The sequence below is a fragment of the Pararhizobium polonicum genome (assembly GCF_001687365.1).
Taxonomy (GTDB): domain Bacteria; phylum Pseudomonadota; class Alphaproteobacteria; order Rhizobiales; family Rhizobiaceae; genus Pararhizobium; species Pararhizobium polonicum.
Genome location: NZ_CM004502.1, coordinates 115,344 through 172,194, shown reverse-complemented (window position 1 = coordinate 172,194; position 56,851 = coordinate 115,344). Strand labels below are relative to the sequence as shown.

Here is a 56,851-nt window from a genome sequence, read left to right as displayed (position 1 = left end):
TGGCGAATATCGCGGCGGGCTTCAGCGCGGTCAAAAGCGCCTGTTCGTTCTCTGGAATCGAGCAAAAACGCCGAAGGGTGTCATCGTCACACTCGCATCGCCAGCGACCGACGCCCTCGGTCGCGCCGGCGTCGATGGCTATGTCGACACCCACTGGTGGGAGCGCTTCGGCAGCGCCCTTCTTCTTTCTATTGTCGGTGATGCCACGAGCTATGCCAGCAGTCAGATGCAGGATAGCGATGTCGATGCGCAGAACACCACCAGCGCCAGTCAACAGGCGGCGGCAATCGCGGTCGAACAGTCCATCAACATCCCGCCGACGCTGAATAAGCACCATGGTGAACTGGTTTCGATCTTTGTTGCTCGCGATCTCGACTTTTCCGGGATCTACCGCCTTCGGGTGACGGAACCCAGGAACCGCATTTTCGATCGCGCAGTGCTGGGGGATTTTGCACCACAGTCGACGCTCGTAACGAAGTAGGATGGGACATGTCGGAGGGGCAGGATTCGGCTGTTGTCAGCGAGCTGTTGAAGCCGTTTTCGACATACCTCCAGGACCCGTCTCTCTATGAAGTGATTGTGAATCGGCCCGGGCAGGTGCTGACGGAAGGTCCTGGCGGTTGGCGGACCCATGACACGCCGGAACTGACCTTCGAAAAGCTCATGCGCCTTGCCCGGGCCGTAGCGAGTTTCTCTCATCAGTCGATTGACGAGACGCGTCCAATACTGTCGGCAACGCTCCCAGGCGACGAACGAATCCAGATTGTCATCCCGCCGGCGACAATCAAAGACACTGTCAGCATTACAATCCGAAAGCCTTCTTCGGTCGACTTCAGCCTTGATGACCTGGAGGAAAATGGATTTTTCGAGAAAACGCGCGCAGCGAATAGCGCCTCGTCCCCGCGGGATGAGGAGCTAAGCGAAATCTATCGTGCTGGCCGTTTTAAAGATTTCCTGCGGCAAGCAGTCATTGCGCGGAAGAACATCATCATCTCGGGCGCCACAGGTTCGGCCAAAACCACTCTTTCGAAAGCGCTCATCAAACACATTCCCGAAACCGAGAGGATCATCTCGATTGAAGACACCCCTGAGCTAGTGATCTCACAGCCAAATCATGTGCGGTTATTCTACTCAAAGGGCGGGCAGGGCCTTTCCCGTGCAGGACCGCGCGAGCTCCTGGAGTCATGTCTTCGTATGCGGCCGGACCGTATCTTACTTCAGGAGCTTCGCGACGGCACTGCGTTCTACTACATCCGCAATGTCAATTCTGGCCATCCCGGCTCAATAACAACCGTCCATGCGAATTCTGCAGAACTCGCTTTCGAGCAGTTGGCGCTCTTGGTAAAGGAGTCCGACGGCGGATCGGGCATTGATCGCGCCGACATTTTCACTTTGCTAAAAACGGGAATTGATATTGTGGCGCAGTGCAAGCGAAACCACGGAGCTTTCCAGTTGTCGGAAGTGTACTTCCGCAATGCATCTAAAACTTGAGATTCTTGTCGAGCTTCGAAAAGCGTGATCTCCCCAGATCCATGGGAGACGCCGATCTTTGCGGTCTGCCTGGAGAGCAGAAATTGAGCACCATCGTCGGCGCGGCCAACATCCAAAAGAGCCGGAGGAGGTCCATTCTCTGCGGTATGGTTGCCGTTCAACCTGGACTGCGTTTGGCAACGCGCTCAGACGATTGGGCCAATGCGACGTGGCGTTATCCCGACGAACGGCTAGCATGCCTCTATGTGTGGGCAATTGCGTCCGAACGTATGCGCGGCCTGAATGACGGCTAGAAGATCACCTATGAAGTGGTGAAGGATCGTAAGTCAGGCAAGAGGTCGGCTGACAATCTGCAGGCCTGATCTTCTCTCCGGCAAGTCTACGGGCCGGCCGCAAATGCCTTTTCAGTTTCGGCGATAGGCGAGCCCTCTCTCGCCTTCGAATGGTGCGTTGCAACCTGAATATATTGACATCAGTGCGGCGCAACAATATCTTTCTTATATCGACGCGGTTCACCTCCTCCCGAGCCGCCACGATCAGACGGACAGCACTCCTCGTCCCAGCTGTCGGTCACATTCAAGAGCCCGGTGCACCTCCTCCCGCACCGGGCTTTTTTCGTTAGTGCGCCATGCGCGAGCTCTGGCGATGTCACCCGACTAATATGCTGTTCGACGAGGCCACGTCGGCTCTCGATCCACAGTTGGTCGGCGAGGTCTTGGACACACTTCGCATGTTGTCGAAAGAAGGGATACCTTCATTCGCGACCGAAGCCTTTCAGGATGATGTCGATCACCCGATCGACTTCTTTCTGGCCTAGGCTATGGACGGGCGTCTCAGGCAGATGATCGCCGTCGCCGAGTGCGATTTCTTCAAAGCGGCGTGACAGCGGATCGAGATTAGCCAGCAGATGGATGGCCGACCCCCGCGCGAATTCATATTGCCAGATCGCATCCTCACGGGAAAGATCGGGAAACGCTTTGCAGATTGCATCGATGAACCGGCGGGCGACATGGCCGTTCAGACCAAACGTGTGGTGCCCCGCGCGCGCGTCCACACGCATCTGGAAGACGTTACGGACGTAGAGGCTCCCACCGTCCTGCGCGCGCGATATGATCAGAATAGGCTCGATCAGGGCCGCAAGAATCTCGCGAGGGTCGAGCGGGGTCCCTGCAGCCTTCGCCTCGAGGGCATCGAGGCGGCCAATCCGCTCTCGGTTAACATCGGCGGTGATCTCTTGTGTCGCGAGCCGCACCAGCCCGTCCTTGGACTGGAAATAGTAGTTCACTGCCGCACCGTTCGCACCTGACGCCGCCGTGATGTCACGAACCGTCGTCGCGTTGGGTCCTTTGAGCGCCACCAGTTCCTTGGTGGCGTTGAGGATCGTCTGGCGAGTCTGCCCGCGGCGGCTGGAGCTATCGGGCTCGCCAGAAAAATCATCCATACCATCCATATCCGTCTCCTCCTGATGTCGTTTAACCTCTGTCTAAGCCAAAAAAACAGCTTGCACTACCCCATGTTTGAAGTTAACGATTGAAACAGATGTTTCAATCACGTGTTTAATTGGAGACGCCATAATGGTTCGGATGGAGGGACCTCGACAGTTGCCGGTCGATACCGGTCAATATCGTTACGCACCGATGCGCGGGCGGCCACAATTCGCTCTCCCCGACGGCGCGCAACTCGCCTTTTGGATTGCACCCAATATAGAGCATTACGAGTGGCTGCCCCCGATAAATCCCAACCGCAGTCCCTATCCGCGCGTCGTACCGGACGTGCTGGCCTATTCGGTTCGCGATTACGGCAACCGTCTCGGTTTTCGCCGCGTCTCCGACGAGATGGCAAAACGCGGCATCCGCGGCTCCGTGTCGCTCTCAGTCGCGGTCTGTGACCACTATCCCGACATCATCGCCCTCTGCAACGATCTCGGCTGGGAGCTGTTCAGCCACGGCATCTATAATACCCGCTATTTCTACGGAATGACTTTGGAGGAGCAACGGCAGGTCGTGATCAATTCGCGCGAGACCCTTGCAAAGGTCGGACAGCGTCTTGATGGCTGGCTGACGCCGGCCATTACGCCAAGTCTCGAGACCCAGGAGATGCTGGCGCAGGAGGGCGTCCGCTACACGCTTGACTATTTTCACGACGACCAGCCGATGCCCCTTAACGTGAAAGGCGGGAGGCTGATCTCAGTGCCTTATTCCATCGAGATGAACGACATTCCGATGGCGGCCTGGAACAACATGTCGATGAGCGAGATGTTTTGCGCGCTCAAGGCGCAGTTCGACCGCCTGTATGCCGAGGGCGCGGAAAGCGGCCGGGTCATGTGCTTCGCCATCCATCCTTTCGTGGTTGGCCAGTCGCATCGCATCGACGCCTTTGCGGAATTTCTCGACTATGCCAAGTCGCACGACAAGGTCTGGTTTCCAACAGCCCGAGAAATTGCCGATTGGTATTATGAAAGTCACTACGACACCATGAAGGCTTGGCTTGACGGGCTGGAGGGAGAGTGCTGACATGACGCCGCTGCAGCCGACCGGTCCCGACTACCTCAAGACGCCGATGCGCCGTCACGCAGCCATGGATCACGATTTCTACGCCTGGCGCGATTCATTGAGCGCGCGGCGCCTGTGCTGGCCGGATGGCATCAGACTGGGGGTTTGGCTGCAGATCGCCGTCGAATGGTTTCCGCTCAACATCGGCGACAAACCGTTCCTTCCGATCGGCGCGCCGAGCCGGCCTTTCCCGGACAGCCAGACCTATACCCAGCGCGACTACGGGAACCGTGTCGGCATATTCCGCATGATGGACGCGCTGAAGGCGCGCGGGCTCTCAGGCTCCGCTTTCCTCAATGCCCGCGTCGCGCAACGCTATCCGATCCTGATGCGGGAAATTCTCGCGGAAAAGTGGGAGGTGGTCGCCGCCGGTCTCGACGCCGGCGCAATCCATCACGAAGGCCTGTCGGAAGAGGAGGAGCGCGGCATGATCGCCGAGGCGCTGGCGATCTTCGGCGATTTCGGCGTCAAACCGGACGTCTGGCATTCGCCGTCCTGGTCACAATCGACCCGCACACCCCGCCTGCTGAAGGAAGCTGGATTCACAGCGATGGCCGACTGGGCGAACGACGAAGCGCCCTACCGATTCGACACGAGCGCGGGCACGATCGTGTCGCTGCCGACGGCGATTGAACTTTCCGATCGGGAAATGCTCGGTCTGCGTAAACAGGCGCTCGATGACGTCGAAGCGAGTTTCATGGCGGCGGCTCGACGGCTGGCGCGCGAGGCGGAGGATAGCGGCCATGGCAGGCTGCTGACGCTCAACTTGTCGCCCTGGATTATGGGCCAGCCTTACCGCATCGCGGCCTTCGAGCGCATTCTCGACGCGATCTTCTCCGTCGATGGCACGCGTGCGGTAAGTGCGCCCGAGATAATCGCCGCAACCGACGACCTTTGACACGAAATGCGGTCCAGAAACCGCCCTGACGGGATGTACCCATGTCGCAACCGCCCACCTCTTCCGGGGAACGCAGCCTTATGCTGCTATCCCTATCGATCTCTGCCGCGTTTCTGATGGAAGCGCTCGACAGCACGATTATCGTTTCCGCGATCCCGGCCATCGCAGCCAATTTCGGGGTCCAGGCGTTGCGCGTCAATCTGGCCATTTCGCTCTACCTCGTCACTTTGGCTGCGATGATCCCGGCGAGCGGCTGGCTGGCCGACCGTTTTGGTGCGAAGCGCGTTTTCCTGTGGGCGATGGCAGGCTTCATGGTCACCTCGATTGTTGCCGCGCTGTCGCAAAGTCTGGAAATGCTGGTTGGCATGCGTGTCCTGCAGGCCGTGGCAGGCGCTTTCATGACGCCGGTCGGACGCCTACTGCTGATCCGCGCCGCGCCCAAGGAGCAACTGGCAGCAGCGATTGCCTGGATGTCGATGCCGACACTGATCGGACCGGTTCTCGGTCCGTTGGTGGGCGGCTATATCGTCACCTATGCGGACTGGCGCTGGATCTTCGCGGTTAAGATGCCCTTCGGCATCGCCGGCATAATTTATGCCGCGCGACTGCTACCCGCGGATGATGCCGGCGTCGCGCACCGCTTCGACGTGATCGGCTTTTCGTTCTGCGCCCTGTTCCTGGGAGCCACACAGCTCGTGCTCGACCAACTCGTGCATGTCTCTCTGCCGCTCCCGGCCATCGTCGCGCTGGTGGTGATCATGCCTATGGCGGGCGGCAGTTTCCTCGTCCATGCACGCCGCTCGGCAAAGCCTGCGCTCGATCTCAGCCTGCTGAAGCTGAGACTATTCAACATCGGCTTTTTCGCCGGCGGCCTGTCGCGCATCGGCTTCAACGCCCTGCCTTTCCTCCTGCAATTGCAATTGCAGATTGGCTTTGGGTGGTCGGCGGCCCATGCCGGGTCGGTCGTGTTCATCGTCGCAGCCGGCGCACTGGTGCTCAAGCCCTTGATGCGGCGTGTGCTAGCCCGTTTTGGCTTCCGGACAACGCTTGTTGGCAATGCGCTGATCGGTGCAGCGGCGACTGCTGCGCTTGGCTTTGCGACGCCACAGACGCCGCTTGCTGTCATCGTGATGCTCGTCTTCGTATTCGGGTTGAACCGCTCTTTGCAATTCAATACGACCAATACGCTGCTTTTCGCCGACATTCCAAAGGAACGCCAAAGTGCCAGCACCTCGCTTGGCGGCGTCGGTCAGCAGCTTTCGATGGGGCTAGGCATCTCCATCGCCGCCGTTCTCGTGGCGCAGCTGCAGAATCTGGGCGTTACGGCGCCGGCCTCGGCCATGTCGTGCGCCATCTTCATCATCGCTGGCCTGACAGCCTTGTCTGGCCTGTATTTCCTGAAGCTCGATCCCGCCGACGGCGCCGCCGTCAGCCATCATCGTGCCGTCCTGCAAAGGAGCTGACCATGCTCACCGCCAGACCCGAACCGAACGCCGCCCCTTCGATAGCCGACCCGGCGAGCTTCACGGTCGCGACGGCCTCCGACGCGATCGACCAGGGTACTCTCTCCCCCGTCGATCTTCTCGAAGCCGTCTTCGCACGTATTGATGCCCTGGACGCCACCATCCACTCTTACCTGCGAATGGACCGGAAGGTAGCACGCGCAGAATCGGCCGCGGCTGCGGAACGTGCGGCAAAAGGCATGCGGCTTGGTCCGCTCGACGGCATTCCCTACGCCGTCAAGGACAATATCTACACCGCCGGGCTTGAAACCACGGGTGGCTCGCGCGTGCCGCAGAGCCACGATCCCGACACCACCGCAACGCTGGTCAAGCGTCTTCAGGCAGCGGGCGCGGTGCTCGTCGGCAAGCTCAACACCTGGGAATACGGCACCGGCACCGGCGCGGTGCATTTCGACCTCGAAGCCCCGCCCGCCCGCAATCCCTGGAACCCGGCCTATTTCACCGGCGGCTCGTCCAGCGGCTCGGCTGCCGCCGTCGCGGCGGGCACGGCGCTCTTTACCATCGGCACCGATACGGGTGGGTCGGTCCGTCTGCCTGCCGCGGCCTGCGGCATTGTCGGGCTAAAACCTACGTTCGGACGCATCAGCCGCCACGGCATCATACCAAACTGCTGGAGTTTCGACACGCCAGGCCCGATGACGCTGACGGTGCGCGACGCAGCGCTCGTCTACGGGGCGATCGCCGGATACGATCCCGATGATCCGGTCAGTCTGGAAAGTTCGCCGGAGCCCGTCCTGCCCTCGCTCGAAGCCGGCGTCGCCGGGATGACGGTCGGCTATGTGCGGAATCTCGACCCGGGCGGGAAAGCTCCTGAGGCTGCGATCCTAGCGGCACTTGACGCCGCCGCCGAGGCCTTTCGCACGGCAGGCGCGAGGGTGCGCGAGATCGAACTGCCGATCGCGCCTTCTGAATATCGCGCCGTCAGTATGCCGATCAACCGCAGCGAAAGCTTCTCCATCCACGAGCGCGACTATCTGGAACACCGCCACCTGATGGGGCGATCACTGCGTGAAAAACTGGAAATCGGCATGTATATGAGGGCCGCCGACTATATCGCGGCCCTTCGGCAGCGCCGCGACCTCGTGGAGCGCACGGATGCGGCCTTTACCCGCATTGACGTGATGCTCCTGCCCATGACTTACCGCACCGCGCCGCCCATCACAGAAGAGGCTGCGGTAAAGGAGTTCACTACTGGCTCGGCAGGAAGCCCTTTCTCACTGACCGGCCATCCTGCGCTGTCGCTACCTGCGGGCTTTACCGACGAGGGCCTGCCGATTGCCGTGCAGCTTGCCGCCGGCTTCCGCAAGGAAGCCGTGATGCTTGCCGCAGCAACGGCGCTTGAAGCGTATTTCACGCCGCGACCGGTACGGGCCTCCCCGGCCACCATTTTGGCCAATCGTATCGAAGAAGGACACCTCTCATGAGTCAACCCAGTGCAATGCAAGTTCGCCTGCGTGCCGCCGTCCAGTCTATCTGGCTGGAATGCGGAGAAAGGCCGCCGACAGGGACAGAGCTCGACCGTGCCGCCGCGAGCTTTGCCGAAGCGCTTGCGTCCGGCCGCAGAATCGCGCGCATGACCGACAAGACCCTGCAGCCGCTTTGCGGGCGGCGCAGCGACTTGGAAGACGCCAAGCAGAGCCCGCAACAAAAATGAAACAAATGAATCAAACAAACATTTGAAACCGCCGTTCAAATGTGTATATTGCCGAGAAAATAACGAAGGGAACAGACATGAAACCGATCTTTTCTACGCTTATCGTGACGTTTACGCTGCTATCGGCAGCCCCCGTTCTCGCCGACGGACCACTCAAAAGCGCGCTCGACGGCAATGCTCCGCCGTACGCGCAGCCGAAGATGGATGGCTCCGTCGAAGGCCTGACCGTCGATCTGACCAAGGAGATCGCCAAGCGTCTCGGACGCGAGATCACCATCGACGCGATGGCGTTCTCGGCCATTCTGCCGGCGCTTCAGGCCGGCACTTACGATATGCTGTCCGTGCCGCTGACGGCGACGTCCGAGCGCTCCGAAGCCTTCCTTCTGACTGAAGGCATCTGGTCCGCGGACATGGACTTCCTGCTGCCTGCAAATGGCGCTGACGTGACCGACTTTTCCCAGCTGAAGGGCAAGGTGATCTCCACAAACAAAGGCAATGCCTACGAAAAATGGGCGCGCGAAAAGACCGCGGAATATGGCTGGACGGTCGAATCTTACGGCTCGCTAAGCGATGCCGCCCAGGCCGTGACCGCTGGCCGCGCGGATGCCGCCATCGTGGGCGTAGCCATCGGGCTGACAATCGCCAAAAAGAACCCGGCTCTGAAGGTATCGGAGCTGACCATTAAAACGAACCAGTATTACAGCTATCCGGTTGCGAGGACTAATCCGGAACTGCGCAAACAGCTGGATATGGCCATCGAGTGCATCAAGTCGGACGGCACTGCCGCCAAGCTATACGAAAAGTGGCTCGGCGCTGCTCCTCACAAGGCTTCCCTTGAAGTGACGCCGCAGCCTGGTTACGGCCCGGTTGGCATGGGCAATTACGACCCGACGACGCACGCGCTCACCTGCAAGTGAGGTTCGCAACCCCGCTCCACGGAGGCTGATGCCATGTCGAAAACGATCAACCAACCCATTCTCGACATCCATGCGCTATACAAATCCTTCAACGGTGTTGAAGTACTCAGGAACATCAACCTAAGCGTCCAGCCAGGCGAACTAGTGTTCCTGATCGGACCCTCGGGATCCGGCAAATCCACGCTGCTGAGGTGCTGCAACAGGCTGGAAGAGCCGAGCGACGGGGCAATCGTCGTCGATGGCATCAACATTATCTCTCCGAAGACAGACATCAACGTTATGCGCCAGCGCATCGGCATGGTGTTCCAGCAGTTTAACCTCTATCCGCACATGACAGCGGAAGAGAACGTGATGCTGGCGCTAAGGCGGGTGCAAGCGAAAACAAAGGAAGAGGCGCGCGAGATCGCCCATCGCGAATTGAACCGCATGGGTCTTAGTGCGCGTCTCACGCACTATCCCGCCCAACTCTCAGGAGGCCAGCAGCAGCGCGTAGCGATTGCCCGCGCGCTGGCGCTCGGACCCCGCGTCATGCTGCTCGACGAGCCAACCTCGGCGCTTGATCCGCAACTCGTCGGCGAAGTCCTGCAGGCCATGCGGGAGATGAAGGCAGAGGGCATGACGATGGTCGTGGTCAGTCATGAAATGCGCTTCGCCCGCGAGGCCGCCGATCGCATCGCCTTCATGCATGCGGGCCAAATCGTTGAGACGGGCACGCCTCAAGAATTGCTGTCGAAAGGGCCTGAAAGCCTCGCACGCCAATTCCTCTCCCAGAGGCATTGACGCCGATGAACATCAGTGGACTTCTTGACCTCTTCCTCAATCCCGATGTTGCGATCCGATATCTGCCTGACCTTCTGCGCGGTTTGTGGGTCACGGTGTCGCTGTCCATCGTCGTCGTACTGTCCGGCCTCGGGCTGGGCCTAGCGCTCGCTATTTTGAGGCTGGTTTCGCACCGCTATTTGGTGTCGCTCCTCAAGCTGTGGGTGGATTGTTTTCGTGCAGTACCACCGCTGGCGGTGCTTCTGCTGCTCTTCTTCGGCCTGCCGGGTCTCGGCCTGCGGCTTTCTGCCTTTTGGGTACTCTCGTTTACCTTGACCTGCATTCTTGCCGCCTTCTCGGAGGAAATTTTTTGGGCCGGTATTTCGGCTATCCACAAGGGACAATGGGAAGCTTCCCGCTCCACGGGGATGACCAATGCGCAAACGATCCGCTACGTCATCCTGCCGCAGGCCTTCAAGATCTGCATACCGCCGCTCACCAACCGTGCGATCGCTATCACAAAGAACACCGCACTCGGCACGGCCATCGGCATGCCGGAGCTTCTGAATGAGGCGCAGACGGCGCAATCCTTCTCCGGCAACGCCACACCGCTCATCCTCGCAGCAGTCGGCTATCTCATCATCTTCATGCCGGTGATGACATTGGCAGAAAGACTCGAGAAGCGTATGGTTTGGGGAGCCGGCCGATGAACTCGTTGATCGATCAGTTCTTCAATCTCACAGTGATGCAGGAGGCGCTTCCCTATCTTCTCAAGGGTCTTCTGATCACCATCGGGCTGACGGTGGTGCTTGCGCCGCTCGGCATGATCGCGGGTTTAGCGTTGGCACTCGGCTCCAATCCGCGCAATCCATTTTTACGCATTGTGGTGCGCAGCTGGATCAACGTGTTCCGCGCGATGCCGCCGCTAGTGCTGATCATTCTCGCCTTCTCAGCGCTGCCTTTCATCGGCATACACTTACCGGCCTTTGCTTGTGTCGTGGTCGCATTGCTGCTCAACAACTCCTCCTATTACTGCGAGATCTTTCGCGCCGGCCTCGGCTCCGTGGGGCCGGGCCAGCTAGAGGCCGCCCGCTCGACCGGCCTTGGCACTTGGGATGCGATGCGGTTCGTGGTGCTGCCGCAGGCGACGCGTAATGTTCTGCCTGACCTTGCGTCCAATACAATTGAGGTCATGAAGGCGACCTCGCTTGCCGCCATCGTCGCGGTCAACGAGATGCTCTATGTTGCCGGAACGATCCGCTCCGTGACCTACAACACCTCGCCGCTGACGCTCGCCGCCATTATCTATCTCGCCATCCTCCTGCCCGCCGTGCGTTTGACCGGTCGCCTTGAACGCAAGCCGTTGTTGTAGCCTACCTGTAAGCGATAAATTGAGGGCCATTCAGGCAGTGTAGTGCCACGGCACTAGCACTTCGATATCGCGGCTGTGCCATTCATTTGCAAGGCGTTCAAGCCTCTAAGTTAGCCAAGCCTTCGGACCGGCGTTGTTCGCCTTTGCCCTTTACGCCGACGGTAGATTATGCCGAGTGGGCAGCTGTATGGCAACGTTTTTGGGTCATAGGGGTCGTGTAATTATCTCACTAAGATCCCTGAGCAACTCACGCGTATCCGGCGAAATCATCAGACTGCTCGATTACTATTTATGATGGCGACAGAGCGAGACTGGTTGATAGGAATCATCTGGCTCACGACCTAGGTTCCCGGCGGCGAGATAGTCTCTACAAGTCCAGGTGTGCCGCAAACGCTGCTCGCTCCTGAATGAACCTGTACCGGGCCTCTGGCTTAGTTCCCATCAGGTCGTAGACGGTGTCTCGCGTCTCTTCGGCATTGTTTTCGGTGATTTCGACACGCAGTAGCGTTCGTTTCGCCCGATCCATGGTGGTTTCTTTAGCTGTGCGGGCATCATTTCGCCCAGGCCTTTGAAGCGGCCGACTTCAAGTTTCTTATGTCGAAAAACGGTCTCCATCAGTTCCATGCGATGTCCGTCGTCTCGTGCGTAAACTGTAATTCCACCTTGGCGCAGAACGTACAAAGGTGGGCGCCTTCTGGACGAATGCGAGAATGACCATGCCGCCAACTGCGCAGAAAAAAATCAGCCAGAAAGTATCAATGTAGGAGAGTACAGCGGCCTGTTTTTGCACTTGTTGGGAGAGCGTGGCGGTCGCTCGACTGACGGCCGCAATCCGTCCTGCCGCCGCGAATTTGTGAGACAATGCCGAAATTGCGTTCGCTATGTTCGCACGACGGATAGCGGCCACGATTCACCGATGTATCCGATACCTCTATCGCAACCTAATCCCGGCTCAACCCCTGTCATCGTCAGCGATATCGCGACGGATCGCATGGACCGATTTTCGTGACCTTGCGATTGGCCACGGTCTGCGCGCTTGCTAGTCGATGCCAATTCTGGCAGCGGACGGGCGGGGCCTCGGCACCTTCGCGAACTACTATCGCGAGCCGCAGGAGCCGACCGAGCGCGACCTCGAAGTCATCAGCATGGTGACGCGCACGACGGCCATCGCCATCGAGGAGCAGCGGTTCGAACCGCTTCAAGCGCCATGTTAGCGAATAGCAGGGCCGACGGTTTGGATCTTTTAAGGCCTTTACTCGTTTTGGTATAAAAAGTTGGCTGTCCATGTTGGGGTTATCCCAACCCCTTGCTAAGACCGGATCGGGGTCGGACAATCGTATTCAAGTCGACGCAAGTCCGTCCGGCTACTTCGATGACACGGCGGGTTAACGTATCGAGACGTCCGATCTCAGCTCATCCATTGGCCGCCATCGACGTTGTAGCACTGCGCAACAACGTAGTCGGAATCCCGCGATGCCAGAAACACCGCCATCCCCGCGAGGTCTTCGGCAGTGCCCATTCGTCCGTACGGCACAGCTGCGCCGACTTCCTTCTTTTTCTGACCTGGAGCCTTTCCTTCGTATTTGGCGAAAAACGCATCGACACCGTCCCAATGTTCGCCGTCGACCACACCTGGCGCAATAGCGTTGACGTTGATCCCGTACTCAATAAGATTAAGCGCGGCCGACTGGGTTAGACTAATGACGGCTGCCTTCGTGGCGCAATATACCGCAACCAGCGCTTCGCCACGGCGGCCTGCTTGTGAGGCCATGTTGATGATCTTGCCCCCCTTAGCCTGTGCGATCATCTGCTTGGCGACCACCTGCATGGTGAACAGCGGTCCATGGACATTGACGTCGAAGACCCGGCGATAGTCCGTCTCGGTGATCTCGACGAGCGGCGCTGCCGTGAACAGCGCGGCGTTGTTCACAAGGATGTCGATGCTTCCGAAAGCTTCCACCACTTTGATAACCGCCTCTTCGATGCTTGCCGTGTCGGTGACGTCGATCTTGACCGCGATTGCCTGATCACCGATTTCACGGGCGGCGGACTCCGCCCGACCGAAATCGATGTCGCAGATCGCGACCCGTGCGCCCTCACCCACGTAAACCTTAGCGAAGGTAAAGCCTATTCCTCGTGCAGCGCCGGTGATGATGGCATTCTTGCCCTGTAGCCTCTGTGACATGCTTTTCTCCCTATCGTCTTTTGTATTTTGAGTGTCGTCAGAACATTTTCGGAAAATTCACGACAAGGTGCCTTTGAAAGAAAGCCCGAACCTCGACGGAGTAGAATTTCTGTTCAATTTTGCGGATATCCGGGGCCACTGTCGTTTCAACGGGCACGCCCAGATCACTGAGTTCGCGGCGGATGCTAAGGCTTTCGACCAGTGCCGGATCGGTGATATCGGCGATGAACAAAATTGGTGGCCACTCAAAGGGAATGCTAATGCCGGACTGTGTCCGCATCGTGTATGGCACACGGTGCTGACGAGCCAATTGGAGAATTTGCTCCAAGAGGACAAGATCACACCCAATGATAACGATCGCGCCTGGGACCGCAGCGCCGTCGAACCCTCGCGCGATGATATCGGCAAGTTCGCCGGCATCACTGTCGGCCTGGCAGACGAGCCCGACGCATGTCGAGTTGAATTGCGTTTCAAGCTCCAGCCAGCGTTGGCCGAGGGTTTGTTCGGACGCCACGACTTCCAAGCTCCGATAATATGAGCCGTCTTCCCGAATAGTGAAATCGGCGAAACGGCTCTCGTAGGGCGATTGAAGCCCTTCATAGGCCAGTGCGACCCCAGCCCCGGAGATGGTGTTGTCCAGCATTGACGGAATGAGACTGATATTCATCGCTTCCTCCTCGAAACCGGAGAGAAACTAGGCCCGTTTCGCCACCAAGGCTAGCGTGGCATGTGCCCACAACTGATGATATTTTATCCTTATGAGAGGCTGAGGACTTATCGACGGCTGTATCATGGTGATAATATCGCCAGTTCAGGTGGAGCGCCTAAATTGTCTGTAACGGCTCGGCGGCATCCCCCTGAGCACCCTGAATGTCCGGTTGAAATTCGAAAGGTTGTCGTAACCGACGTCGGTTGCGATTGCCGTGACGGGGAGATCGGATCGGGTGAGAAGTTCGCAGGCTTTCGCCATCCTGAGTTCGCTAAGATAGCGGCTGAAGGTCGTTCCGGTGGTCCTCTTGAAAAAGCGCGAAAATGACGTCTCCGTCATTTTCGCCATCTTTGCGAGTTGCTCGAGACGGACGTTACGACTGTAGTTCGTTGTCATCCAAGTCAGGACGTCTCTAAGCGTCTGATTGGCGAGGGGGTCGGAGCTCGGCAAGAAATGCTCGGAGGAAAGAAGTTTTCTTTCGCGGCTGGTCGCCAGGATGTGCAGAAGCCCAAGAAACAGGGATACACGCTCAAGACCGCGAGCTTGCCCGATCTTGAGAAGGATTTCCGCGCCCTTCGTGCGGGCTTCGCCCTCGAAATACATGCCGCGCCTCGCCAACGCCAATAAGGGGGCCAGACTTTTCAGTTCCGGTATCGCTGCGGATATCCCGAGAACACGGTCTTCGTCGAACTGGAGGATAACGTCCCGCCCGTCGACCCGCTCACCCTGATTGAGAGGGGTTACCCAATTATGCGGCAGTCCGCGTCCGATCAAGTAGAGGTCGCCGTTGGAGAAAGCTCCGACATGGTCGCCGATGTGGCTGGCGCCCTCCGCGTTCCGAATGAGGTGGATTTCGCACTCTGGATGGGCGTTCCAGACGCTCCATGACAACGGATAGTCGTCCTGCCGCCATACGAAGCACTCCGTTGCCGAAGGTAGGATCGGTTCGTAAACCGGAGAACGATCAGGCCTCATGGTTGAGTGTTCCACTGGAGCAATGCCCGGACGCTAGACTGGCTCCGCGGTTCTGGCAATCTGCCTCGTGAGCACTAGTGGGACAATAACGGAATGGATCGCAACCTGCGGCATATAGGGGTTGCGCACGTTAAGGCTCAGATCACGTGTTGGCTGTGATCATGGGCCCATACATAAAACAACATAAAACAGAACACATTGCTGCACGAGCACGGGTTAAGTTTATTCATCCGCGAAGAGGAAAAGGTTCATGCGGCACCCACCGATTCATTCGAAAATTCTTGTTTTTCTGCCGCCGGTCGCTGCCGCAATGATCGTCACCAAGCTGGCGGAGCACGGGTATGCCTCTGTCGCGGTATCAGCTGTTGCGGAAGCCTTCGACGCGCTTCGGTCTGAAGAGTTTGTCTTTGCCATCACAGCACGAGGGGACATCGACCTTGTCCGCAATATTCGCCCTATACCGATTGTCAATCTCGAAGTCTTCTTTCACCCCAGAATTAAGGACGGTGCAATGCCGGGCAACCCGAAGCGGTTTGACAGTCAACCATTCCCTGAACGGGTAGATTTCCACTTCAAGCCAGTGGCACGACCAACTCCGAATATCGTGAGGGTAGCAATCTGCGGGAAGCAGAGAGACAAAGCCGCGCGTTGGAAAACCATTGCGGCAAATGCTCTGCGCTGGTTCTGTCATCGCGAACGAGGGCTTGATGCTCAGTCCTGATCCGCCCCGCGCCCTGTTATTGGCCCCGCATTTTCTGTCTCGCTGCAGGGGCTCGCTTATAGGAGGAGGTCTTGAGATTCAGATGGCAGAGCGGTCAACAAGCAGGTTGCTTCTCGCAGCCAGAATCTGGCAAATGGCCGTCCCAAAACAGGAAAGGGCATTTTTGTTAGGGTGTTTCCCAATCTTCTCATTGATAAACGCCGCATCCTTCAGTGGATACATTACCTTAGCACTGTTCATGCTTGTAGCACTGGGTCGGTTTACCAAACGCTCGTTCATTGTGTTGGCAGACAAATTCCCGCGACGATCGCGATCCAAACACTATCTCATAGCATGTGTATCTGCGGCATTCTTTTCGCTGCTGACGCTCAGGGAATGTTATATCGCGGCCGTGATAGTCGACAGCGAGTTTCGCTCAAATCCGTTCGAGATCTACGGTGCACAGAAGTGAGCAATAAGCCGCCCAGCTCCGAAAGGCAGGTGCGGAACTACGCCGCAACATCTTGCAACATCTTGCAACATTTTCCCATAAAGTTTTGCATGAGATCGGGTAAAGGGAGAAATGGCGCGCTGTAAACACCTTGCGATGTCCACACAGAAACGGGCGTGCCCCGATCAAGAGCTGGAAGAAATGGCGATGTCCACGCAGCAACCTGCAAATATTGCTCCGCTCAAAGAGGCACCCCCGGCGCCAGCCCGGATCCTCATCGTTGAAGACGATGGGGATATTGCGAGGATGCTGGTCGATTTGGTCAAAGGCAACGGTTTCGAGGCCGCCTCGGTCGCAAACGGGATCGAGATGGATAGGATCCTTGCCCGCCACGGCTTCGATCTGATCCTTCTGGACGGAATGCTCCCCGGCGAGGACGGCTTCAGCATCTGCAGGCGGCTGCGATCTTCCGGAAAAACGCCGATCTTGATGTTGACGGCACTGCGCGAGGATATCGACCGTATCCTCGGGTTAGAACTGGGTGCGGACGACTACGTCACCAAGCCTTTCAATTCACGTGAGCTGATGGCTCGCATAAGAAACATTCTAAGACGAGCGTCTGATCATGACGGACCGCCAGCCGTACTCGAGCCGATGACGTTCTCAGGATGGCGGATTGATCCAAGAAGTCGTGAGCTTTTCGACGCCGAAGGCGCTCAGGTTTCCATGACAACAGCAGAATTCGATCTGCTTTGGGCGTTTTGCTGTCATCCGAACAAGGTTCTCACACGGGAGCAACTTCTGGCAATGACGCATGCCGGTTCAGCCGGGCCGATCGAGCGTAGCATCGACGCCCATATCAGTCGTGTCCGGCAGAAGATCGAGCCTAATCTGAAGGACCCAACATTCATCAAGACTGTCCGGCTCGGCGGATACCTATTTGCCTCTAAGGTAGAGCGTCTTCCATGAGGGGGCTTCGTAGCGCCTCAATCCGCAAACAGCTATTTTTCCTTGCAATCTTATTCGTCGTTCTCGTCTCAGTAGTTGCGGCCGCGACGGAGCCCTTCATTTACGGTCGTCACGACAAGGGTATCGAGATCGGTCTGTTCGCGGGTCGCGTGGAGACGGTCCTCGAACAGTTTGCGCGCAGCCGTACCCCTGCGGAAGAAGATGCAGCGCTTCGATTCGCCGATCGGATGGGCGTTTCGGCACGACGGGCGTCGCCCTCCCAGACGTCAATGTCGTACCGGGCAGGCTCGCCGACTCCGGAAATCCTGCGGCGTGTGAAACAACTCGTCAATGACGGAATTTTGATGTCGATCCGAAACGCGGTTTCAGGCAACAGCGGTCGATCCACGCTTACCGTTGAAGTTGACGAAAACAGGGCTTTGTCTTTCGCCATGCCGCAATTCCCAACCAGTGTCTGGCTGGTGCCGGCCGTGGCAAGCGGAATCTTGAAAATCGTCATCCCGCTTATCCTTCTGGCTTATATTGGCGGCTGGCTGGTAACAAACCCTCTCGTCCGGTTTGCTGCCGCTGCGCAACGTGTGAGTATGGATGACCACTCCGACGAACCGTTCAAAGCAGAAGGTGCTTCCGAAATCCGGAGTTTGGCGGCCTCGTTGAATGTTATGCAAGGCCGGATCCAGACGATGTTACGAGAGCGAACACGGGTCCTTCGCGCGATAAGCCACGACCTTCGAACGCCGCTTACAAGACTGCGCATGCGCATCGATCGGTCGAACGAACCGGCGCTGAAAGAACTCATGCTGGCTGATGTTACCATGCTCTCATCGCTGATCGACGCGAGCCTCAGCTTTCTGGACAACAAATTCGAGCCCCCACGCAAAGTGGACTTGTCGAGTTTGCTCCAAACAATTTCGGACGATTTCGTCGATACGGGGGTCAGTATTCGCTTCATCGGTCCGCGGAGGCTGAAATACATCTGTATGCCACAGGGATTGACGCGCGCCATCTCCAATCTTGTCGACAATGCGTCCCGTTACGCGGGGAATATCGAGATCGAATTGGTGGATGGACAAGCCGAGGGTGTGCGAATCAGGGTTTCAGATGACGGGCCGGGGCTCTCTGATGACCTGAAACAGCGGGTTCTTGCGCCCTTTTTCAAGGCAGATGAATCCCGACAGACAGGTGAGAAAAGCGGCGGTTTTGGGCTGGGGCTTTCCATTGCACAGGGCATCGTGACGATAGGTCATAAGGGGGTCTTTACGTTGCTTGATCGCCAGCCAAATGGGCTTGTCGTGGAGATTGCTTTGCCGAAAGTCGAAACCGTTCAGCCCAGCACAACGCTGATTGAAGCCGGCAAGGTTTGAAGACCTTCGATTCCACGAACATTTCCCAACATTATTGAAAACACTGTAACGTCGCAGTCAGCTATCGCTCATCCAGCCACACTCGCCGCTCGGCGCTAACACCGGCTGGAGCCAAAACATTGAAGATCTTTCCCAAAGCCAGCGTCTCCCTCCTCGCCGTCAGCTGGGCTCTTGCCAGCTGTACCACCGCTGATCCAACGGCTTATGCCGGTCTTGCATCCGCCCAGCACCTTAAAGCCGACCCAGGCGACCGCAGCGGTCGTGTTCCTTACCGGTACAACAGCGGTGCCAACTGGAAGCGGTATGACAAGGTCATCGTAGCTCCAGTAACCGTCTACCGCGGGCAGGACAATCAGTTCGTCAAAACCAGCGAGCAGGACAAGAGTACCCTGGCCAGCTACATGCAGTCTCAGTTCACTCAAAAACTTCGAACACGGTTTTCTGTCGTGAGCTCGCCCGAACCTGGAACGCTGCGTATCCATCTGACGCTGACCGGAGCAAAGACGACGACGCCGGTCCTTGGTCCCTTCTCGCATCTTGATGTTGGGGGAGGTGTCTACAACGCGGTGCAGGCCGCTCGCGACAAGGAAGGATCGATGACCGGTTCGGTTGCCTACGCTGTCGAGATCTACGATGCGACGAGCAACATTCTGTTGGCCGCCTATGTCTCCAAACAGTATCCGAACGCGATGAACGTTGGCGCAAGCTTCGGTGCTCTCAAGGCTTCCCAGGTGGCGATTGATAAGGGCGCAGACGCACTTCTGGCACAATTGCGTCAGTGAGACGCTGCCGCAACATAACTCAACATCAAACGACACACTGCAACAGCGTCCGGATGCATGATGTCGTCATAGCTGGCAGCTTCGCACGGTAGCTTCCGCCCACCGCTTTCTTCAACTGGGTCAACCGAAGAACACCCTACAAAGTTCAACCAAGGAAGAAGTCAATGAGACGCGATTTCATCGCTTTTAGTGCGGCAGCCGCTCTTAACGTCATTGCCGCGGTTCCCGCCTTTTCGCAGGTGGTTATCTATGATGACCGGTTTTCAGACCCTTATTCCGTCGACGGTAACACGGAATCCAACTTTCTCCATGCGTGGAACCGCCATCATGACGCTCAGAACCGTTGGTCTGGTCTGCGGTCAAGTTTCGGACCGGACGACGTCATTACCTTGCTCGAGGATCGTGGCTACAGGGTCAGGAACGTCCAGGATGTCGGTGAGCGTTACCTCGTCAAAGCAACCCGTGGCGGCGACAACCTTCTGGTGAGCGTATCGCGCTCCGGCGATATCATGGGCGTCGTGCACGACCAGTACTGAGACTCAAGCCGCACCTGGTTTTCCTCGAGCTTGGTCAAATCCCCAGGTCAGCCAATGTGCGTGGACCAAGCTCGCGGCCGAACCATCGTTCTGGCGCCAAACGAAAGGCAACACATGTCCAATCATCTTGAAGGCGACATTATATCTCCTCCCGAGGCATCTATTGGCGGCGTTATCCGCGTCGAGCGCGTCTGGCAGCATCGCCATGATCTCGAACTCAGGGCGGCAAAGGCGCGGCGCGGTCGTGCAGAATTGCTTACGCTTGGGGCTGGTGGCCTTATGCTCAGTGCAATCTGTGTTTTCGCCTACAGCGAGCTGGTTCCAACACACCTTGTCTCGAAAGAGGCTATGGCCTCCTATCCCGTCGGCCAGGAAATCGCGGCCACGTCAACCAAGCTTCGCGATATTGTCGACACCACCCCCGCACCGGTGAGCATCAGCGAGACGCAAGTCGTCTCTCTCCCGTTCGTTGCGATACCGACAAAACGCCCGCTCAACGGACTGGTTAAATCCGAGAAGGTGGAGCGTGCGATATCAGCTACGAGTTCGGCCGATGTTCTCCGCTACGATCGATGCAACCCACATTGCGAAACGCGAGATTCCCTGGTTGCCGGTACAGTCCCGGTTACAGTTCATGCTGAAACCGCAGAGCTTGATAGCCCAAATCGAGCAGTGGAAATCGGCGCATCCGCCCTGAATGGGGCTGGATATGTCCTCACCCAGACCGCAGCTTTGCCATTCACGACACTAAAACTGGGTCGGGATGCGGTGATCAAAGTTTCCGAACTGGATTGATGGCAACTTGGGCCGTCAGCGCGCAGACATCCGCGGGTGTAGCTCCGAGCACGTAATCATTGAGGAATGGACATGACCGGAACGAAAACAACGATTGCAATAATGCTGTGTGCATTCGCTACACCAGTTCTGTCCGGCTGCGTGAGTGACGATTATCCTTACGATCGAGGATCTAATTATTCCCGAGACTTCTATGGGACGCCTGAGCAGCGCGACCGTGCCCGAGAGGCATGGCAACGTCAGCAAGCTCGTCGTGACGAGATTGACCGTAGAGACGAAGCAACCTATCGGGAAGCCCGGGATCATCGCCGGTTTTGCCGAAATGCACCATTTTCGATGTTTTGCAGATCTGACTGACGAAATCGGCATTCATTGCGGCTTACGATTGCCTGCGGTCTCGGAATGGGGAACGGGTCAGCCCGCCTGCCGTGTCATGTCAGGCTCCGCCCCTCCTCATCCCATCACAATCGCAACCCAAGCGAACGTCCCGCCCCGGTGTCGGCCTGTTTTCGACATCGCAAGGCGATTTCGGTCGTCCCTAGTCCTCCAAATACAGGAGATGATTATGTTCGAAGGCGACTTGACAATCAAAGACGTTCTCAGTGATCCGCTTATCCGTCAGGTGACGCGTGCCGACGGTGTATCTTCAGTTCAACTGCGGCGTTTGCTGCATGAAGCGCGCCAGCGATACTTAACCGCAAGCCATCAAGACATCCGAGAGGGAACACGACCTTTTCAACAACCTCGGCAGAAGGCCAACGAGTGCACACGGCCGAGAGAAATTCCGCCTCGCAACAAATCATAATCTGAAAAGACACTCTGCAACACGTCTCTGCGCCATAGTCCATCGCACGAGCAGAACAGACCCCCGGGGCTAGATTCTGCTCCGCGAGCAACATAGGGACGTTCACATGCAAATGAGACTTTTCGCCTTCGCAGCGTTCGCGCTGTCTTCCGCAGCTCCGGTTCTTGCGGCCGATCTTGTTGATGAGCAGCCCTCGCCTCCGAGCGAACAGCAGGCCTACTCCGCTTATGATTGGTCTGGCTTCTATCTTGGCGCACAGGGCGGATACAACTGGAACCAAGCAACGATTTTTGGCTCCGACGCGGATCGCGACAGTGGCACAGTCGGCGCGCATGCCGGGTACAATTTCCAGCATGGGAACATCGTTTTTGGTATCGAGAACGACTTCAACTACAATTTCGAAGAGAGCGACAACACAAATGTCGAGTGGGATGCGTCTGGCCGCGGCCGCGTCGGTTATGCGTGGGATCGAACCTTGTTCTTCGCAACGGCGGGCGTTGCAGCGGCGGGCGCCAAAATCGACGTTCCAGGTGCCGGTAAGAAGGATGACATTCTGATCGGATGGACCGCTGGGGGCGGCATTGAGCACGCCCTGACCGATAATATCCTGGTACGTGGCGAATATCGTTATTCCGACTTCGGCAATAAAGACTTTGGTTCATCCATCGGTGAATTCGGAGCAACACAGCACAAGGTCCTCGTTGGCGCCAGCTACAAGTTCTAAAACCACGGCGTCCGGTTTCCTCCAGTCTCGGGTGCCGCAGCAATCTGACGTCTTGACCTTCCTGGGCACTGCTCAGGTTCTCAGCGGAAATCAGGATACTAGAACGCTAGGCGATAGCTGCCTCGATGGTCATGGCGAAGGTCTCGGCATAGCGTGCGTTGCCTTCGAATACGCCAAAACGTGCAAGCAGGCGCGCCGACGATCTCAGGCGAAAGGCGCTCGCCAAAGTGGGATTGACGGATCGGGCTGATGCCTGGCCACTAAAGCTTTCGGGCGGCGAGGCACAGCGCGTAGCATCCGCCCGTGAGGCGAGGATGAATCGAATGTCATGCCGTTCAAGGCGATGACAGACGCTTTCAAGCGTTCAGTTCGCGCGGCGTGCTGAGAAGATGATGTCGAGCGTCCCCATCGAGAAAGCTCGGTGGCGAGGATGTAGGAACCGGCGTCCCGCATGGAGCGCCGATATACAGGGCAGCTCGCTGCGGACCATGCGGGACGGCCCTATTCTTCTCGGTCGGGCTGACGCGACGGGTGGGCGTCGGTGAATGCGGAGAGCTGATCGCACTGGCGCCTTATTCCGCGCAGGCGTGTGAAGGGAGAGAGGTCGACCCCGAAGCGGTCAGCCGAGAAAAGCTGAGGCAAAAGGCAAATGTCTGCGAGGCTTGGCCGATCGCCGAATGTAAAATCAAACGCTGGCTGCGCTTCCAGAAGTGCTTCGCACGCCGCAAGGCCGTCGCCGATCCATTGCCTGCACCAATCGTCCACCGCATCTTGCGTAGCTCCGAAGTCTTTGCGCAACTTGCTCAGAACTCGCAGATTTTGGAGCGGATGGATATCACAGGCGATGATCTGCGCGAATGCGCGCACCTTGGCCCGCGCGGACGGATCAGCAGGAAGGAGGGGGGGGTCTGGCCGTGTCTCATCCAGGTATTCGATGATTGCGAGGGACTGAGTAAACGTGCTCCCGTCGACCTTGAGCGACGGCACAAGGCCCTGCGGATTGATGGCACGATATTCTTTAGACATCTGCTCGCCACGCCGGAGATGGACGGACGCGAGGTTTGCTTTCAGCCCCTTGAGATTCAGCGCAATCCTTAATCTGTAGGCGGATGAACTGCGAAAGTAGCCGTGGATTATCATTTCGCGTCCCCGACCGCCAGCTCCACAGGCTCCAGGCCCTCGATCTCCCCCCGGATCGTGTCGCCAGAAACCACCGCTCCCACGCCGGCGGGGGTTCCGGTGTAGATCAGATCGCCCGGACCAAGTTCATAGTATCGCGACAAGTGGCTGATTAGTTCTTCGACAGTCCACACGAGATCCGAAAGTCTCGCCTCCTGTCGCCGCGCGCCGTTTAAGTTGAGCTGAATGATCTGCTCTCTCACGGCAAAGCAATCCGATCGGGTGATCGGCCCGATGATCGCGGACTTTTCAAAGTCTTTTCCAAGATCCCACGGCCTCTGCTTTTCCCGCGCGGCCAGTTGCAGGTCGCGCCGTGTCATGTCTAAACCCGTGGCATATCCGAAGACCGCCCCACCAGCGTCCGCTACTGCAACATTCCGCGCAGGCGCGCCCAAGGCGATCACAAGCTCCATTTCGTAATGATAGTCGGCAGTCCCAGAGGGGTAGGGCACGGTTGTGCCACTCTCCACGATCGAAAATGGGGACTTTGTGAAGTAAAATGGTGCCTCACGGTCTACCTCCACCCCCATCTCCTTCGCGTGGTCGGCATAGTTTCGGCCGACGCAGAAAATCCGCCGCACTGGATACCGTGAATGCTCGCCCAGCACTGGAATGGACGGCATGTCGGTCGGGGGAAAGAAGTACGCCGCCGCTTCTTGGGTGAGGGTGTCGGTCATGGAAGTGGTCTCCTTAGGGTGGAGGTTTCATTCAAAATTTCGAGTTGGTTGCCGGATGCTGCCCTCGGCCAAGAGTTACGCGGTCTTCAGATTCCAGTTTCAGTCGATCGAGAAGGTCAGTGGGAAAGTCGCTGGTGGAGCCCCCGTTGTTGAGGTCTACCGCCCGGAGCCAGACTTCCTGCGCCCGCTCCCACGGCGTCTCAAGGATCGACTGGATCTCCCAGTGCCGATCGGTGAGATCCCGCCATTCCACATTCAGGTGAATCTCTGAATGATCGAACAGGTTTCGAAGCGCGCGATCCGGCAGGGTGGCACCCAGGTCAATGTCATACCGCCGTGCGACTTGCGAATCCTGCGCACTCGCGTGGAAATTCTGTCCATCGCGCACAGCCTCAATAAGGCGAGTCATCCCGCGCGCATGGTAACTCACGTGCGCAATGACATGTGCGCGTGTCCACCCGGGAACCAGAGACGGCCCGCAAAGCTCCGAACCAGAGAGGTCGCGCAGTTTCCTCGCAAAATATGCGGTTCCTCTGCGTGCCCAGCTGAGTGTCTGAACCGGCGCGCTTGCAGCATCGTAGCGCGCACCGGCGCCTTGCCTTGCGCGTAGGGCATCACGCGCCTCCGCCTCGAGGTCGCGAGTCATCCGTCCTTCCCATTGATCATGGTCCGGGCGAAGTTCAGGCGCTCCATGATAGGTGCGTCCGAGAAACGGAAGAGGTCGAATTGCTCATCGGACCAAAGCGACCATGGCACCCACGACGGGATGACGAAAAGATCGCCTTTTTCAAGGCGGTGCTCGGTGCCCGCCATCGTCACGCCGCCCTTGCCCTCGTAGACTTGGAAGACAGTGGATCCCACTTCCCTGCGAACAGGAGTCGCGGTTCCGGCGCGGAGCCGATGAAACTCGGCGCGGATTGTTGGCATGACGTCGCCGCCGGTTGTCGGGTTGATGAAACGCACCGCCGCATGGCCCTGTTCGACGGTTGCTGGTTGCCCATCTTCCTCAAGGAGCAACTGTTCAGTAAGCGCCCGGTCAGTGTGCTTCCACCTGTAAGCCCCAACGGGCGACGAGACGGTGTTTTCGAGAACCGATAACGGGCGCAAGCCAGGGTGACACCAGAGCCGCTCCGATCTGGAAAAGTTCGGGGTCGCGTAATCCGTCACCCGCTCGGATCCGAATTCGAAGAAACCGACATCGTTCGCCCAGGAGAACGGGATGTCCAGCCCGTCAATCCAGGCCATGGGATGATCGGAGTTGTTGTGATGTCCGTGAAAATTCCAGCCCGGGGTCAACAGGAAGTCCCCTCGGCTCATTCGGACAGGATCGCCGTTAACGACGGTCCAGACACCCGCACCCTCGACCACGAAGCGAAATGCGTTCTGGGAATGACGATGCTCAGGCGCGACCTCATGCGGGCCGAGATACTGGATGGCGGCCCATAGTGTCGGCGAGACATAAGCGCGACCGCCGAGACCCGGGTTTGCCAGGCCGAGCGCCCGCCGCTCACCTCCCCGTCCTACTGGCACAAGGCGACCGGACGCCTCGGCCAGTGGCAACAGGTTGGCCCATTTCCATACGTGAGGCACAGCCTTAGGTTTGGGATGAACTGGCATCAGATCGCCCAACTGGGTCCACAGAGGCATGAGATGTTCAACTTCGAAGCCGGCATAGAGTGCGCGGAGCTCCAAACTGTCCTCCGGCTGCTGTCCATGAGGAGAAATATCTGCTGTTTTGGACATGGCAAACTCGCGATTTTCAGGTTGTCGGAAGGTTGTGGGACAAAATGGGCGATAGCATTTCGCGGAGTGGCCCTGTCGCCGTAGCGCCCATGCGGTCGTCGCGCGTAACGAAGACGGCTCGTCGTTCGCTGCCTTCGCAACACAGCACGGCTCCTGACCGCCCTGAATATTGAAGCAGGAATGATCTTTCGCCCCATTCGATGCCGGTCAGTGCAAAGTTCAGAAGGTCTCCGTCTTTCGCCGGGGCCCGGAACGTCAACTCACTCGTCAGCACACCAAGCCCCTTGGACCCGAGGCTCCTTGCGATTTGTGCGTGCCCGCCTGCGCCTCGCAGGAAGTGATGAAAGGTTGTGTCCATCCACCGATAGAAATTCGGGTAGAAGACGATTCCCGCGGGATCGCAGTCGCCGAAAGTGACCGGGATATCCAAGCTGCAAAGAGCGGCCGTGGGTCGTGATGCAGATGCGGTATCGATCATTCCGCTTCCTTTCACAATACTGGGACAGTCGCCGGGCGTTCGGCGTCGTAAAGCTTGGCGAATTCAGGCGCGATTTTGCGGAGTCGGTCGCGATCGACACGGCCTGAGCGGGTAATGTAGCTGAAGGCAAAATCGATGGGCTCGGACTTGAGCCGATCATCAAAGCTCTCATACCACAACGCTGATGTGTTTGCAGCGTTCACGATCTTTGCCGCGATCGGCGGCCTCATCTCCTGGTAGGCGGCAAGACCCGCATACATGTCGTCGTGCTCAGATAAGCAACGCATCAGCGCGATCGCGTCATCGAAGGCCAGCCGTGTACCAGATCCCACCGAGAAGTGCGCCGTGTGCGCCGCATCCCCTAAGATGACGCGGTTGCCGGACACCCAACGTTCGCACCAAAGCCGCGGGAATTGTCGCCAGACAGAGCGATTGGTGATCAACGGCGCGCCTTCCAGGACCTCTGAGAATATCCCCGCGCAGACGCAGGCGCTTTCAGCTTCGCTCATGGACGCAAATTTCGATAGTTCGAAGGTATCCTTCGTGCACTCCACGATAAACGTGCTTATGTCAGGCGCATAGCGGTAATGATGCGCATTGAGGGCGCCATGCCGGGTCTGCACGAAGCTCTGGGTTAGGGTTTCGAATCGGCGCGGTGTCCCGAACCATGCGAAACAATTTCCGAAATGCTCCAGGCTCGGTTGGAACCCCTGGTCCGATTGACGAACCACCGAATTGATGCCATCGGCGCCGACGATCAGATCGCCGTCCAGAAGATCGGCGGAATCTATCCTAGTGTCGAATCGCAGTTCGACACCGAGGGTAGCGGCCCGTTCGCGAAGGATCTCGATAAGTCTAAGCCTCCCGATCGCCGTGAACCCGACGCCATCAATGGTGAGGGGTCGCCCGGGGATGTTGAGGGTCATATTTTGCCACCGCTCCATCTGCGGCGTGATAAGCGCATGGAGTTCCGGATCGTCCGCTCGCAGAAAGTCGAGCGCTTCGTAAGAAAAGACGACGCCGAAACCGAATGTAGCGCCTTGTGGGTTCTGCTCGGTCACTCGGACGCGGGCACCCTGCAAGAGGCGACGGGCGAGGATTGCAGTATAGAGACCCGCAGGACCGGCACCGACAATATCGATCAGCTTCGGTTTCATTCTTGCTCTCCTTTCGGGATAACGTGGTTCATATGCAGGGTCTGCGCGTCAACGAGAGACCGCACCGCCTACGCGCAGGTTCGTGGCGGGCAGCGCGAGGACCGCAAGGCCGCCAGAGCCTTTCGGGGGCGCCGTGATTATTAGGCCGAAGGAAAGCTTGCCGGTCCGATCTACTGAGTGAATCTGCGATTTCATGGGCGCACCGGCAGCGAAGACGATGCAAGGTTGTCGGTTTTATCCGGCTGTCGCGCTATGGCGAGGCGTTCGGAATTCGGCATAAAGATCATAACGATGCCGGATGCGAGGAACAGAACCCCGCAGAGTCCCAGTGCCAATTGAAGTGAAACGAGTTGGGCAAGGCCACCGAACAGAACAGGAGCGAAAGCGGAGATGCCTCGGCCGACGTTGAAGCAGAAACCGGAACCCGTGGCCCTGACATGGGCCGGGTAAATCTCGGCGAAGTAGGAGCCGAACAACCCCACCCACGCCACGAAGAACGCATAGAGGGGACCAAGCCAGAGCAACACGGTGCGATCGGTCGCTATTGCATACATCGGCAGCGTGACGGCGCATCCGAAAAGCGTAATGATGAGTGCAAGTCGCTTTCCGATCAGATCGGCGATCAGACCGAAGATCTGGTAGCCAATGAACATGCCAACGCTGAGGATCGTCATGAACGTTCCCATGTCTGACACGGAGAGGCCTCTTTCTTCGACCAGATAAGTCGGAAGCCAGGTCGTCGTTCCCCAATAGGCCGATAGAGCGAGACCCGCGACAATGGCACCAAGGATGCTGTTTCGACGCAACTCCGGACTAAAGATTTCGGCGATCGTGACCCGACTTGCATCTAAGGTTCCGCGCTCGCGCGCCTCGATCCTTTGCCGCCGCTGCTCAAGCCACACCTCGGATTCCGGGACAAAGAAGTAGATGTAGATCGCAACGAAAAGCGCCAGTCCGCCGGTAAGGAACACCATCCGCCAACCATATTCAGGCACAATGAGACCCACGAACATCGAAGCGAGCGCCACGCCGATCGGGAAAGAGCTCAATGCGAATGCCGCAGCGCGACCGCGCTGATGCGGCGGCCAAGTTTCGGCGATGTATGCCGCGATCACGCCCCAGATCCCCCCCAGGCCGAGGCCAGCAAGGAAGCGCAGGACGAATATTTCCCAGTAGTTGCTCGTCGCCGCAATGAGCATCGTCAGGATGCTGAAGCTGATAAGCGAGACAAGCATCGCAACACGGCGACCGTAATTGTCCGAGAACCATCCGCCGAGGATGGCGCTGAGCGCTACTCCGATCATCGTTGCGGTGGCAAGGAAGCCGCCCTCCGCGGGCGAGAGATCGAGTTCGAGCATGATCGGCCGAAGGCACAGCGCCAGCAGCACCAGATCCATGGCATCGAACGTGTAACTGAAGAACCCCCCCGCGAGGACCTTCCACTTTCCCTTGGTCTTCATCTGTCTCCCTCCAGAATTCGCCAAATGCCAAATAAGGCACCCAGCTGTGCGGTGCCGTTTGTGTTTCAGGCCGCCATGGTGGCAAGGCTGGGCAACCCGATCAGATCGCGCGCCTCCTCCGGCGTCGCGGGCTCAAGACCAAGATCTCGGATGATGCGGACGATCCTTTCGACCTGCTCTACGTTCGTCGCCAGCTTCCCGCGCGCGTAGTAGAGATTATCCTCCAACCCGACCCGAACATGTCCTCCCATGAGGATCGATTGCACACCAGCATTGAGCTGGGCCGCGCCGATGGCGCTCACATTGAAGAGCGCGCCGTTGGGCATCATGTCGACCATCTGCGTCAGGATCTTCGGCGTATACGGCATAGCGCCTTGGAAACCACGATTGGCGGACAGAACGAAGTTGATGAAGTAGGGCGGCTGGTCGAGACCGGCGTTGATGCAATCCGTCACATCCTGCAGAAGGTGCGTAGGGCTGAAAACCTCCCACTCGGGTTTGATCCCACGTTCCTTCATCAGTGTTGCGAGCTGCTTGCAGCGAGATGGTGATGTGTTCATCAGCATCTCGCGACCCTCGAAAGTGGCAATGATGGTGGTGGGGTCCAGGGTGCACATTTCCGCGCCTGCCTCGACGCCTTTGATGCGCTCTTCCCAAAGAAGTTCCGGATATCCGTTCGGACCTTCTCCCACGACATCACCGCTGACTCCGCCGCCGGTGGAGTTGTTGATGACGATATCACATTTCGCACGGATCAGATCATTGATCCGGCGATAGATGATCGGATTACAGGTAGCCTGATCGTCAGGACGCCGCGCGTGGACAGCGACCACGCTGGCGCCCGCGTTGTAGCAACGATAAACGTCCTCGGCGATTTCGTCGGGCTGTGTTGGAAGGTTCGGGTTCATGGCCTTGCTGGCCATGCCGCCTGTCGGTGCGATGGTAACGATGACTTTTCTCTCAGCCATGTCGGCTTCTCCTAAAATCTGGCAGAATTCGAGCGGATTGAAGGAAGCCGGATCAACCGAGCGGCTTCGCGTCGACAAGGACGAAGGCAACGATGCAGGGCTCTTCGGAACGATTGGCCCAAGCGTGATTTGTCCCGCGCTGGACTAGAGTATCGCCCGCCTTCATCTTCTGCTCACCAACATCCATGATGGCCCAGATTTCGCCGGACAGGACGATCGCGAAATCGAGGGAGCGCGTCTGATGCATTTGCCCGTGACGTGCCGGCCGGCCGATGGCGATGGACGCTGTTTCGTCGACCGGTGCCGATCCCCCCATCGCTGCAACCTTGGGCTCCCAGTCCCGGTCCGGCGGGAATTCGACAATCCTGAACACGCAACCGCCGGCAGGAGGCGCGACCACGAACGGGACCTCGCACGGATCTTCATCGGTGGCGCGCGAATTGTCCGCCGGGAGGCTGAAGCTCTTCCAGAGGTCGGTTACAGCGTAAGTCGGCGTGTCGAGCACCGTCATGATATGCGGCCCGGTGCGATCTGACAGAAAGGTCGACAGACCTTCGGCATCGTGGCCTGTGACGAGAAGCCGGTGCCTGGTGACGTTATTGCTCGGCTGCACCCGGGGACGCGCGAAAACTGTGCTCACGTGGATCTCCTCCCTGATGATTTGCAGCGGTGATCATTGATCCCGCTTATCCTCCATCTACGAGGCTAAGTGGCCATTGTCGTTCGGTCTAATCGTTAGATCCCATTTGACGTATCGGCGGTGCCGATACATTCTAATCGGAATGAAGATCTGACATCCACTATCATACCCGTAGGTATCATGCGTTTCCGCCGCCTCGACCTTAATCTCATCATCTATCTCGATGCGCTTCTTACCGAAAACAGCGTTTCCCGCGCTGCGGAGAGGGTCAACATCAGCCAGTCTGCGATGAGCGATGCCCTTGCGCGTCTTCGCAGTTATTTCCAGGACCATCTGCTGGTGCAGGTCGGTCGGGAGATGGTCCCGACGCCTTTGGCATTGTCAATGAAGGGATCGATCCGGAACGTGTTGCTACAGGTCGAATCCGTCGTCTCTTCTGCCCTTGAATTCGATGCGAAAACTTCGACCAGGCGGTTCCGATTCCTGGCATCGGATTACGTCACTGACGTGCTCCTGGCGGGGCTTCTGCTTAGGCTCGAACGCGTAGCGCCCTATATCACGTTCGACGTCCGATCCTTTGGCGGACGCTTTATGGAGGATTTCGAGCAGGGCGATCTCGACCTTCTGTTCACACCTAAGGGGTATGCGACGGACCGCCACCCAACAGTCACGCTTTTTCAAGAGTCCTTCGTCTGTGTCGCGTGGAAAGGCATGCGGTTAGGTGGTGAACTTACGACTGATCAGTTCGAGTCCATGGGGCATATCTGCGTCAGCCTCGGCGACACGCGCACGTCTACCTATGATGAATGGTTCATGAAGCACCGCGGAGAAACCCGCCACGTTGCAGTGACCGTGCCGTCGTTTCGGGTTGCTTTCGAATTCTTGACGGGCAGCTCACGGTTGCTCACGTGTCATAGAAGGCATGCACTGAAATTTGCACATCAGTATGAACTGGAAATCCTGCGTCCACCCTTCACGATCCCGCCGATCGATCTCCAGATGCAATGGCATCGCTATACCGAGAATGATCCGGGGCTGGCGTGGATACGAAACGAGGTTTTGCAATTTGCGAAGTCCATCTAGCCTCGCGAGGATCGGTTGGCCCGAAAGCTGAAAAGCGTGATACCACATGTCTGATCTTCGGGGAGAGTGGCGCCGTTATTTGGTGGGTGGCCTATGTCCCGGAGCGCGGCTCCACGACACCCCTGTGGCGACAACCACGCCGAAACGCTGATGAGCAATTGCAGCAACAAGCTCATCCTGCGCAACACGGAAGAGTATCTGTCCAGGCAGCTCGGCGATCGCGAAATGCTTGAGCACGGCCAGAGCATTCGACCGGGCGACAAGGTGTCAGCCTTTCCAACAGCCAGAACATCGTCACGTGCCCGATCTGGAGGGGTGAACTTCACCGGCAACTGGCCCGTGATCAAGGTCAATCCAGCCGGTCGGCGCCAACCGACCTGCCCTGTCCGGTGACACGTGAAAAGGGGGGGGCCGTGGGCAAGCTTGGCGAGCCTGATCCAGGTTTCGATAGCAACCACTGGGCACCTGAGGATGGAGGTCTCCTCAGCCGGGGGACAGAGGCGCTTACGTCGGCTGAAATGTTGGTGGGTATTGAAAATGGCGAAGGCAACCAGCTCGCGTGACGCATCAATCAAGGCGTTCTTCACGAGGTTGTTTGCTGATAGTGGTCGCGTCGACACGAAAGGACTTTTCGACGTGACCGCTGACGAAACGTTAGATTATTCGACTCCACCTTGCTCGACAATGACATAGTCGGATTCGAAGGCCTCGACACGTTGCATTTCGCGTTTGTTGAACAAGAGTCTTACGACATCCGGGCGAGAGTAGTGACCAGAGGGGTCGTAGGCTGCCTTCGCAAGGCCAATCAAGCCGAGATCGACGTCGGCATACATTATGCCCTCTTGCGTTTCCGGGATAGGCTTAGCTAGTGGCCCGCCATCCGGCCCGAAGATCATTGTGAAACCACCGCCTTCGAGCAGAAGACCTTCTTTCGCAGGCGTGTCGACGAGCATTTCGATCATCGACTTGGAAACGATGGCGCACGGGGCGAGCACATAGGCGCCGCCTTCGAGCGCATAGACCTGGCTAGCGGCGAGATTGGCTTCCGCGCTTAGCTGAAACGCCGCGCCCCGATAGACCGAAAAACTCGGCCAACTCGCGACGTGAATCTGTTCGTTCTGGGAATACATGGCAAATTTTGAGAGGGGCTGAACATGTTCGGCGCAGCATAGGGCGCCCAAACGGCCCAAGCGGGTATTGTGCACAGCCAAGTGAGACCCGTCGCCTTCACCAAAAACGGCGCGCTCTACATGAGTCGGCTTCAACTTACGCCTGTTGGCAATGGTCATGCCTTTGTCGTCGATCAATGCCTGAGAGAGATACAAGGTGCCACCTGCACGTTCCACATAACCCATCACGACATGAATGCTATTGTCGGCCGCAACCTTTCGCAGCCTCTCATACTGGACGTCACCGACCTCCATGGCGTTGGCAAAATACTTCCCGACGAATTGCATGCCCCAAGCCGGGGAATCGAGCCATATCCACCAAGGATAACCAGGCAACCAGACTTCAGGAAAGGCGATCAGGGATGCGCCCTCTGCCGCCGCCGCTTCGATCAAAGAGACCGCTTTGTCCACTCCTTTAGCAAGATCGAGAAATTCCGGTGCGGCCTGAACTGCCGCTACTTTGTACTGCATTGTGGTCATCGTTTTTCCTTTCGTTCCCGGTTTCGAAACTCACACGCCGTGGTCCGACCTTCTTGGACGAGCTGGCCAGAATTATTGGCCAAAACGGCCTGCCGTAGGCATTGGCTCATTTCTTGCGTCTGTCTCCCGGAGTAAAACAACCGGGCGGTCAGCCATGCGGGAAGTGGATCACAATTCAAATTCGCTAGAAGCCTGGAAAGAGCAGCTTTGGTTGACCTATGTACGGCTGGAGAGCAAGAGCGACGCACCCAATTTCTACGGCGATGTGTTGGAGTATTTTCGCGGGGCCGACAGCTTGAGTTTGGTGAACTCGACGAGCCAGCTCACGGAACGAACATGTCACCATATACGGGCAGACGGACAGGAAGTCTTACTGATCGCCTTTCAGATTGAGGGCCGGGGAGCAGTTTATCAAGATGAACGGGTCGCCGAGACCGAGCCCGGTAAGCTCGTCTTTTATGACAGCACGAAACCATACAGGCTTGTCTTCGACGGGCCTTTTAGGCAGATGGTGCTTCGCGTATCGCATGCCACTCTGCGGTCCCGGTCGCACGGACTGAGAGGTCTGAATGCCCGCACATTTCAGGCGCTGGAAGGATCGGCCGGAGTCGCGCTCGACTTCTTGAAAAGTATCGCGCATCGTGCGAACGAAATAGGGTCTCGTGATCTCCAAGCCATGGTCGCCGTCGCGGGAGACCTCGTCATCAATGGCATCCTGTCGCAGTCAAACGACCTGGCACCGCGCCTTCGTCTTTTCGAAAAGCTGCGCAATGGAGTATCCGGAGAAGTGAGAAATCCTGAATTCGGGACTTCGGAATTCGCGGTTCATGCGGGGATGTCTAAGCGATCTCTTCGAAGGCTCTGCGCGGAGAACGGCACGTCGCCCGGTCAGATGATACGCGATGCGCGTCTTCAAGGTGCCAAACGAGAACTGGCGATGGGCGCCACCGTGCGGAAATCGATCACAGACATCGCGTTAGGCTGGGGCTTCAATGACATCAGTCATTTCAATCGCTCCTTCAAGTCCGCTTTCGTCTGCACTCCTTCGCAGTGGCGACGCGCGTCCACGTAATTTCGAACCTCGGGCTTCCTCTGGATGCTGAGCCGTTGAGACAGACGTGCGGCCCGACAACCGATGTTCAAAATAGTGGCAGAGCGCCTTTAGTTTGGGCGCCTCGGCCCACATTGCCAATCCAGAAAGCAATCGCCATCAAAGCTTCGGTAACTTTGTGGCGGCAACCGAGGCCGCCACGCATGTGGACGGCCTCACATGAGATCGACAGAAATGCCGATGCTCAACAATAGCTGCATTTGTTTAGTTGACGGCGACTTAGCTGGAGATGCAGAAAATGGAGCTTTGGGAACTGACGCTGTTCAAACCGGGCAGAGCTTGCCGCGCTGATGATGCGGAGCGAAGTGAGCGTGCAGCTGTAGCCTGCATTTTGAGCAGGTAGCTTGAATCCGCAGCACCATCATTTTCGCGCAGTAGTATTTTAGTTCGCATTTGGTCCAACAGAAACGCATGTTCCATCGACGTCGACGTTGCGAGTTTACGATCGGCCGAACTTTTGTCGGATCGTAGAGCCGATCGGAAAAACGGCTTGCGTGAGGTCGGATGGCTTATCAGGCCGAAATGCAGCCACATGCGCTTCTAGATTCCTGTGCACCGTCTCAATCAGAAGATCGACCATTGCATCCGTGATCGCCGTTTCCCGCGACATGAGATACACCGCATAGGGCGCAAGCTGGCACGCCTGTGTGCGGCGGCGCATTTCGGATGCCTTTTCAGAGACGCGGGGGACGACCTGCTCAATCCAAAGGGCGAGCTGCCGGATGAATGCCAGCCGCCCGTTACTTCCAGAATATTGTCGAGCGGTGCCCGCCGGGCATCGGCTTTCATCGCATTCAAGCCGGTCGACCCCTTCGGCTCGGAAATGATGAAATCCATGTCGTCGAAGCTCAGGCTCCATTGATCGACAAACTTGGGATACGGAATCACGTCCTTGCGTTCAAAACCTGAGAGTGTTGAAGCATCATGCTGCATCCTGATTCAAGCGGTACATTCGAGGTGTCGATTGGAATTTGAAGCTCTGGACGCCTTCACGCACCATTCATATATTCACGATGTCGAATAGTCACCGATGCGATAGCCACGCAAGAAGAGGTCGACAGAGGCTTCGATGTACTCCATGCGGTCCCGACCGGTGCGTCCGGGTGCCAGCGAAAGCAACGCGCGCATCTGCTCGTTTCCGCGGACGAGCGCGAGAAATTGTTCTGCCCCGATCTGTATGTCGGGAACACGGAGCACCTTCTCCAGGACCAGCACGCTTAGTATTTCCGCGACTACATCGATGAGTTCTTGCGGACCGGTGGCATAGAAGGACTGTGAGATTTTACTTCGCTTTTTCGAGCCCTCGTACAATGCATGGATCTGAGCAATAGCGCTCGGATCGGCGATGCTCTCCATGAAGGCGACTGCGACACGCAGAAGCTGTTCGCGCGGAGGGAGGCCCTTCAGGATTTCCGGATCGATCCGGATCGAGTTGACAACCGGAGCGTTGACCGCTGCATAGAAAAGATCCTCTCGCGATGGGAAGTAGCTATATATCGTTACGCGAGTCGTGCTTGCGCGCTCCGCGATGCGGGCGAGGCTAGCTCCAGCTAAGCCCTTGCTAAAAAATTCTTCCTTAGCCGCCTCAATTATCGCCTCCCGCAACGCTGGATCGCGCGGCCGTCCCCTAGCGGACTTTACTGTCATTTGGCGTCCTCCTGATTCCGATTCTGGATTTTATTTACAAAACTGTAAAGTAAATATATAGCGACTGTGAGTGATACCCTTTCGCGACCACACAGCAAGCAGGCGCAGACAATGATTCCAATCCCTGGGGAAATACAAATTGGCTTGAGGTTCGCGATCACAGCCCTGATCGCGATCGCAGTGGCTGTCGCCCTCGGCATTCCGAACCCATATTGGGCCGCCATGCCTGTATGGGCGATGTCACAGCCGACACGAGGGCTTCTGCTGGAACGAGGTGTCTTCCGTCTCATCGGAAGCCTCATAGGTGCATTCGCAGGTTTCGCCCTGCTTTCCGCAGACCTTCCTTTCTGGCTAGCCCTTACGTGTTTCAGTGTGTGGATCCTAGCAATGACGGCGTGCATTCCCATGATGCGCGGTGTCCACGGATACGCTCCGCTGCTGGCCGCGATGACCGCTGCGATCATTGTGATTCCGGCGCTGCTTCACCCGGTCAATGCACTTGAACTTGCTCTCGCTCGAGTGAACTGCACGTTCATTGGGTTCGTCGTCGGCTTTGCTCTCGGCTTCTACCTCACACCAAGATCAGACGCTCAGGCATTCGAACGCTCGGTGCGGCAGATTGCTCTGGACGCCTTGATCTATGGCCGGGCGCTCCTTTCGGGGCAGACGACAGATCATAGGACCGAGCATCTGCTTCTAAAGGAACTCGCCGATGCTCAGATCAACGCGAGCATCGTAAGTGCGGGTTCCATCGGGGGCTATCGCCGCCGCCGAGATGTCCAGGCTCTGGCCTTCGCAGTCATCGACTTTCTCTCTGTAGTGCATTCGCACGTCAATCACCGGGGAATGGAGAGCGGGCTTGGACATGAATTTGCGCCACAGAGACTTGCTGGCATTCTTGATCTCCTGACGTTGATTATTGACGGAGGGATTGAGACTGACGTCGCCGCAGGGATGGCCGAAGCATATCACATCGACAAGTCCCTTGCTGAGACTATAGACCAGATAAGGGTCTGCGCATCCGCACTACTTCCCACGACCGACCGGGCGCGGCATCCTGATCACCGTCGGGACTTCGGGTATTTCTCGCCATTCAGAGACACCCGTCTCGCAGTTGAATCGGGCCTGGTGGCAGGCGTCGCGACCTTCGCGGCCGTGGGGCTTGCATCGACGACAGCGATCCCTGGTATCCACTGGGCGGTACTTGGTTTGAGCATCACGACGACGATGCTGATGACGCATCCTGCTCCGGACCGTGTCGGACCTGTCGTGCTGAAAGGCGTGCTGATTGGCATTGCGTTCGCGGTCGCCTATCGAGCCCTAATCCTGCCTCACGTCGTGACACCGCTCCACCTCATAGCATCTCTCGCGCCCTTCCTCCTCATCGGAGGTCTAGCAAGAGCCCGGAAGAAGACTGCGGCCTGGGCCTTCGATGCCAACCAGCTCTTCCTTCTGGCAAGCCACGCCTCACTGCCTTCCCTTCAGCCCGGAAGCGACATCCTCTGGGAGGCCGCCGCTTTAGCAATCGGAGTTGGAATACCCTGCGTGGCAATTGCGAAGCTACGGCTATTTACAAGACGACGGATAGACCGGCTGACCCGAGAGATCGGAATGCATCTGTCGCGTGCGGCCGGGGTCAACAGCGCGAAGGCACCAAACCTGCAGAGCCACTTCCGCCACCCGCTCGGCTTCAGCCTACTCAGGCATTCGCAGGAAGGACGAGATGACCCTTCCGAAGGCTATAGTTCGCTTGCAGCCTATCGCCTCCTCAGGTCAATTGAGCAACTTCGCCTCTACCGTGACTCCCCGGATTCATCATCGGAGATGTCAGACCTCGCCGCCAGCGCCCTATCCGAGGTACGAAAGATGCATCTCGATCCACTTGGCACCGCATCACGTCTCCTGGAACTGCAAACCGATATAGTCCAGCAGGCGGAGGCGAGGGCGATACGAGATGCTGCCTTCGCACTCAGGGAATGCCACCTGTTTTTCGCTAGCAAGAAGAGATAACAGAGCGGCTGGTCTCAGATACCGGCCCTTCTGTCGCAGTGTGCTGAAGAGTGTTTCCGTCTCGCGAAATTATGCTCCGATTAGCACGAAGATCATCGTGGCGGGCTTCGAACTCCGGTTTCTCCGGGCATGTCTCGTCGGGTATTGAACGACGATGTCATCTTGTTTTGGATCGACCAGCTTGTGGTATCGAGCTCAAGCGTGATCTCTGCGTCGAGCACGATGGCATAGTCGATGGTGAGCGTGGTTGTTCGCCTCGAAATGCTAGATGAAGGCAGGGAGACGTTCCGCATATTTCGCAGCGGCGAAGGCGGGGCGAAGCCAGGCCACGACGATGTCTGGAGGAAAACAACCTTCACAAGTCTGGTCCCTCCGGCCTCCAGCATGAGAGACATCTCTCTGGTCGCGGCATTGATTCCGTCTCAAGGGGACGGCGTTGCATGCTCATGTCACTGTGAAGCCATACTGCAGGGGCGACGCCTTGGTCGGCTCGACATGGATACGTGAACTTCCAGTCGTGCAATCGTGGAAGCTATCACGCGGCGCCTGGCGTCTCAATTGCGTCCTTGAAAGGATCGTACCTGCCAACACGCAGACCTCGTTGCAGCTAAAGGCACACGGGGCTTCCATCCAAACCCTTCCATCTTCAGTGACAACCAACAGCGCTCCCGCGCTGCTGTCACCTCGTAAGGAATTCTGCGACCATCCGGTTGAACTTCTGATGATGCTCCCATTGCGCCCAGTGTCCGCAGTTGTTGAACACGTGCAGCTCGGAATTGGGGATGCCTGCAACGAGGCGAAGGCCCACGTCGAGCGACACGAAGCGATCATTCCTTCCCCAGATGATCAGCGTTTCAGCTTTGATCTCATCGAGGCGATGACCTACGTCGGGAAATTGCTTCGGATTGGCAGCGGTGCTCTTCACGAAGTTCTCGAGATGGTCGCGGCGCGCCAGAATGTTGTTGAGACGCGCATGATAGAGCTCTTCCGTCAGCGCGGATGTGTCGTAGACGAAGACAGCCATCAACTTCTTAAGGTTCTCGATCGTCGGATCGCGATACAGCGCGCCGATGAGCTTGATGCCCTCCGTCGGCATAGGAACGAACGAACTCACGCCGCCAGTGCCGCCGCCCATCAGCACGAGCTTGCCGACGTTGGAGGGATTGGCGAGCGCGAAGGCCACGGCGCTGTGGCCGCCCATGGAGTTACCCACGATGTGGATCTTCTCGAGTCCGAGATGGTCGATCAATCCCTTGAGGATTCGGGCGTTGAGCTCGGAGCGCGATCCGGTCGACACTATGCTGTCGCTCTTGCTCCAACCGGGGGCGTCGACAAGGATGACACGAAAGCCCAGCCCCGCCAGCGAAGCGACGTTCCGGTTGAAGTTCGCCCAACCGCTCGCACCAGGCCCGGAGCCATGGAGTAGAGCTACTGTTGCGCCGCCGGTGCCCGGATCGCAGTCATTGTAGTGGATCTTCAGCTCGCCATCGCCTTCCTTCAGGGTGACGAAACGGCTTGTGGCGGACTCGGTGAATTCCTGGCTCATTGAGCTGGCTCCTTCGGTTTGTTCAAATGTAGGGAGACGGTGTGACGGGGTCATGCGCAGTGCGTCGCGCACACGTCTGCCGAGCCTCCCTCTCGACGCCCGACGGCTCTGCGTCGCTGGCTCCGACCTGTTAACAGGGCGCCGGATGCCTCCGCAAACATAATGCCTCTCCTGTTCACTAGGTGCACACACTTGGAGAGAATTCGCGCGCGTCCATGGATCTTGGGCTCCTGCGGATTCTATTGGGCACATAGTGCACCGGGGGGAGTTGCTGGTTGAACTTCGGCGTTCAGCATTTGTAAGACATTGCCACAGGGCACGCTGAGGGAGGGCACTGGCTGCCTGCCCCGCCCTTTGTCGATGTCCGTCTCATGTCGCGCTAGCGGCAACCGAACCACGCCGGGAGTCGGAGGCTGAAGGCCTCACGCGAACCGCCGGATAGGCATTGAACTCACAGGAGGAGCATATGACAAGACTGTCTGACAAGTACGATCCAGGCCCGCAAATCGCGCAATGCGGCGGCATAAACCTTGGGACGCCGGACCTGGAAAAATCCCTCTGGTTCTTCCGGGACACGCTCGGCATGGAGGAAGTTGAGCGCCGCGGAAACGTATCCTATCTCCGCTGCCATCAGGAACTCGGTCATCACTCCCTGGTCCTCACGGAACAGGCGGAGGCGATCGTCAACGCCTATTCGTTCCGCGTTCGTCGGCCACAGGATGTGGAACTGTTCGCGGAGGAGCTGAAGCGTCAGGAGATCGAGGTTCTCGAAGTCCCGGCTGAAACCGAAATCGGCCGCGGGACAGCCATCCGGTTCCTTCTGCCGGGCGGCGACCATCCGTTCGAACTCTATTACGACATCGACAAGCCGCTCGCGCCCGAGCACATGCGTTCCCGGCTTCCGTCGAATTCCTCGAAGCGCCGCGGCCTCGGGGTCCGCCGCATCGATCACTTCAATATCCAGACTTCGCCATCAACGATTAACCAGGCGGAGCAGTGGGTCCGGGCCAACCTGGGATTCAAGCGCCGTGAGTTCGCCTATCTACCGGAAAGCCCGGGGACGGTCATGGCATCCTGGATGTCCGTCACACCGCAAATGCACGATCTTGCGATCGTCGCCAACAGGCAGGACAAGAAGGCACAGCTCCATCACGTCGCCTTCAACCTCCAGGACTTCTCTGACGGCCTAGTCGCCGCCGACATCCTCAAGGATCTCGACGTGTCGTTCAGCGCGGGTCCGGGCAAGCACGGGATCGGGCAGGCAATGTACCTCTACGTACACGATCCGGCATCCGACCATCGCGTCGAACTATACGCGGGTGGCTATCTCATTTTCGACCCGGACTGGGAGCCGATCGAGTGGAAGAAGGAAGCGTTCCCCGACGGCCTCACCTGGTATGGAGATCCCATCGACACGAAACCGGGAAGCCGTGGACGGGATACGACTGGGTCTGCCGGGCTGCACCTGAAGTAACTTCAGGCGGCCGAATTGCCTGAGAACTATTTCGACCGCGGGGAGGGGGCTGGAAACGGCCCCCTTTTCAGCGCGGTGCGGTCAGGTATTCTTCAATCTTGGTTGCCGCTGCATGCAGCGGCGCGAGATACCGCTTCCGTGCCTCGGACAGCGAGAGTGCGGATCGAAGCATCACGATGTTGATGCATCCCGCCACGTTGCCCTCCTGCATCACCGGAACTGCGAGAGCAAGGATCCGCTGTTCGGTCGCCCACTCGCCATTATTGTAAGCATGTCCAGCTTCGCGATGCTGATCCAGCAGCTTCATGAGGGCCTGCCTGCCAGGGCCGTGAATCGGAGAATCGGGGAGGGCGGCGAGGCGGCCGACCAGATCCTCGCGCTCGTCGTCCTTGCAGAATGCCAGATAGGCACGCCCGGCTGCCGTCGTGACCAGAGGCAGTCTCCGGCGCACCGTCACCTTGTGGAACGATAGCGGCGAGAAGCGGTGAGTCGATTCCCGCACCCGCATGTCGATGCCATCGAGGGTGGCGAAATCCGATGGCCACACCACCTTTACCAGGAGCTCGCCGAGCACGGGGGACGCAACCTCCGAGATCCATTCCTCCTCCCGGAAGCCATCGCTCAGTCCCCGCACGTCATGCGTCAGCCGATAGCTGTCATCGGACGCTGAACGTCGAAGCACGCCTTCGTTCTGCAATGTCTCCAGGAGACGGCGCACCGTTGTCCGATGCAACCCGGTGGCCTGGGACAACTCGCGCACGCTTGCCCAGCCGCCTTCGGCCTGGTTGAGCGCGCGCAGAACCGACAGGCCGCGAGACAGCCCTTGCACCATCTTGTATGGGCTCTCGTCCATATTCTTCTGCTCCAACAAATCAGATGTGTGCACGCAGTGCACCGAATTGACATGAGAATTGTCAGTTTGGCAATGGCGTTTATAGATTGCCGCACACCGTGAGACGAGGAGGTCATCGGTTCGGTCTGGGAGGCCCGACGTTTCACAGCAGTTCATGAACATACGCAGCTTCGCCCGACAGCGGGCACGTCCGGTCGATCCGCATGCTTGTTCAGCGGCGCCCCCGGGGCATCGGAGGAATGATGACATCTGCAGATCTGATCGAGACCCTGGCGACCGAACTCAGGCAGGCCGAACAGGAACGCCAGCCCATCCCGGCGATCCGCGAACGCATGCCCGACGACTATGGAGAAACCGCTTATGCGATCCAGAAAGTCAACGTCGAATACTGGGAGGCGAATGGCCGCCGCGTGATCGGACGCAAGATCGGTCTCACGTCGAAGGCAGTGCAGACCCAGCTCGGCGTCGACCAGCCTGACTTCGGAACGATCTTCGCTGACACCGTCTACGGTGACGATGAGCTGATCCCTTTCGACCGCCTGCTGCAGCCTAAGGCCGAGGCCGAGGTCGCACTGGTCCTGAAGAAGGATCTTGCTGCCGAGGATCTCACCCTCGTCGAACTCATCCAGGCTGTCGATTTCGCACTTCCCGCCATCGAGGTCGTCGGCAGCCGCATCGCGGGCTGGAATATCCGCTTCAACGACACGGTCGCCGACAACGCATCCTCGAGCATGGTCGTCCTTGGCGGCGTGCCGACGCCACTGGCTGGTCTCGATCTCAAGCTAGCCAAGATGTCGATGAAGCGCGGCGACGAGGTCGTCTCCACGGGCGAAGGGGCTGCTTGCCTCGGGCATCCGCTGAACGCGGCTCTCTGGCTCGCCAGAAAGATGGCCAAGCTTGGCACTCCACTCGCGGCGGGCGATCTGGTCATGACCGGAGCGCTGGGCCCGATGGTCGCGGTCAATCCAGGAGACCGCTTCGAGGCGTCGATCGAAGGGCTCGGCGTCGTCCGCGCCACGTTCGGCAAGGAAGACAACTAGTCCGCCAGCCGGAACCAACAGCAAGTGGGAAAGAACGCCGTCCGGTGACGTGACTGCGAACGGACCGCCGCGCCTGCAATTCTGCGGGACGCGATGGTGAACGGAGGATCGAAGACATGACAAAGGTGAAATGCGCCATCATCGGCTCGGGCAACATTGGCTCCGACCTGATGATCAAGGTGATGCGCACGTCGAAAAATATCGAGATGGGCGCCATGGTCGGTATCGATCCGGCTTCGGACGGCCTCGCGCGGGCACAGCGGCTTGGCGTGCCCGTGACGCACGAAGGCATCGAAGGCCTGCTCCGCATGCCCGAATACAAGGACATCCAGGTGGTGTTCGACGCGACCTCGGCGAAGGCTCATGTATCGAACAACGCGCTCCTTCAGAAGGACGGTAAGAAGGTCATCGATCTGACCCCGGCGGCCATCGGGCCATTCACCATCCCAAGCATCAACGGTCATGCGAATCTGAACGAACCGAATGTTAATATGGTCACCTGCGGCGGCCAAGCGACGATCCCAATGGTCTATGCGGTCAAGCGCGCCTCCGACCGGGTCGTGTACGGCGAGATTGTTGCGTCAATCTCGTCGCTGTCCGCCGGGCCAGGCACGCGCGCCAACATCGACGAATTCACGGAAACCACCTCGAAGGCGATCGAGACCTTGGGCGGTGCCGAACGCGGCAAGGCGATCATCATCCTCAACCCCGCCGAACCTCCAGTCATCATGCGTGACACGGTCTTCGTGCTGTCGCAGGGGGGAGATCGAAACGCGATCGAGGCATCGATCCTCGACATGGTGAAGACGGTCCAGGGCTACGTCCCGGGCTATCGCCTGAAGCAGAAGGTCCAGTTCGAGGTCATTGGCGACAATGCTCCCGTGATGGTTCCGGGAATCGGTCCGGTCTCAGGTCTCAAGACGACGGTCTTCCTCGAGGTCGAAGGTGCTGCCCATTACCTTCCGGCCTACGCAGGAAACCTCGACATCATGACATCCGCAGCGCTCATGACGGCCGACCACTGGGCCGCCGAGACCCTCTCGAAGGAGGTCGCATAATGGCCCGCGAAACCCCGACCAAGCTCTACGTCCAGGATGTCACGCTTCGCGACGGCATGCATTCGATCCGTCACCAGTACACGATCGAGAAGGCCCAGGGCATCGCACGGGCTCTCGATGCCGCCAAGGTCGACGCCATCGAGATTACCCACGGCGATGGTCTTTCGGGATCCACGTTTAACTACGGCTTCGGTCTCCACAGCGACATCGAATGGATCGCTGCCGTGAGCGAGGTCTGCACGCATTCGGTAGTGACGGTCCTTCTTATTCCCGGCATCGGAACGGTGCATGACCTCAAGGAAGCCTATGTCGCGGGAGCGAGATCCGTGCGCATCGCCACGCATTGCACCGAAGCCGACGTGTCCCGCCAGCACATCGAGGCCGCCCGCGCACTGGGCATGGACACCGTCGGGTTCTTGATGATGTCGCACATGGCGGAGCCGGAGAAGCTCGTCGAACAGGGCAAGCTGATGGAGAGCTATGGCGCGGAATGCGTCTATGTCACAGACTCGGCGGGTGCCCTTCTACCGGAGCAGTACACGCTGCGCGTCAAGGCGCTTCGTGACGCGCTCCAACCGGAAACCGAGATCGGTGTACACACCCATCACAACCTCACCATGGGGGTGGCGAACGCCGTCGCCGGGATCGAGGCCGGAGCCGTCCGGGTGGACGCCTCCCTGGCTGGCATGGGGGCAGGGGCCGGAAACGCACCTCTGGAAGCGCTGATCGCAGTGCTCAACCGCAAGGGCGTCGAGACCGGCTGCGATCTCTACAGGCTGATGGATGCGGCAGACGATCTGGTCCGCCCACTGCAGGACCGCCCGGTCCGGGTTGACCGCGAGAGCCTGTCGCTTGGATACGCCGGAGTCTATTCGAGCTTCCTGCGACATGCCGAGAACGCGTCACGCCAATACGGCGTGGATACCCGCGAGATACTCATCGAACTGGGCCGCCGCCGGATGGTCGGAGGCCAGGAGGACATGATCGTCGACGTCGCGCTCGACCTCGCGGCGAGGACCGCACAACAGGTGTAGCGTCAAGGTTTTGCCGGACGGCGGAAATCCGTCTGGCACTTCATTCGGGAGGAATACGAATGATTCAGGAAAAACGTCCGGGCTCGCCCGCCAAGGTCGCGTTGGCGAGCTTCATCGGAACGAGTGTGGAATACTATGACTTCTTCATCTACGGGACAGCCGCCGCGCTCGTCTTCCCCAAGATCTTCTTCCCCGACGCGTCGCCTCTCATGGGGACGCTGCTCGCATTCGCGACATTCGGAGTGGGCTTCTTCGCGCGCCCCGTCGGTGGCGTGGTGTTCGGCCATTTTGGCGACCGCACAGGCCGGAAGAAGATGCTGGTCATATCGTTGGTCGGGATGGGGCTTTCGACCGTCCTGATGGGACTGCTCCCATCGTATGCCTCTATAGGGATTGCCGCCCCGGTCCTCCTGACCTTGCTCCGGCTGATACAGGGCTTCTGTGTCGGGGGCGAATGGGGTGGAGCCGTGCTGATGGCGGTCGAGCACGCGCCAAAGGGAAAGAAGGGCTTCTTCGGAGCGTTTCCGCAGATGGGTGCGCCAGCGGGCACCGGCCTTGCCACCTTCGCTTTCATGCTCGTGGCGGGTATGCCCGACGAACAGTTCTATAGCTGGGGATGGCGGCTTCCGTTCCTCGTCAGCGCTCTTCTCGTGCTGGTCGGTCTGATCATCCGCATGAAGGTCGACGAGAGCCCCGCCTTCGAGAAGGTCAGGCAGCACAAGCAGGCCGTGAAGATCCCGGCGATCAAGGCGCTCCGGACGCATCCGCGGGAGATCCTGCTCGTCGCCGGCATCTACCTCAGCCAGGGTGTCTTCGCCTACATCTCCATGTCCTACTTCGTCTCATACGGCACCAGCGTCATGAAGATCCCGCGTGGCGAAGCCCTCGAAGCCGTGCTGGCGGCAGCCGTCGTCGCAACCGTGCTCTATCCGGCCTTCGGCGCGTTGTCCGACCGGATCGGACGCAAGACGACCTACATGATCGGCGCTGCAGCAATGGCGCTCTCGATCGGGCCAGCATTGTGGCTGATCAACACGGGCGACGCACTCTACTTCACCTTCGCCCTCGTGCTGGTCTTCGGACTTGCAATGTCCCCCGCCGGAGGTGCAACGGGATCTCTGTTCTCGATGATCTTCAGTCCTCAAGTCCGCTATTCGGGCACCTCGATCGGCTACACGCTGTCGCAGATCCTGGGATCGGCGTTCGCTCCACTGATAGCCAGCGCCCTCTACGCTTCATACCAATCGACCCTGCCGCTGTTCGTTTACATGCTCGGCGTGTCGATCATCTCGATCGTCGCCCTCATGCTCGTTCCCGGGCCATGGGGCAGGAGGAAGGCCGCCCTGCAGGACGCCGCCTCCAACCATCCGTCCAAGTCTTCGAGTCAGGCCGCCGTGAAATCCGGCCAGCTCGGGCACGTGAAAGCTTAGGATACCAACAGATGACACAGCGTGAATTTGACACCGATGTTCTTGTTGTCGGCACGGGGCCGATGGGCGCGACCACTGCGCTGGCTCTCGCGAAATATGGAGTCCGCGTCCATGCGATCAGCAGGTGGAACTGGCTGGCCAACACGCCGCGGGCGCACATCACGAACCAGCGAACGGTTGAAGTACTACGGAGCCTGGGGATCGAGGAAGAGCTCAAGCAGCAGGCCACCGCCTGGGACAAGATGGGCGACACCCTGTTCACCACGAGCTTCGCCGGTCCCGAGATCGCCAGACTTCAGACATGGGGCACGGGTGACCTCCGCTTTGGCGACTACATCGAGGCAAGTCCGTGTCCTATGCTCGATGTACCGCAACCCGTCATGGAGCCGATCCTCGTCAATGCGGCCGCCCGCAGCGGCGCTCAGATGTCGTTCAACACTGAATATCTTAGTCACGAGCAGGACGAGGGTGGCGTGACCGTCCGGCTTCGCAATCACATTTCCGGGCAGGACTACGAGCAGCGGGTGCGCTTCCTCGTCGGTGCCGACGGTGCAAGATCCCAAGTTGCTGCCGATATCGGACTGCCGTTCGAAGGAGTTCTCGCGCGAGCTGGCACGCTCTATGTCCAGTTTAAGGCCGACCTCTCGAAATATGTCGCTCATCGGCCGAGCATCCTCCACTGGATCGTCAATCCGGAAGCAGGCTTCGGCGAGATCGGAATGGGACTTCTGCGTGCGGTCAAGCCGTGGACCGAGTGGATCGCCGGATGGGGCTTCGACATGTCCAAGGGCGACCCGGACACCAGCAGGGAGAACGCTCTCGAGAAGATTCGGAGCCTCGTCGGCGATCCTGGCCTCGAATGCGAAATCCTGTCGATCTCGCCCTGGTACGTGAACCAGCAGTACGCGCTCGAATACTCCCGTGGTCGGGTCTTCTGCGGCGGCGATGCCGTCCATCGTCACCCGCCGTCGAGCGGGCTGGGTCTGAACACGTCGGTCCAGGACGGCTTCAATCTCGCCTGGAAGCTCGCCTACGTCATCAAGGGATATGCGAGCCTCGACCACCTTTCGTCCTACGGTGACGAGCGCGCACCTGTCGGCCGCCAGATCGTGGAACGCGCCAACCAGTCCCGCCTCGACTACGCGCCGATGAGGACGGCTTTCTATGGCAAACCGTCGGGCTTTTCCGGGACGCTCGAGCACTTTCTCGAAGGCTTCTTCGCGGCCGACGAGCAAGGGGTGGAGACGCGTCGAAAGATGGCCGAAGCGCTCGAGCTGAAGAACTACGAGTTTAACGCCGAAGGAACCGAGATGAATCAGCGGTATGAATCCGATGGCATCATTGGGGAGACCGAGCCGGAAACCTGGTCGAGGGACAGGCAGCTCTATCACCAGCCGAGCTCGCGCCCGGGAGCCAAGATCCCGCATGCCTGGCTTGTCGGTCCGGACGGCAGGCGCATCTCGACGCTCGACGTCATTGGGCACGGCTGCTTCACTCTCGTGACCGGGATCGCAGGATTTGCCTGGGAGCAGGCCGTCGCGTCCCTCGACCTTCCGTTCCTGCGCTGCGTGCGGATAGGGATCGGCCGATATACCGATCCATATTTCTACTGGGCCCGCCTGAGGGAGATCGACGAAGGCGGCGCGCTGCTCGTTCGCCCGGACGGCGTGATTGCATGGAGACGAAAGGAAGCGGTTTCGATCCAGCGCGATGCGGAGACCCAGCTCGCCGACGCACTGGATGCCGTGCTTGGTCGGGCGAAATTTAAGATGACAGACGACGCACGCTCATCAGGCGCGGCGGCTTAACAACCGGGCCGGAGGAGGCCCCTTAGGAGGAGAAGATGATGACGATAACAAAATCACTGCTATCCGCTGGAATCCTGCTTGGATCCACGGCAATTGCCCATGCGGATGTTTCCGTCTGCGCACTGCTGTCGATCACCGGGCCTGCATCCGCTCTCGGGGCACCGCAGCAGTCCTCCGTGCAGTTCCTGCCGAAGGAGATCGACGGCAAGGCTGTGAAGTACATCGTCCTCGACGATGCGACTGACCCCGGCGCTGCCACGCAGAATGCGCGCAAGTGCCTTGCCGAGCAGAAGGCCGACGTTCTCATTGGCGGAGCGGCCACTCCCGTGGCCGCGGCACTGGCTGCCGTGGCGGCCGAGACGGGGACCCCGTTTCTCGCGATCGGCCCGGTGGGCACCAAGGACGAGCAGTTCAAATGGACCTTCGTGGTGCCGCAGCCAGTCAGTCTCATGGCGAAGGCGATCGTCGAGCACATGAAGACGCGTGGCGTAAAGACCGTGGGCTTCATCGGCTACAGCGACGCCTACGGTGACCTCTGGCTCAATGCCATCAGCCCGTTGCTCAAGGCAGCGGGGATCACGGTCGGGCCAGTCGAGCGGTTCGCCCGCAACGACACCAGCGTTGCGGCCCAGGCACTCAAGGTCGCTTCCGCGAGACCGGACGCTGTGCTCGTCGTCGCCTCCGGTGCTCCTGCTGCCGGTCCCAACCTGGCGCTTGCCGACCGCGGTTATGGGGGAGCGATCTATCACACCCACGGATCAGCCAGCCCGGCCTTCCTGAAGGTAGGAGGAGCCGCGGCCAACGGCACTCTTCTTCCGGTCGGTCCGATCGTTGTGGCTTCCCAGCTCGATGATTCCAATTCCGCCAAGGCACCCGCCCTGAAGTACACGACCCAGTACGAGGCGGCCTTCGGCGCAGGATCAGTCTCTCCGTTCGGGGGATATCTGATCGACTCGGGCCTCATCATCGCGGCAGCGGCATCGACCGCCCTGAAATCCGGCTCCGAACCGGGAACGCCCGAGTTCCGGGCCGCGCTCAGGACAGCGATCGAGAACCTCAACGGCGTGCCGGGTGTCCACGGTAGCTACAGCGGTTCCGCAAAAATCCACGACCTCTCCAGCAGCGACGCCAGCCGCGTGATGGCTGTCGTGCAGAACGGTGCCTGGAAAATTGCCAAGTAGGGCGCGGCTGGCGGGAGGCCGATCAACTCTCCCGCCATCTCTACACCTGCATTCTGATGCCCTCTGACCAGGGTGAGAAACCCGGTCGTCCGGAGACGAGATGGACTTCGATATTGCCCTTTTCCTGATACAGGATGGACTGATCAGCGGCGCGATCTATGCCTTGGTCGGCGTGGCGCTGGTGCTGATCTTCACCTTGACCCGTGTCATTGCCGTGTTCCTCGGCGAATTCGTCGCCTACGGTGCGCTGACGTTCATCGCACTTCAGGCAGACCAAACGCCCCAGGTCATCTGGCTAACGCTTCTTTCGGGCGTCGTCGCCGGAGCGATTGGCTGCTATCGCCGGCGAAACCATCTCGGACGTGCGACAGCGCTGCGGCTCATCCTGGTCTATTTTGCGTACCCGGCGTTGCTTGCGCTCTGTACGTTCTGGCTGGCACCTCTGCCGCTGCCACTAGCCGTGGATATATGTCTGACATTTCTGATCGTCGTGCCGCTGACCAGTTATCTCTACACGATCGTCTTCCAGCCAGTAGCCAACTCCAGCGTGCTGGTGTTGCTGATCATTTCCATGGGCGTCCACATGGCGCTTCTCGGGCTCGGACTTGTGTTTTTCGGGGCGGATGGTCTCCGCGCGCCACCGCTTGCCGTCGGCGCGGCAAGCCTTGGGTCGCTGCGAATCAGTGCGCAGCAGACCACGATCCTGGGGGTCGCGCTGCTTGTTATGTTCTTGTTGCGGATGTTCTTTGGAAAGACGTTCCGGGGAACCGCGCTGCGAGCCACGGCAGTCAATCGCCTGGGAGCGCAGCTTGTTGGGATACCTCCCGCACTTGCAGGCCAGATGGCCTTCATCCTCGCGGGTTTTATCGGAGCACTCTGCGGGATCCTGATCGGTCCAATCACAACGATCTACTACGACACCGGCTTCACGATCGCACTCAAGGGATTTGTCGCGGCCGTTATCGGTGCACTCGCAAGTTTCCCTGTTACAGCGTTGGCTGCAGTTGGCGTCGGAATTCTGGAGTCCTTCGCATCGTTCACGGCAAGCCAGTACAAGGAAGTGATCACGTTCGGGCTCATCGTCCCGGCCTTATTGCTTCGGTCGCTGCTCACCGCAGAAGAGGATCACGATCAATGACCCCCACTTCTCGTTTGGCCGCGCTGCTGCTTACAGCCGCCACGTTATTTGTTCCGGCCCTGGCCTCTTCAGAATCCATCGTCGTGCTGGCGTGCTATGTCGGCATGGCCTCGTTGGTCGCCATCGGTCTCGTCGTTCTGACGGGGGTCGGTGGAATGACGTCCTTCGGCCAGGCCGCCCTGATGGGAGTAGGATCGTATACGACTGCGGTCCTCTGCCTGACCTATGGCTGGTCGGCTTGGACTGCCTTGCCCGTAGCACTCGTGCTGAGCGGGCTGGTCTCACTCGTATTGGGGCTAATGACAATCAGGCTGTCAGGACACTTCCTGCCACTCGGAACCATCGCGTGGGGACTCGCCATCTACTATTTCTTCGGCGCGTCTTCCATGCTGGGGGGCTATGGAGGCCTATCGGGAATCCCACCGCTCTCGATCGGATCGCTGTCGCTGGTCGAACCCAGGCACTTCTACCCAGTCATTTGGATTGCGGTCGCACTCGTTGTCATCCTTACTCTCAATCTCCTCGACTCTCGCCCGGGAAGGGTGATCCGATCCCTGAGGACCGGAAGAACGGGTATTGAGGCATTCGGCGCAAGTACAGCCCGCCTCAAGCTCTTCATCTTCGTCTACGCGGGTGTTCTCGCGGGGCTGTCAGGCTGGCTCTATGCGCTGTTCCAGCGCGCCGTCAGCTCTTCGCCCTTCGGCCTCAATGCAGGGATCGAGTATCTGCTCATGGCCGTCATCGGCGGCGCCGGCAACGTGTTCGGTGCGATCTTCGGTGCGGCAGTGGTGATCGTCGTGCGAAACTATCTCCAAGACTTGATGCCGCTGATCTTCGGCAGCACCGGGAACTATCACATAATTGTCTTTGGCATGATCCTGGTCGTCCTCCTGATACGTTCGCCCGATGGCGTGTGGCCATTCGTTATAGGCCGGCTATCTCGGTTTTTTCCGAAGGTTCACCGGGCAATCACGTCGGCCGCCGCTCTTGGCGTTTCCACGAAGCCGATAAGCGAGGGGACTCTTTTAAAGGTTCGCGCGTTGGAGAAGCGATATGGCGGATTGATCGCGGTGAACAAGATCGACTTCGATGTCGAGGCTGGAAGCATTGTCGGGCTGATTGGGCCGAATGGCGCGGGCAAGAGCACGACATTCAACCTGATCACCGGAATCGCGCGTCCGACCAGCGGTCGGGTCGAATTCCTCGGCCAGGACATTGGAGATCTCAGCTCCCGCGCCATCGCATCCAGGCGCATCGCCCGCACCTTTCAGCACGTGAAGCTGGTCGATGACATGTCCGTCCTGGAGAACGTTGCAGTTGGCGCACATCTTCGCAGCTCGGCGGGGCCGCTTCGCAGCATGCTGCGGCTCAATGGACAGGAGGAGGCAAAGATCAGGAATGAAGCGATGAACGCCCTCGTACGGGTCGGCCTGGCCGAGACCGCGCATCAGCCGACGGGCTCGCTTGCCCTTGGCCAGATGCGTGTCGTGGAGATTGCACGAGCACTATGCATGGACCCGGTTCTGCTGCTGCTCGACGAACCTGCCGCAGGTCTTCGGCACCAGGAGAAACAGTCGCTGCGCAACTTGCTTCGCTCGCTGGCAGATGAGGGGGTTACGATCTTGATTGTCGAACATGACATGCAGTTCGTGATGGAACTGACCGACCATCTCATCGTGCTGAATTTCGGTACAAAGCTCTCAGAGGGCCGTCCTGAAGTAATCCGAAGCGATCCGGCCGTCCTGGCCGCCTATCTGGGGGTAGAGGAATGAGCACAACCCCTTTGGCATTGCAGGTCGAAAATGCCACCGTCCGATATGGTCTGGTGCCCGCAGTCACGGATGTTTCCCTCGTGCTGGCCAAGGGGCAGATAACCACGATCATCGGAGCAAACGGCGCGGGTAAGTCGACGCTCCTGAACGCCATCACAGGAGTTCTAAACCTCGAAGGTAAGGCCAGTCTTTTCGGGCAGCCACTAGACAAGTATCCGGTCGAAGAGCGTGTGGGGAAGGGGCTGGTGCTGATCCCCGAGCGTCGGGAACTCTTTTCTAGCATGACGGTCGAAGAGAACCTTCTGTTAGGTGGCTACACGCAGCGGGGTCGTTCCGCATCTACCATCGAAGGGATTTACGCCGACTTCCCGAGATTGAAGGAGCGACGCAAGCAGGGAGCCGGAACGCTCTCTGGGGGAGAGCGGCAGATGCTAGCCATGGGTCGCGCACTGATGTCCCACCCAAAGGTACTGCTACTGGACGAACCCAGTCTGGGCCTCGCACCGCTCATTGTCCGCGAGATCCTCAACATTGTCGTGAGGCTCAAGGAAGCCGGCGTCTCGATCCTCCTGGTGGAGCAGAACGCTCGGGCAGCCCTCAAAATCGCTGATACTGCTTACGTCATGGAGAATGGGCGGTTCATCCTTGAAGGAACAGGCGCGGAAGTCTCAGCAAACCCTCGGATCGAAGCGATTTATATGGGTGGGCACTAGCAGAGACGCGCTCGCGCGCGGCACGTCCGGCGCACGCTCGAAGCGCCAGATTTTTTAATGATGGAAGGCTACCGTACGAAATTAAACCCTCGCCTCGATCCGGAGATAGGATCCTGTGCATTCGCCTGGTGGCTGCGTGCAATTGATTGCAAGGCCGTGTCCCACCAGCAGTATAGACAGCCCAGTGCGACGTTCACAGGCGCTAAGCCCCGCCGGCGGAGTCGAGCCACCCGCTGTTGCGATCCTTTTCCTACGATTGGTTCTCCCGCCTCGGCCCTGTACTTTTTCTCAGGACAATCTCTAGGTCGATTTGCTGAAAAAGTGGTGCAGTTTGCGCGTCACCCTGTTCAATCAGATAGAGAAGTCGCTCGACAGCGAGACCAGCGAGTTCTTTGGGGTCGTAACCTACAGTCGTTAAGGGTGTCGCCGCGTAGGCAGAAAATTCGATATTATCGAAACCGATCACGGAGAGATCTTCGGGCACGGCAAGGCCATGCATTCGACACCAATCCAGCACCCCGAACGCAAATGCATCATTGGAAGCGAAGATGGCGGTGGGCTGGTCCTTGGCAGCCATGAGTTCGTCCATAGCCTCCCGGCCAAGATTTGGCGAGTAACCAGATTTCTTGATAATCAAGGCCTCGTCGCTTGCAATGCCAGCCTGAGCCAATGCGTCGAGATAACCTTGAAGCTTTTGCGCATTTCCCATCCAATGGCCACTGTCAATAATGCCAATTCTTGTGTGGCCGAGTTGAATAAGATGAATTGTCGCGTCACGGGCACCCTGCCGTTCCTTTACGCTGACAACATCAAGCGTAGCGCCAGGCGCAGAAGCGAGAAGTACGGTAGGCAGATGGAAATTGTTTAATCGCTCGATATGGGCCAGTCGGTGATGGTCCGCTGGAAAGATAAGGATTCCATCCACCCGCCGTCCCTGAAGCGCATCAAGCGCTTGAATCTCATTCTCTACGTTATTATCCGATGTCGCAAAGAGCGTCGAGTATCCCCTTTTCGAAAGCATTGTTTCAATTGCCTGGGCAGTATGAGTGAGGATCGGATTTGTGATGTTGGTCAGCACAAGTCCAATGCTCCGCGACTGTCGCTGAACGAGGGATTTGGCGATTTCGTTTGGCTGGTAATTCACCTTCGCTGCAGCTTCCTCAATCAGTTGCCGTGTCTCATCCGTCACGAGCGGACTACCGCGCAAAGCAAGAGATACAGTGTTCGTCGAGAATCCTGTTGAGGCCGCGATGTCTTTGAGGCGAGGGCGAGGTCGGTTCATGAGCATACTCTTGGCATCGTCAATAAAGGTAATGGCCAACACTGTAACGGCGTAGCCTGTCAAGCACCGCCCCTAAAGCCAGCGGAATAAATTGTTACTACCTGCTTGACACAGCGGTACGCAACAAATAATAACGTTAACATACGAATATTAACGATAATAATATCCGTATCGCACGTCACATGCGGCTTGGGAGAGGGAATTCTGGCCGTCGACGCCTTCGTGCCTGAGAAAATTCGCGATCAATTCGGTTCTGGGAGGAGCCTGCTATGAATCGTACCCTTACGTCTGCAGCATTCATCGCTTCAATCATCACGACAGTATCGCTCTCTGCCACCAGTGGCAGCGCCGAGGATCTGCCGGCTGACGTTGTCATTGCCTGGGTCACGGCCGGCGAGAAGCCTCAGGTTGACGTTCTAAGTGCCGCATTCGCGGCGGCGGGCGGCAAATGGCAAAGCGTGGCCATCGCAGGCTCCACCGGGCCGGTGAAAACAACGATCAACCGCATCCTTGCCGGCGATCCTCCAAGCGCTGCGCAGTTTTCGACATCGCAGGATCACTTTGACCTGGTCGACAAAGGCATGCTTGCCAATATCGATGACGTCTCGGAGGCGAACCATTGGCGGGACGTCATGCCTCAGCCGATCCTGGATGCAATGGCTCGGGACGGGCGCACCTATTTGGTCCCGGTTGCCGTCCATACGCCAAATTTCCTGTGGTACAACAAGAAGGTCCTTGCCGAAGTCGGCGCAACTGTGCCGAAGACGATGGGCGACGATTTTTTTGCGGCAATGGACAAGGTGAAGGCTGCGGGAAAAATTCCGTTCGCGCTTTCGGGAACAACCTCGCAATTGCGTTTCCTCTTCGATGCTTTTTTGATCGACGCGATCGGGACGGAACAATGGAACGCGCTTTGGCAGAAAAAAGATGAAAGCGTCATTCGCGGAGATGGCGTCAAAACCGCCCTCGAGCGCTTCAAACGTGTCAGAGATTATGCCGACGCAGGCTACTCCGGACGCACGTGGAACCCGACGCTTGACCTGCTGATTTCTGGCCAAGCAGCCTTCGACGTACTCGGAGATTGGGCGATCGGGACCTTCAACGCGGCGGGCCTGAAGCTCGATACGGATTACGGATGCGTCCTGGCGGGCAATGCGATGATCATCCACGCCGATTACTTTGCGTTCCCCAAGCAGACGGATCCGAAGAGGACGGCTGGCCAGAAACTGTTGGCGAAGGTGCTTGTCGAGCCGGACACGCAGCAGAAATTTTCGATGATCAAGGGATCCATCCCGCCTCGTAAGGACGTGGATATCTCTCCGTTTAATGGCTGTGCGAAGGCCTCCTACGCAGCCTTCAACGATCCCAAGAGGGTCGTCGGGAACGACAGAACGTTTCTTACCCCTCCAGCCGTCGGAGACGTGATGGATATGCTCATCGAGTTCATGGACACGCCAGAGATGACGGCATCCCAAGCTCAGGAGCGCTTCGCAGACATCGTTCTCAACGATTGACAGGCACGTTTGCCGACCGTTTCGTACACTTTTCTCAGGAGGAGCCGCGCGTGTCCCGTAGTCTTGCGCCCAAACTGACAATGGCACCTGTTATCGCACTGGTACTGATCGTCTTCGTCGGAGGCCTGCTATGGACGGTTGCGGTTTCCTTCACTGCCTCCAAGAGCGTGCCGGATTGGGAATTCGTTGGGATGGCCAATTGGATGAAGCTCTTCGGCAACGCCCGCTGGATCATCTCCTATAAGAACATGCTAGTTTTTGGGATTGTTTATATAGGTGGATGCCTGTTTCTCGGCTACATCCTTGCCATTCTGATCGATGAGCGCGTCCGCTTCGAGTCGCTTTTCAGAACGGTGTTCCTGTTCCCGCATGCGCTGTCCTTCATTGTCACCGGTTCTGTCTGGCAATGGTATCTCAATCCGCAGCTTGGGCTCCAAAAGTTTGTCCAGGATCTTGGCTGGACGGGATTTGAGTTCAGTATCATCGCCAGCCGGTCTTTTGCACTTTACGCTGTAATCCTTGCAGCTATCTGGCACGGGACCGGGATCGTGATGGTTCTCCTTCTCGCCGGATTGCGGGGAGTGGATGAAGATATCTGGAAGGCGACACGCGTCGATGGGATACCGCGTTGGAGGACCTACCTCAGTGTAGTTCTTCCCATGCTCGGCCCTTCGGTTGCGACCAGTGTCGTACTTCTGGGAGCTGGCGTCGTTAAGAATTACGATCTAGTGATCGCCATGACCGGCGGTGGCCCGGGGACTGCCACCGAGGTGCCGGCGAAGTTCGTCATGGAGAACCTTTTCGAACGCTCCAATATAGGGCTCGCAGCGTCCGGCGCGACGATGATGCTGATCACGGTTGTCTGTATTGCCGCCCCCTACCTCTATTGGCAGTCGTGGCAGCGCCGGCGCGGCAAGGGAGTTGACGCATGACCGCCTCCCGAACTTCATCCACTCAAATCACACGAAAGCCTGCCTTTCCGATTCATCGCGTCGGGATATACGCCTTCCTTTTCATGTCGGCGCTTTTCTTTCTAATTCCGATC

General features: G+C 58.4%; 54 protein-coding genes and 4 pseudogenes (2 of these 58 only partly in view). 38 read left to right on the top strand and 20 right to left on the bottom strand.

Features of this window, described 5'->3' with window-relative positions:
* The 4 genes and pseudogenes from virB10 to glnQ all read left to right on the top strand — a co-directional run.
* A protein-coding gene (virB10, locus tag ADU59_RS00785) for a type IV secretion system protein VirB10 (RefSeq protein ID WP_068950765.1) crosses the window boundary here: on the top strand, positions 1-481 show its 3' portion. It extends 683 nt beyond the left edge of the window; 481 of the gene's 1,164 nt are visible here — the last part of the coding sequence; the start codon falls outside the window, past its left edge; its stop codon occupies positions 479-481.
* Positions 482-489: 8 nt separating this feature from the next.
* Complete coding sequence (gene virB11, locus ADU59_RS00780; protein ID WP_068950763.1) at positions 490-1,491, top strand: P-type DNA transfer ATPase VirB11; 1,002 nt, start codon at positions 490-492, stop codon at positions 1,489-1,491.
* Between the two features lie 173 nt (positions 1,492-1,664).
* Positions 1,665-1,853 (top strand): annotated as a pseudogene (locus tag ADU59_RS29430) (cold-shock protein).
* A gap of 268 nt (positions 1,854-2,121) precedes the next feature.
* Positions 2,122-2,299, top strand: a pseudogene (glnQ, locus tag ADU59_RS29905) (glutamine ABC transporter ATP-binding protein GlnQ); the annotation flags it as partial.
* Here glnQ and ADU59_RS00775 read toward each other — a convergent pair.
* Positions 2,246-2,932, bottom strand: coding sequence for a TetR/AcrR family transcriptional regulator (locus tag ADU59_RS00775; RefSeq protein ID WP_425331988.1), 687 nt, complete (start codon positions 2,930-2,932; stop codon positions 2,246-2,248). The pseudogene glnQ and the gene ADU59_RS00775 sit on opposite strands and share 54 nt — an antisense overlap.
* A gap of 133 nt (positions 2,933-3,065) precedes the next feature.
* Between ADU59_RS00775 and ADU59_RS00770 the strand changes: the two genes are divergently transcribed.
* The 9 genes from ADU59_RS00770 (at position 3,066) to ADU59_RS00730 (ending at position 11,166) form a co-directional block, all read left to right on the top strand.
* Positions 3,066-4,004, top strand: a complete 939-nt coding sequence (locus tag ADU59_RS00770) for a polysaccharide deacetylase family protein (protein ID WP_338012923.1) — start codon at positions 3,066-3,068, stop codon at positions 4,002-4,004.
* Position 4,005: 1 nt separating this feature from the next.
* Positions 4,006-4,941 (top strand): polysaccharide deacetylase family protein, encoded by a 936-nt coding sequence (locus tag ADU59_RS00765; RefSeq protein ID WP_068950759.1) that lies wholly within the window; start codon positions 4,006-4,008, stop codon positions 4,939-4,941.
* 80 nt (positions 4,942-5,021) lie between these two features.
* Positions 5,022-6,404, top strand: coding sequence for an MFS transporter (locus tag ADU59_RS00760; RefSeq protein WP_158515689.1), 1,383 nt, complete (start codon positions 5,022-5,024; stop codon positions 6,402-6,404).
* A 2-nt stretch (positions 6,405-6,406) separates the two neighbouring features.
* The gene (locus ADU59_RS00755) at positions 6,407-7,888 is read left to right on the top strand and encodes an amidase (protein ID WP_083198065.1); all 1,482 of its coding nucleotides are present in this window, start codon (positions 6,407-6,409) and stop codon (positions 7,886-7,888) included.
* The gene (locus tag ADU59_RS00750) at positions 7,885-8,118 is read left to right on the top strand and encodes a hypothetical protein (RefSeq protein WP_139093124.1); all 234 of its coding nucleotides are present in this window, start codon (positions 7,885-7,887) and stop codon (positions 8,116-8,118) included. Before ADU59_RS00755 ends, ADU59_RS00750 begins: the two co-directional genes overlap by 4 nt.
* A gap of 77 nt (positions 8,119-8,195) precedes the next feature.
* Entirely contained in the window at positions 8,196-9,035 is an 840-nt protein-coding gene (locus tag ADU59_RS00745; RefSeq protein ID WP_068950752.1) for a transporter substrate-binding domain-containing protein, read from the top strand.
* A 33-nt stretch (positions 9,036-9,068) separates the two neighbouring features.
* Positions 9,069-9,815: an amino acid ABC transporter ATP-binding protein gene (locus tag ADU59_RS00740; RefSeq protein WP_083198064.1), complete on the top strand. Its 747-nt coding sequence runs from the start codon at positions 9,069-9,071 to the stop codon at positions 9,813-9,815.
* Positions 9,816-9,820: 5 nt separating this feature from the next.
* Positions 9,821-10,504: an amino acid ABC transporter permease gene (locus ADU59_RS00735; protein WP_068950818.1), complete on the top strand. Its 684-nt coding sequence runs from the start codon at positions 9,821-9,823 to the stop codon at positions 10,502-10,504.
* A complete protein-coding gene (locus tag ADU59_RS00730) occupies positions 10,501-11,166 on the top strand; it encodes an amino acid ABC transporter permease (RefSeq protein WP_068950750.1) in 666 nt (221 codons plus the stop codon). Before ADU59_RS00735 ends, ADU59_RS00730 begins: the two co-directional genes overlap by 4 nt.
* 367 nt (positions 11,167-11,533) lie before the next feature.
* Here the strand turns inward: ADU59_RS00730 and ADU59_RS29425 are convergent.
* Positions 11,534-11,853, bottom strand: a pseudogene (locus tag ADU59_RS29425) (DNA topoisomerase IV subunit B); the annotation flags it as partial.
* Positions 11,854-12,212: 359 nt separating this feature from the next.
* On the opposite strand from ADU59_RS29425, the gene ADU59_RS30170 reads away from it, so the two are divergent.
* Positions 12,213-12,380: a GAF domain-containing protein gene (locus tag ADU59_RS30170; protein ID WP_139093123.1), complete on the top strand. Its 168-nt coding sequence runs from the start codon at positions 12,213-12,215 to the stop codon at positions 12,378-12,380.
* 194 nt (positions 12,381-12,574) lie between these two features.
* Here ADU59_RS30170 and ADU59_RS00725 read toward each other — a convergent pair whose 3' ends face one another.
* The 3 genes from ADU59_RS00725 to ADU59_RS00715 form a co-directional block, all read right to left on the bottom strand.
* Positions 12,575-13,351 (bottom strand): L-iditol 2-dehydrogenase, encoded by a 777-nt coding sequence (locus ADU59_RS00725; RefSeq protein ID WP_068950748.1) that lies wholly within the window; start codon positions 13,349-13,351, stop codon positions 12,575-12,577.
* Positions 13,352-13,388: 37 nt separating this feature from the next.
* Positions 13,389-14,018, bottom strand: coding sequence for a hypothetical protein (locus ADU59_RS00720; protein ID WP_068950746.1), 630 nt, complete (start codon positions 14,016-14,018; stop codon positions 13,389-13,391).
* Positions 14,019-14,162: 144 nt separating this feature from the next.
* The gene (locus ADU59_RS00715) at positions 14,163-15,035 is read right to left on the bottom strand and encodes a helix-turn-helix domain-containing protein (RefSeq protein ID WP_068950744.1); all 873 of its coding nucleotides are present in this window, start codon (positions 15,033-15,035) and stop codon (positions 14,163-14,165) included.
* Between the two features lie 250 nt (positions 15,036-15,285).
* Between ADU59_RS00715 and ADU59_RS00710 the strand changes: the two genes are divergently transcribed.
* From ADU59_RS00710 to ADU59_RS00675, 7 genes are all read left to right on the top strand, one after another.
* Positions 15,286-15,756 carry a hypothetical protein gene (locus ADU59_RS00710; RefSeq protein ID WP_068950742.1) on the top strand — a complete coding sequence of 157 codons (471 nt, stop codon included), beginning with the start codon at positions 15,286-15,288 and terminating at the stop codon, positions 15,754-15,756.
* A gap of 631 nt (positions 15,757-16,387) precedes the next feature.
* Entirely contained in the window at positions 16,388-17,155 is a 768-nt protein-coding gene (locus ADU59_RS00700; protein ID WP_068950813.1) for a response regulator, read from the top strand.
* On the top strand, positions 17,152-18,519 hold the full coding sequence (locus ADU59_RS00695; protein ID WP_068950740.1) for an ATP-binding protein: 1,368 nt from the start codon (positions 17,152-17,154) through the stop codon (positions 18,517-18,519). The genes ADU59_RS00700 and ADU59_RS00695 overlap by 4 nt, the downstream gene beginning before the upstream one ends.
* 119 nt (positions 18,520-18,638) lie before the next feature.
* Positions 18,639-19,301, top strand: coding sequence for a DUF3313 domain-containing protein (locus tag ADU59_RS00690; protein ID WP_068950739.1), 663 nt, complete (start codon positions 18,639-18,641; stop codon positions 19,299-19,301).
* A gap of 164 nt (positions 19,302-19,465) precedes the next feature.
* A complete protein-coding gene (locus ADU59_RS00685) occupies positions 19,466-19,837 on the top strand; it encodes a hypothetical protein (RefSeq protein ID WP_068950737.1) in 372 nt (123 codons plus the stop codon).
* Positions 19,838-19,951: 114 nt separating this feature from the next.
* On the top strand, positions 19,952-20,632 hold the full coding sequence (locus ADU59_RS00680) for a hypothetical protein (RefSeq protein ID WP_068950735.1): 681 nt from the start codon (positions 19,952-19,954) through the stop codon (positions 20,630-20,632).
* 911 nt (positions 20,633-21,543) lie between these two features.
* Positions 21,544-22,161: an outer membrane protein gene (locus tag ADU59_RS00675; protein WP_068950733.1), complete on the top strand. Its 618-nt coding sequence runs from the start codon at positions 21,544-21,546 to the stop codon at positions 22,159-22,161.
* Positions 22,162-22,662: 501 nt separating this feature from the next.
* Here the strand turns inward: ADU59_RS00675 and maiA are convergent.
* From maiA to ADU59_RS00630, 9 genes are all read right to left on the bottom strand, one after another.
* Entirely contained in the window at positions 22,663-23,301 is a 639-nt protein-coding gene (maiA, locus tag ADU59_RS00670; protein ID WP_068950731.1) for a maleylacetoacetate isomerase, read from the bottom strand.
* Entirely contained in the window at positions 23,298-24,017 is a 720-nt protein-coding gene (locus ADU59_RS00665; protein ID WP_068950729.1) for a fumarylacetoacetate hydrolase family protein, read from the bottom strand. Before ADU59_RS00665 ends, maiA begins: the two co-directional genes overlap by 4 nt.
* Before the next feature lie 31 nt (positions 24,018-24,048).
* Positions 24,049-24,663, bottom strand: a complete 615-nt coding sequence (locus tag ADU59_RS00660; RefSeq protein WP_068950727.1) for a maleylpyruvate isomerase N-terminal domain-containing protein — start codon at positions 24,661-24,663, stop codon at positions 24,049-24,051.
* Entirely contained in the window at positions 24,660-25,760 is a 1,101-nt protein-coding gene (locus tag ADU59_RS00655) for a cupin domain-containing protein (protein ID WP_068950725.1), read from the bottom strand. The genes ADU59_RS00660 and ADU59_RS00655 overlap by 4 nt, the downstream gene beginning before the upstream one ends.
* A 16-nt stretch (positions 25,761-25,776) precedes the next feature.
* Positions 25,777-26,238 (bottom strand): acyl-CoA thioesterase, encoded by a 462-nt coding sequence (locus tag ADU59_RS00650; RefSeq protein ID WP_068950723.1) that lies wholly within the window; start codon positions 26,236-26,238, stop codon positions 25,777-25,779.
* Between the two features lie 11 nt (positions 26,239-26,249).
* Positions 26,250-27,395: an FAD-dependent monooxygenase gene (locus ADU59_RS00645; protein ID WP_068950721.1), complete on the bottom strand. Its 1,146-nt coding sequence runs from the start codon at positions 27,393-27,395 to the stop codon at positions 26,250-26,252.
* Positions 27,396-27,586: 191 nt separating this feature from the next.
* Positions 27,587-28,855 carry an MFS transporter gene (locus ADU59_RS00640; protein ID WP_068950719.1) on the bottom strand — a complete coding sequence of 423 codons (1,269 nt, stop codon included), beginning with the start codon at positions 28,853-28,855 and terminating at the stop codon, positions 27,587-27,589.
* 65 nt (positions 28,856-28,920) lie between these two features.
* Complete coding sequence (locus ADU59_RS00635; protein ID WP_068950717.1) at positions 28,921-29,823, bottom strand: beta-keto acid cleavage family enzyme; 903 nt, start codon at positions 29,821-29,823, stop codon at positions 28,921-28,923.
* 52 nt (positions 29,824-29,875) lie between these two features.
* A complete protein-coding gene (locus ADU59_RS00630) occupies positions 29,876-30,463 on the bottom strand; it encodes a cupin domain-containing protein (protein WP_139093122.1) in 588 nt (195 codons plus the stop codon).
* Between the two features lie 180 nt (positions 30,464-30,643).
* Here ADU59_RS00630 and ADU59_RS00625 point away from each other — a divergent pair, with 180 nt between their 5' ends.
* A complete protein-coding gene (locus ADU59_RS00625; protein WP_068950713.1) occupies positions 30,644-31,546 on the top strand; it encodes a LysR family transcriptional regulator in 903 nt (300 codons plus the stop codon).
* A 150-nt stretch (positions 31,547-31,696) separates the two neighbouring features.
* Complete coding sequence (locus ADU59_RS30165; RefSeq protein ID WP_158515688.1) at positions 31,697-31,939, top strand: hypothetical protein; 243 nt, start codon at positions 31,697-31,699, stop codon at positions 31,937-31,939.
* A gap of 266 nt (positions 31,940-32,205) precedes the next feature.
* Here ADU59_RS30165 and ADU59_RS00620 read toward each other — a convergent pair whose 3' ends face one another.
* Positions 32,206-33,195, bottom strand: coding sequence for a carbon-nitrogen hydrolase family protein (locus ADU59_RS00620; protein ID WP_068950711.1), 990 nt, complete (start codon positions 33,193-33,195; stop codon positions 32,206-32,208).
* Between the two features lie 154 nt (positions 33,196-33,349).
* Here ADU59_RS00620 and ADU59_RS00615 point away from each other — a divergent pair, with 154 nt between their 5' ends.
* A complete protein-coding gene (locus ADU59_RS00615) occupies positions 33,350-34,267 on the top strand; it encodes a helix-turn-helix domain-containing protein (RefSeq protein WP_068950709.1) in 918 nt (305 codons plus the stop codon).
* Between the two features lie 586 nt (positions 34,268-34,853).
* On the opposite strand, the pseudogene ADU59_RS29415 reads toward ADU59_RS00615, so the two are convergent.
* Both ADU59_RS29415 and ADU59_RS00605 read right to left on the bottom strand, forming a co-directional pair.
* Positions 34,854-35,116 (bottom strand): annotated as a pseudogene (locus ADU59_RS29415) (hypothetical protein); the annotation flags it as partial.
* 198 nt (positions 35,117-35,314) lie between these two features.
* The gene (locus tag ADU59_RS00605; RefSeq protein WP_068950705.1) at positions 35,315-35,953 is read right to left on the bottom strand and encodes a TetR/AcrR family transcriptional regulator; all 639 of its coding nucleotides are present in this window, start codon (positions 35,951-35,953) and stop codon (positions 35,315-35,317) included.
* 144 nt (positions 35,954-36,097) lie between these two features.
* Here ADU59_RS00605 and ADU59_RS00600 point away from each other — a divergent pair, with 144 nt between their 5' ends.
* Complete coding sequence (locus ADU59_RS00600) at positions 36,098-37,963, top strand: FUSC family protein (RefSeq protein WP_158515687.1); 1,866 nt, start codon at positions 36,098-36,100, stop codon at positions 37,961-37,963.
* A gap of 679 nt (positions 37,964-38,642) precedes the next feature.
* Here the strand turns inward: ADU59_RS00600 and ADU59_RS00595 are convergent.
* Positions 38,643-39,509 (bottom strand): alpha/beta fold hydrolase, encoded by an 867-nt coding sequence (locus ADU59_RS00595; protein WP_068950702.1) that lies wholly within the window; start codon positions 39,507-39,509, stop codon positions 38,643-38,645.
* A gap of 466 nt (positions 39,510-39,975) precedes the next feature.
* Here ADU59_RS00595 and ADU59_RS00590 point away from each other — a divergent pair, with 466 nt between their 5' ends.
* Positions 39,976-40,983, top strand: coding sequence for a VOC family protein (locus tag ADU59_RS00590; RefSeq protein ID WP_068950700.1), 1,008 nt, complete (start codon positions 39,976-39,978; stop codon positions 40,981-40,983).
* A gap of 67 nt (positions 40,984-41,050) precedes the next feature.
* Here the strand turns inward: ADU59_RS00590 and ADU59_RS00585 are convergent, their stop codons facing one another.
* A complete protein-coding gene (locus tag ADU59_RS00585) occupies positions 41,051-41,836 on the bottom strand; it encodes a DNA-binding transcriptional regulator (protein WP_068950698.1) in 786 nt (261 codons plus the stop codon).
* 239 nt (positions 41,837-42,075) lie between these two features.
* On the opposite strand from ADU59_RS00585, the gene mhpD reads away from it, so the two are divergent.
* The 9 genes from mhpD (at position 42,076) to ADU59_RS00540 (ending at position 53,010) form a co-directional block, all read left to right on the top strand.
* On the top strand, positions 42,076-42,876 hold the full coding sequence (gene mhpD, locus ADU59_RS00580; protein WP_162843339.1) for a 2-keto-4-pentenoate hydratase: 801 nt from the start codon (positions 42,076-42,078) through the stop codon (positions 42,874-42,876).
* Positions 42,877-42,992: 116 nt separating this feature from the next.
* A complete protein-coding gene (locus tag ADU59_RS00575; RefSeq protein ID WP_068950694.1) occupies positions 42,993-43,934 on the top strand; it encodes an acetaldehyde dehydrogenase (acetylating) in 942 nt (313 codons plus the stop codon).
* Positions 43,934-44,968: a 4-hydroxy-2-oxovalerate aldolase gene (dmpG, locus tag ADU59_RS00570; protein WP_068950692.1), complete on the top strand. Its 1,035-nt coding sequence runs from the start codon at positions 43,934-43,936 to the stop codon at positions 44,966-44,968. The genes ADU59_RS00575 and dmpG overlap by 1 nt, the downstream gene beginning before the upstream one ends.
* A gap of 59 nt (positions 44,969-45,027) precedes the next feature.
* Positions 45,028-46,398, top strand: coding sequence for an MFS transporter (locus tag ADU59_RS00565; RefSeq protein ID WP_068950690.1), 1,371 nt, complete (start codon positions 45,028-45,030; stop codon positions 46,396-46,398).
* An 11-nt stretch (positions 46,399-46,409) separates the two neighbouring features.
* Positions 46,410-48,206, top strand: a complete 1,797-nt coding sequence (locus ADU59_RS00560) for an FAD-dependent oxidoreductase (protein WP_068950688.1) — start codon at positions 46,410-46,412, stop codon at positions 48,204-48,206.
* 35 nt (positions 48,207-48,241) lie between these two features.
* A complete protein-coding gene (locus tag ADU59_RS00555; protein ID WP_244506322.1) occupies positions 48,242-49,387 on the top strand; it encodes an ABC transporter substrate-binding protein in 1,146 nt (381 codons plus the stop codon).
* Positions 49,388-49,487: 100 nt separating this feature from the next.
* Positions 49,488-50,525, top strand: a complete 1,038-nt coding sequence (locus ADU59_RS00550; RefSeq protein WP_068950686.1) for a branched-chain amino acid ABC transporter permease — start codon at positions 49,488-49,490, stop codon at positions 50,523-50,525.
* On the top strand, positions 50,522-52,297 hold the full coding sequence (locus ADU59_RS00545; protein WP_083198063.1) for a branched-chain amino acid ABC transporter ATP-binding protein/permease: 1,776 nt from the start codon (positions 50,522-50,524) through the stop codon (positions 52,295-52,297). Before ADU59_RS00550 ends, ADU59_RS00545 begins: the two co-directional genes overlap by 4 nt.
* Positions 52,294-53,010, top strand: a complete 717-nt coding sequence (locus tag ADU59_RS00540; RefSeq protein WP_068950683.1) for an ABC transporter ATP-binding protein — start codon at positions 52,294-52,296, stop codon at positions 53,008-53,010. Before ADU59_RS00545 ends, ADU59_RS00540 begins: the two co-directional genes overlap by 4 nt.
* Positions 53,011-53,260: 250 nt before the next feature.
* On the opposite strand, the gene ADU59_RS00535 is transcribed toward ADU59_RS00540, so the two are convergent.
* Positions 53,261-54,355 carry a LacI family DNA-binding transcriptional regulator gene (locus ADU59_RS00535; protein WP_244506321.1) on the bottom strand — a complete coding sequence of 365 codons (1,095 nt, stop codon included), beginning with the start codon at positions 54,353-54,355 and terminating at the stop codon, positions 53,261-53,263.
* Between the two features lie 206 nt (positions 54,356-54,561).
* Between ADU59_RS00535 and ADU59_RS00530 the strand changes: the two genes are divergently transcribed.
* The 3 genes in view from ADU59_RS00530 to ADU59_RS00520 are tightly spaced (at most 50 nt apart) and all read left to right on the top strand, a layout consistent with a single transcriptional unit that may run on beyond the window.
* Positions 54,562-55,806 carry an ABC transporter substrate-binding protein gene (locus ADU59_RS00530; RefSeq protein WP_068950681.1) on the top strand — a complete coding sequence of 415 codons (1,245 nt, stop codon included), beginning with the start codon at positions 54,562-54,564 and terminating at the stop codon, positions 55,804-55,806.
* A gap of 50 nt (positions 55,807-55,856) precedes the next feature.
* Complete coding sequence (locus tag ADU59_RS00525; RefSeq protein ID WP_083198069.1) at positions 55,857-56,738, top strand: carbohydrate ABC transporter permease; 882 nt, start codon at positions 55,857-55,859, stop codon at positions 56,736-56,738.
* Positions 56,735-56,851: the start of a carbohydrate ABC transporter permease gene (locus ADU59_RS00520; protein ID WP_068950678.1), read on the top strand. 777 nt of this gene lie beyond the right edge of the window; only the first 117 of its 894 coding nucleotides appear in the window; the start codon lies at positions 56,735-56,737; the stop codon falls past the right edge of the window. The genes ADU59_RS00525 and ADU59_RS00520 overlap by 4 nt, the downstream gene beginning before the upstream one ends.

Excerpts from the sequence above, each read along its gene's own strand:
- ADU59_RS00530 (WP_068950681.1), top strand. The coding sequence starts at position 54,562 with ATGAATCGTACCCTTACGTCTGCAGCATTCATCGCTTCAATCATCACG.
- ADU59_RS00725 (WP_068950748.1), bottom strand. The coding sequence starts at position 13,351 with ATGTCACAGAGGCTACAGGGCAAGAATGCCATCATCACCGGCGCTGCA.
- ADU59_RS30170 (WP_139093123.1), top strand. The coding sequence starts at position 12,213 with ATGCCAATTCTGGCAGCGGACGGGCGGGGCCTCGGCACCTTCGCGAAC.
- ADU59_RS00660 (WP_068950727.1), bottom strand. The coding sequence starts at position 24,663 with ATGACTCGCGACCTCGAGGCGGAGGCGCGTGATGCCCTACGCGCAAGG.
- ADU59_RS00555 (WP_244506322.1), top strand. The coding sequence starts at position 48,242 with ATGATGACGATAACAAAATCACTGCTATCCGCTGGAATCCTGCTTGGA.
- ADU59_RS00605 (WP_068950705.1), bottom strand. The coding sequence starts at position 35,953 with ATGACAGTAAAGTCCGCTAGGGGACGGCCGCGCGATCCAGCGTTGCGG.
- ADU59_RS00735 (WP_068950818.1), top strand. The coding sequence starts at position 9,821 with ATGAACATCAGTGGACTTCTTGACCTCTTCCTCAATCCCGATGTTGCG.
- ADU59_RS00620 (WP_068950711.1), bottom strand. The coding sequence starts at position 33,195 with ATGACCACAATGCAGTACAAAGTAGCGGCAGTTCAGGCCGCACCGGAA.
- ADU59_RS00545 (WP_083198063.1), top strand. The coding sequence starts at position 50,522 with ATGACCCCCACTTCTCGTTTGGCCGCGCTGCTGCTTACAGCCGCCACG.
- ADU59_RS00710 (WP_068950742.1), top strand. The coding sequence starts at position 15,286 with ATGCGGCACCCACCGATTCATTCGAAAATTCTTGTTTTTCTGCCGCCG.
- ADU59_RS00755 (WP_083198065.1), top strand. The coding sequence starts at position 6,407 with ATGCTCACCGCCAGACCCGAACCGAACGCCGCCCCTTCGATAGCCGAC.
- ADU59_RS00640 (WP_068950719.1), bottom strand. The coding sequence starts at position 28,855 with ATGAAGACCAAGGGAAAGTGGAAGGTCCTCGCGGGGGGGTTCTTCAGT.
- ADU59_RS00715 (WP_068950744.1), bottom strand. The coding sequence starts at position 15,035 with ATGAGGCCTGATCGTTCTCCGGTTTACGAACCGATCCTACCTTCGGCA.
- ADU59_RS00720 (WP_068950746.1), bottom strand. The coding sequence starts at position 14,018 with ATGAATATCAGTCTCATTCCGTCAATGCTGGACAACACCATCTCCGGG.
- virB11 (WP_068950763.1), top strand. The coding sequence starts at position 490 with ATGTCGGAGGGGCAGGATTCGGCTGTTGTCAGCGAGCTGTTGAAGCCG.
- ADU59_RS00745 (WP_068950752.1), top strand. The coding sequence starts at position 8,196 with ATGAAACCGATCTTTTCTACGCTTATCGTGACGTTTACGCTGCTATCG.
- ADU59_RS00550 (WP_068950686.1), top strand. The coding sequence starts at position 49,488 with ATGGACTTCGATATTGCCCTTTTCCTGATACAGGATGGACTGATCAGC.
- maiA (WP_068950731.1), bottom strand. The coding sequence starts at position 23,301 with ATGATAATCCACGGCTACTTTCGCAGTTCATCCGCCTACAGATTAAGG.
- ADU59_RS00585 (WP_068950698.1), bottom strand. The coding sequence starts at position 41,836 with ATGGACGAGAGCCCATACAAGATGGTGCAAGGGCTGTCTCGCGGCCTG.
- ADU59_RS00770 (WP_338012923.1), top strand. The coding sequence starts at position 3,066 with ATGGTTCGGATGGAGGGACCTCGACAGTTGCCGGTCGATACCGGTCAA.
- ADU59_RS00730 (WP_068950750.1), top strand. The coding sequence starts at position 10,501 with ATGAACTCGTTGATCGATCAGTTCTTCAATCTCACAGTGATGCAGGAG.
- ADU59_RS00675 (WP_068950733.1), top strand. The coding sequence starts at position 21,544 with ATGCAAATGAGACTTTTCGCCTTCGCAGCGTTCGCGCTGTCTTCCGCA.
- ADU59_RS00740 (WP_083198064.1), top strand. The coding sequence starts at position 9,069 with ATGTCGAAAACGATCAACCAACCCATTCTCGACATCCATGCGCTATAC.
- ADU59_RS00760 (WP_158515689.1), top strand. The coding sequence starts at position 5,022 with ATGCTGCTATCCCTATCGATCTCTGCCGCGTTTCTGATGGAAGCGCTC.
- ADU59_RS00765 (WP_068950759.1), top strand. The coding sequence starts at position 4,006 with ATGACGCCGCTGCAGCCGACCGGTCCCGACTACCTCAAGACGCCGATG.
- ADU59_RS00625 (WP_068950713.1), top strand. The coding sequence starts at position 30,644 with ATGCGTTTCCGCCGCCTCGACCTTAATCTCATCATCTATCTCGATGCG.
- ADU59_RS00560 (WP_068950688.1), top strand. The coding sequence starts at position 46,410 with ATGACACAGCGTGAATTTGACACCGATGTTCTTGTTGTCGGCACGGGG.
- ADU59_RS30165 (WP_158515688.1), top strand. The coding sequence starts at position 31,697 with ATGAGCAATTGCAGCAACAAGCTCATCCTGCGCAACACGGAAGAGTAT.
- ADU59_RS00680 (WP_068950735.1), top strand. The coding sequence starts at position 19,952 with ATGTCCAATCATCTTGAAGGCGACATTATATCTCCTCCCGAGGCATCT.
- ADU59_RS00575 (WP_068950694.1), top strand. The coding sequence starts at position 42,993 with ATGACAAAGGTGAAATGCGCCATCATCGGCTCGGGCAACATTGGCTCC.
- ADU59_RS00565 (WP_068950690.1), top strand. The coding sequence starts at position 45,028 with ATGATTCAGGAAAAACGTCCGGGCTCGCCCGCCAAGGTCGCGTTGGCG.
- ADU59_RS00635 (WP_068950717.1), bottom strand. The coding sequence starts at position 29,823 with ATGGCTGAGAGAAAAGTCATCGTTACCATCGCACCGACAGGCGGCATG.
- dmpG (WP_068950692.1), top strand. The coding sequence starts at position 43,934 with ATGGCCCGCGAAACCCCGACCAAGCTCTACGTCCAGGATGTCACGCTT.
- ADU59_RS00700 (WP_068950813.1), top strand. The coding sequence starts at position 16,388 with ATGGCGATGTCCACGCAGCAACCTGCAAATATTGCTCCGCTCAAAGAG.
- ADU59_RS00650 (WP_068950723.1), bottom strand. The coding sequence starts at position 26,238 with ATGATCGATACCGCATCTGCATCACGACCCACGGCCGCTCTTTGCAGC.
- ADU59_RS00750 (WP_139093124.1), top strand. The coding sequence starts at position 7,885 with ATGAGTCAACCCAGTGCAATGCAAGTTCGCCTGCGTGCCGCCGTCCAG.
- mhpD (WP_162843339.1), top strand. The coding sequence starts at position 42,076 with ATGATGACATCTGCAGATCTGATCGAGACCCTGGCGACCGAACTCAGG.
- ADU59_RS00590 (WP_068950700.1), top strand. The coding sequence starts at position 39,976 with ATGACAAGACTGTCTGACAAGTACGATCCAGGCCCGCAAATCGCGCAA.
- ADU59_RS00695 (WP_068950740.1), top strand. The coding sequence starts at position 17,152 with ATGAGGGGGCTTCGTAGCGCCTCAATCCGCAAACAGCTATTTTTCCTT.
- ADU59_RS00665 (WP_068950729.1), bottom strand. The coding sequence starts at position 24,017 with ATGACCGACACCCTCACCCAAGAAGCGGCGGCGTACTTCTTTCCCCCG.
- ADU59_RS00655 (WP_068950725.1), bottom strand. The coding sequence starts at position 25,760 with ATGTCCAAAACAGCAGATATTTCTCCTCATGGACAGCAGCCGGAGGAC.
- ADU59_RS00685 (WP_068950737.1), top strand. The coding sequence starts at position 19,466 with ATGAGACGCGATTTCATCGCTTTTAGTGCGGCAGCCGCTCTTAACGTC.
- ADU59_RS00540 (WP_068950683.1), top strand. The coding sequence starts at position 52,294 with ATGAGCACAACCCCTTTGGCATTGCAGGTCGAAAATGCCACCGTCCGA.
- ADU59_RS00645 (WP_068950721.1), bottom strand. The coding sequence starts at position 27,395 with ATGAAACCGAAGCTGATCGATATTGTCGGTGCCGGTCCTGCGGGTCTC.
- ADU59_RS00595 (WP_068950702.1), bottom strand. The coding sequence starts at position 39,509 with ATGAGCCAGGAATTCACCGAGTCCGCCACAAGCCGTTTCGTCACCCTG.
- ADU59_RS00615 (WP_068950709.1), top strand. The coding sequence starts at position 33,350 with ATGCGGGAAGTGGATCACAATTCAAATTCGCTAGAAGCCTGGAAAGAG.
- ADU59_RS00775 (WP_425331988.1), bottom strand. The coding sequence starts at position 2,932 with ATGGATGATTTTTCTGGCGAGCCCGATAGCTCCAGCCGCCGCGGGCAG.